The sequence below is a fragment of the Pseudomonas sp. GM17 genome (genome assembly GCF_000282175.2).
Lineage (GTDB): Bacteria > Pseudomonadota > Gammaproteobacteria > Pseudomonadales > Pseudomonadaceae > Aquipseudomonas > Aquipseudomonas chlororaphis.
The window spans coordinates 5,252,400-5,310,070 of record NZ_CP124732.1 but is presented as its reverse complement, the minus strand read 5'-3'; the positions used below and the strand labels follow the sequence as shown (position 1 = coordinate 5,310,070).

Annotated in this window: 38 protein-coding genes (2 of these 38 cut by a window edge); 23 read left to right on the top strand and 15 right to left on the bottom strand. The window is 64.8% G+C overall.

What is annotated here, in order from left to right:
- Window positions 1-2,290 carry the end of a non-ribosomal peptide synthetase gene (locus PMI20_RS23560; RefSeq protein WP_284169444.1) on the top strand. The gene continues 4,292 nt to the left of window position 1, outside the view, so 2,290 of the gene's 6,582 nt are visible here — the last part of the coding sequence; its start codon lies beyond the left edge, outside the window; the stop codon is at window positions 2,288-2,290.
- 12 nt (window positions 2,291-2,302) lie between these two features.
- On the top strand, window positions 2,303-15,484 hold the full coding sequence (locus PMI20_RS23555) for a non-ribosomal peptide synthetase (protein WP_284169442.1): 13,182 nt from the start codon (window positions 2,303-2,305) through the stop codon (window positions 15,482-15,484).
- 288 nt (window positions 15,485-15,772) lie between these two features.
- Here the strand turns inward: PMI20_RS23555 and PMI20_RS23550 are convergent, their stop codons facing one another.
- Window positions 15,773-18,247, bottom strand: a complete 2,475-nt coding sequence (locus PMI20_RS23550) for a TonB-dependent siderophore receptor (RefSeq protein ID WP_037035591.1) — start codon at window positions 18,245-18,247, stop codon at window positions 15,773-15,775.
- 95 nt (window positions 18,248-18,342) lie between these two features.
- On the bottom strand, window positions 18,343-19,995 hold the full coding sequence (locus tag PMI20_RS23545; protein WP_007930115.1) for a cyclic peptide export ABC transporter: 1,653 nt from the start codon (window positions 19,993-19,995) through the stop codon (window positions 18,343-18,345).
- A 186-nt stretch (window positions 19,996-20,181) separates the two neighbouring features.
- On the opposite strand from PMI20_RS23545, the gene PMI20_RS23540 reads away from it, so the two are divergent.
- On the top strand, window positions 20,182-21,033 hold the full coding sequence (locus tag PMI20_RS23540; protein ID WP_007930114.1) for a formyltransferase family protein: 852 nt from the start codon (window positions 20,182-20,184) through the stop codon (window positions 21,031-21,033).
- 54 nt (window positions 21,034-21,087) lie between these two features.
- Here PMI20_RS23540 and pvdO read toward each other — a convergent pair whose 3' ends face one another.
- Genes pvdO through pvdM form a run of 3 tightly spaced genes read right to left on the bottom strand, consistent with a single transcriptional unit; the run spans window position 21,088 to window position 24,785 of the window.
- The gene (pvdO, locus tag PMI20_RS23535; RefSeq protein ID WP_052034498.1) at window positions 21,088-21,981 is read right to left on the bottom strand and encodes a dihydropyoverdine dehydrogenase; all 894 of its coding nucleotides are present in this window, start codon (window positions 21,979-21,981) and stop codon (window positions 21,088-21,090) included.
- Between the two features lie 44 nt (window positions 21,982-22,025).
- Window positions 22,026-23,324 (bottom strand): pyoverdine-tailoring periplasmic protein PvdN, encoded by a 1,299-nt coding sequence (gene pvdN / locus PMI20_RS23530; RefSeq protein ID WP_037035589.1) that lies wholly within the window; start codon window positions 23,322-23,324, stop codon window positions 22,026-22,028.
- 36 nt (window positions 23,325-23,360) lie between these two features.
- On the bottom strand, window positions 23,361-24,785 hold the full coding sequence (gene pvdM / locus PMI20_RS23525) for a pyoverdine-tailoring dipeptidase-like protein PvdM (protein ID WP_007930111.1): 1,425 nt from the start codon (window positions 24,783-24,785) through the stop codon (window positions 23,361-23,363).
- 207 nt (window positions 24,786-24,992) lie between these two features.
- On the opposite strand from pvdM, the gene pvdP reads away from it, so the two are divergent.
- Window positions 24,993-26,615: a pyoverdine maturation tyrosinase PvdP gene (gene pvdP, locus PMI20_RS23520; protein WP_007930110.1), complete on the top strand. Its 1,623-nt coding sequence runs from the start codon at window positions 24,993-24,995 to the stop codon at window positions 26,613-26,615.
- 113 nt (window positions 26,616-26,728) lie between these two features.
- On the opposite strand, the gene PMI20_RS23515 is transcribed toward pvdP, so the two are convergent.
- The 3 genes from PMI20_RS23515 to PMI20_RS23505 are packed head-to-tail and all read right to left on the bottom strand — an operon-like array spanning window position 26,729 to window position 31,292.
- Window positions 26,729-28,138 (bottom strand): efflux transporter outer membrane subunit, encoded by a 1,410-nt coding sequence (locus PMI20_RS23515; protein ID WP_007930107.1) that lies wholly within the window; start codon window positions 28,136-28,138, stop codon window positions 26,729-26,731.
- Between the two features lie 7 nt (window positions 28,139-28,145).
- On the bottom strand, window positions 28,146-30,119 hold the full coding sequence (locus PMI20_RS23510; RefSeq protein WP_007930105.1) for a MacB family efflux pump subunit: 1,974 nt from the start codon (window positions 30,117-30,119) through the stop codon (window positions 28,146-28,148).
- On the bottom strand, window positions 30,120-31,292 hold the full coding sequence (locus PMI20_RS23505; protein ID WP_007930104.1) for an efflux RND transporter periplasmic adaptor subunit: 1,173 nt from the start codon (window positions 31,290-31,292) through the stop codon (window positions 30,120-30,122).
- 333 nt (window positions 31,293-31,625) lie between these two features.
- Here PMI20_RS23505 and PMI20_RS23500 point away from each other — a divergent pair, with 333 nt between their 5' ends.
- The 6 genes from PMI20_RS23500 (at window position 31,626) to PMI20_RS23475 (ending at window position 39,361) form a co-directional block, all read left to right on the top strand.
- Window positions 31,626-32,108, top strand: coding sequence for a sigma-70 family RNA polymerase sigma factor (locus PMI20_RS23500; RefSeq protein WP_037035587.1), 483 nt, complete (start codon window positions 31,626-31,628; stop codon window positions 32,106-32,108).
- Between the two features lie 131 nt (window positions 32,109-32,239).
- The gene (locus tag PMI20_RS23495) at window positions 32,240-33,574 is read left to right on the top strand and encodes a lysine N(6)-hydroxylase/L-ornithine N(5)-oxygenase family protein (protein ID WP_007930102.1); all 1,335 of its coding nucleotides are present in this window, start codon (window positions 32,240-32,242) and stop codon (window positions 33,572-33,574) included.
- A 590-nt stretch (window positions 33,575-34,164) separates the two neighbouring features.
- Complete coding sequence (mgtA, locus tag PMI20_RS23490; protein WP_007930101.1) at window positions 34,165-36,930, top strand: magnesium-translocating P-type ATPase; 2,766 nt, start codon at window positions 34,165-34,167, stop codon at window positions 36,928-36,930.
- Between the two features lie 311 nt (window positions 36,931-37,241).
- The gene (locus PMI20_RS23485) at window positions 37,242-37,958 is read left to right on the top strand and encodes an MgtC/SapB family protein (RefSeq protein WP_007927856.1); all 717 of its coding nucleotides are present in this window, start codon (window positions 37,242-37,244) and stop codon (window positions 37,956-37,958) included.
- Between the two features lie 134 nt (window positions 37,959-38,092).
- A complete protein-coding gene (locus PMI20_RS23480) occupies window positions 38,093-38,512 on the top strand; it encodes a hypothetical protein (protein WP_007927857.1) in 420 nt (139 codons plus the stop codon).
- Window positions 38,513-38,881: 369 nt separating this feature from the next.
- The gene (locus PMI20_RS23475) at window positions 38,882-39,361 is read left to right on the top strand and encodes a hypothetical protein (protein ID WP_007927859.1); all 480 of its coding nucleotides are present in this window, start codon (window positions 38,882-38,884) and stop codon (window positions 39,359-39,361) included.
- Between the two features lie 4 nt (window positions 39,362-39,365).
- Here the strand turns inward: PMI20_RS23475 and dkgB are convergent, their stop codons facing one another.
- The 3 genes from dkgB to PMI20_RS23460 form a co-directional block, all read right to left on the bottom strand.
- Window positions 39,366-40,169 carry a 2,5-didehydrogluconate reductase DkgB gene (dkgB, locus tag PMI20_RS23470; protein ID WP_007927861.1) on the bottom strand — a complete coding sequence of 268 codons (804 nt, stop codon included), beginning with the start codon at window positions 40,167-40,169 and terminating at the stop codon, window positions 39,366-39,368.
- Between the two features lie 225 nt (window positions 40,170-40,394).
- Window positions 40,395-40,934: a PaaI family thioesterase gene (locus tag PMI20_RS23465; protein ID WP_007927863.1), complete on the bottom strand. Its 540-nt coding sequence runs from the start codon at window positions 40,932-40,934 to the stop codon at window positions 40,395-40,397.
- A 124-nt stretch (window positions 40,935-41,058) separates the two neighbouring features.
- On the bottom strand, window positions 41,059-41,967 hold the full coding sequence (locus tag PMI20_RS23460) for a LysR family transcriptional regulator (RefSeq protein ID WP_007927865.1): 909 nt from the start codon (window positions 41,965-41,967) through the stop codon (window positions 41,059-41,061).
- A gap of 108 nt (window positions 41,968-42,075) precedes the next feature.
- On the opposite strand from PMI20_RS23460, the gene PMI20_RS23455 reads away from it, so the two are divergent.
- The 8 genes from PMI20_RS23455 (at window position 42,076) to PMI20_RS23420 (ending at window position 49,587) form a co-directional block, all read left to right on the top strand.
- A complete protein-coding gene (locus tag PMI20_RS23455) occupies window positions 42,076-42,942 on the top strand; it encodes a pirin family protein (protein ID WP_007927867.1) in 867 nt (288 codons plus the stop codon).
- A 97-nt stretch (window positions 42,943-43,039) separates the two neighbouring features.
- Window positions 43,040-43,723, top strand: coding sequence for an isochorismatase family protein (locus PMI20_RS23450; RefSeq protein WP_007927869.1), 684 nt, complete (start codon window positions 43,040-43,042; stop codon window positions 43,721-43,723).
- Window positions 43,724-43,779: 56 nt separating this feature from the next.
- Window positions 43,780-44,406 (top strand): isochorismate family cysteine hydrolase YcaC, encoded by a 627-nt coding sequence (gene ycaC, locus PMI20_RS23445; RefSeq protein ID WP_007927871.1) that lies wholly within the window; start codon window positions 43,780-43,782, stop codon window positions 44,404-44,406.
- A 435-nt stretch (window positions 44,407-44,841) separates the two neighbouring features.
- Entirely contained in the window at window positions 44,842-46,281 is a 1,440-nt protein-coding gene (locus PMI20_RS23440; protein ID WP_007927873.1) for a mechanosensitive ion channel family protein, read from the top strand.
- Between the two features lie 203 nt (window positions 46,282-46,484).
- On the top strand, window positions 46,485-46,925 hold the full coding sequence (locus PMI20_RS23435) for a carboxymuconolactone decarboxylase family protein (RefSeq protein ID WP_007927880.1): 441 nt from the start codon (window positions 46,485-46,487) through the stop codon (window positions 46,923-46,925).
- A 155-nt stretch (window positions 46,926-47,080) separates the two neighbouring features.
- Window positions 47,081-47,824 (top strand): tellurite resistance TerB family protein, encoded by a 744-nt coding sequence (locus PMI20_RS23430; protein ID WP_007927882.1) that lies wholly within the window; start codon window positions 47,081-47,083, stop codon window positions 47,822-47,824.
- A 222-nt stretch (window positions 47,825-48,046) separates the two neighbouring features.
- Window positions 48,047-48,580 carry a DUF3087 family protein gene (locus PMI20_RS23425; protein WP_037035113.1) on the top strand — a complete coding sequence of 178 codons (534 nt, stop codon included), beginning with the start codon at window positions 48,047-48,049 and terminating at the stop codon, window positions 48,578-48,580.
- Window positions 48,581-48,801: 221 nt separating this feature from the next.
- Window positions 48,802-49,587: a sulfite exporter TauE/SafE family protein gene (locus tag PMI20_RS23420; RefSeq protein ID WP_007927885.1), complete on the top strand. Its 786-nt coding sequence runs from the start codon at window positions 48,802-48,804 to the stop codon at window positions 49,585-49,587.
- Window positions 49,588-49,698: 111 nt separating this feature from the next.
- On the opposite strand, the gene PMI20_RS23415 is transcribed toward PMI20_RS23420, so the two are convergent.
- Window positions 49,699-50,253, bottom strand: coding sequence for a UPF0149 family protein (locus PMI20_RS23415; protein WP_007927887.1), 555 nt, complete (start codon window positions 50,251-50,253; stop codon window positions 49,699-49,701).
- A gap of 182 nt (window positions 50,254-50,435) precedes the next feature.
- Window positions 50,436-51,611: a class C beta-lactamase gene (gene ampC, locus PMI20_RS23410; protein ID WP_081502449.1), complete on the bottom strand. Its 1,176-nt coding sequence runs from the start codon at window positions 51,609-51,611 to the stop codon at window positions 50,436-50,438.
- A 182-nt stretch (window positions 51,612-51,793) separates the two neighbouring features.
- On the opposite strand from ampC, the gene PMI20_RS23405 reads away from it, so the two are divergent.
- From PMI20_RS23405 to PMI20_RS23395, 3 genes are all read left to right on the top strand, one after another.
- Window positions 51,794-52,672, top strand: a complete 879-nt coding sequence (locus PMI20_RS23405; protein WP_007927890.1) for a LysR family transcriptional regulator — start codon at window positions 51,794-51,796, stop codon at window positions 52,670-52,672.
- Window positions 52,673-52,750: 78 nt separating this feature from the next.
- Complete coding sequence (locus PMI20_RS23400) at window positions 52,751-53,467, top strand: helix-turn-helix transcriptional regulator (protein ID WP_007927892.1); 717 nt, start codon at window positions 52,751-52,753, stop codon at window positions 53,465-53,467.
- Window positions 53,468-53,472: 5 nt separating this feature from the next.
- Window positions 53,473-54,258 (top strand): PhzF family phenazine biosynthesis protein, encoded by a 786-nt coding sequence (locus PMI20_RS23395; RefSeq protein WP_007927894.1) that lies wholly within the window; start codon window positions 53,473-53,475, stop codon window positions 54,256-54,258.
- Window positions 54,259-54,461: 203 nt separating this feature from the next.
- Here the strand turns inward: PMI20_RS23395 and PMI20_RS23390 are convergent, their stop codons facing one another.
- The gene (locus PMI20_RS23390; protein ID WP_007927896.1) at window positions 54,462-55,349 is read right to left on the bottom strand and encodes a LysR family transcriptional regulator; all 888 of its coding nucleotides are present in this window, start codon (window positions 55,347-55,349) and stop codon (window positions 54,462-54,464) included.
- A 132-nt stretch (window positions 55,350-55,481) separates the two neighbouring features.
- Here PMI20_RS23390 and PMI20_RS23385 point away from each other — a divergent pair, with 132 nt between their 5' ends.
- Together PMI20_RS23385 and PMI20_RS23380 are read left to right on the top strand one after the other, a co-directional pair.
- Window positions 55,482-56,468: a zinc-binding alcohol dehydrogenase family protein gene (locus tag PMI20_RS23385; protein ID WP_007927897.1), complete on the top strand. Its 987-nt coding sequence runs from the start codon at window positions 55,482-55,484 to the stop codon at window positions 56,466-56,468.
- A 16-nt stretch (window positions 56,469-56,484) separates the two neighbouring features.
- Complete coding sequence (locus tag PMI20_RS23380) at window positions 56,485-56,964, top strand: YybH family protein (protein ID WP_007927898.1); 480 nt, start codon at window positions 56,485-56,487, stop codon at window positions 56,962-56,964.
- A gap of 130 nt (window positions 56,965-57,094) precedes the next feature.
- Here the strand turns inward: PMI20_RS23380 and PMI20_RS23375 are convergent, their stop codons facing one another.
- Window positions 57,095-57,671 carry the 3' portion of an amidase gene (locus PMI20_RS23375; protein WP_007927899.1) on the bottom strand. The gene runs 1,136 nt beyond the window's last position, so the window shows 577 of its 1,713 coding nt (coding positions 1,137-1,713); its start codon lies beyond the right edge, outside the window; its stop codon occupies window positions 57,095-57,097.

Genomic DNA, 57,671 nt, shown 5'->3' with positions numbered 1-57,671 from the left:
TGGTCAGGTCAAAGGCCGTGCCCTGGAAGCCCAGGAGCACCAGGACCTGCCTTTCGAGCAATTGGTGGAGGCCCTGAACCCGGAACGCAGCCTGAGCTACAGCCCGCTGTTCCAGGTGCTGTTCAACCACCAGGCCGCCGCCCGTCAGGGCGCCCGGGGCCTGGTGGTGCCCGGCTTGCAGGTGGAGATGCTCAGTGGCGAGGAGAGCAGCACCCAGTTCGACCTGAGCCTGGACACCTTCGAGTCCGACGATGGCCTCTGGGCGTCCATGACCTACGCCACCGACCTGTTCGAACCTTCGACCATCGAGCGCCTGGCCCAATCCTGGGTGCAGTTGCTGCAGGGCATTGTCCAGCAGCCGCGCCAGCGCCTGGGGGACCTGCCGCTGCTGGGCGCTGCCGAGCAGAACCAGCTGCTGCACGAGTGGACCCCGGCGTCTGTCGAGTTCCCGGGCGATCACTGTGTGCATCAGTGGGTCGAGGCCCAGGCGCGGAAAACCCCTGAAGCCGAAGCCCTGCTGTTCGCCGGGCAAAGCCTTAACTATCAGACACTCAATGCCCGGGCCAACCGCCTGGCGCACAAGCTGATCGAGTTGGGTGTGGGGCCCGAGGTCCGGGTCGGCGTGGCCATGCAGCGCACCCCGGAAATGGTCGTGGCCCTGTTGGCGGTGCTCAAGGCCGGTGGCGCCTATGTGCCCCTGGACCCGGATTATCCGCAGGACCGCCTGGCCCATATGCTGCGCGACAGCCAGGCGCAGATTCTGCTGACCGAGAGCGCACTGTTGTCGCTGCTACCGGCTGTCGAGTCCCTGCAACCCCTGCAACTGGATGCGCAACCGGGCTGGCTGGACGCTTATTCACTAGAAAACCCGGCGCCGCGAGCGACCGCGGACAACCTGGCCTATGTGATCTACACCTCCGGTTCCACCGGTTTGCCCAAGGGCGTGGCGATTGCCCATCGCAACGTGCTGGCGCTGATCGACTGGTCGAATCGGGTGTACAGCGCCGACGACCTGCAAGGGGTGCTGGCCTCGACCTCGATCTGCTTCGACCTGTCGGTGTGGGAGCTGTTCGTGACCCTGGCCAGCGGCGGCTCCATCGTCCTGGCGCGCAACGCCCTGGAACTGCCGGAACTGGCCGATCGTGACCGGGTGCGGCTGATCAACACCGTGCCGTCGGCGATTGCCGCGTTGCAGCGCAGCGGGCAGATTCCAGCCAGCGTGCGGATCATCAACCTGGCGGGCGAGCCGCTGAAACAGGCGCTGGTGGATAGCCTCTACCAGCAGCCTGGGCTGGTGCATGTCTACGACCTGTACGGCCCTTCGGAAGACACCACCTACTCGACCTACACCCGCCGCGAGGCTGGCGGCCAGGCCAATATCGGCCGGGCCATCAGCAATACCCAGAGCTATATCGTGAGTCCTGATTTGCAGCCGGTACCGGTGGGCAGTGCTGGCGAGTTGTACCTGGCCGGCGCCGGGGTGACTCGCGGCTACCTGGCGCGCCCGGGGCTGACCGCCGAGAAGTTCGTGCCCAATCCGTTCTCCAGCGACGGTGGCCGCCTGTACCGCACCGGCGACCTGACCCGCTATCGCGCCGATGGAGTGATCGAGTACATCGGGCGCATCGACCATCAGGTGAAGGTCCGTGGTTTCCGTATCGAGCTGGGTGAAATCGAAGCGCGGCTGGTGCAGCAAGCCGCGGTGCGCGAAGCCTTCGTCCTGGCCCAGGACGGCGATAACGGCCAGCAACTGGTGGCCTATATCGTGCCGAGCGAAACCACCGCGGCCGTCGAGGCCCAGGCCGCGCTCCGGGAAAGCATCAAGGCTGCCCTGAAAGAGCATTTGCCGGACTACATGGTGCCGACCTACCTGCTGTTCCTCGAGGCGTTGCCGCTGACGCCGAACGGCAAGCTCGACCGCAAGGCCCTGCCCAAGGTCGACGCGCAGTTGATGCAGCAGGTGTATGTGGCGCCGCAGAGCGAGCTGGAGCAGCAGGTCGCGGCGATCTGGGCCGATGTATTGAAACTGGACCGGGTGGGCCTGAGCGACAACTTCTTCGAATTGGGCGGCCATTCCTTGCTGGTGGCCCAGGTCGTGACCCGGGTCAAGCAGCAGTTCGGGGTGGATATTCCCATCAAATCGCTGTTCGGCGCGGAGAGCCTGTCGGCCTTTGTCGAGAAGGTTCAGGCCCTGCGGGAAACAACCTCTTCGCTGCAGGATGAATTGGCTAAATCTTTGGAGGCCCTCAAACGTTTATCTCCTGATGATCTTGAAAAAATAATTTCTTAGGAGAGGTAGTACATGCAAGCTTTAATCGACTCGGTAGGCACGCTTTCTGCCAAAGAAAGAAAAGCCCTGGCGATTTTGCTTAAAGAAAAGGGCATCAACCTTTTTGGTATCGCTCCTATCTGCAGCCGCGGCGCCGATGAGGCGCCGGTTCTCTCCTATACCCAGGAAAGCCAATGGTTCCTTTGGCAACTGGAGCCCGACAGCAGCGCCTACCACATCACCACGGCGTTGCGCTTGACCGGAGAACTGGACCTCGACGCGCTGCGCCATGGGTTCGACAGCCTGATTGCCCGGCATGAAACCCTGCGTACTACCTTTTGCGAAGAAGATGGCATCGCGGTGCAGGTGGTTCATCCACCGGCGCCGCTGGACATCGAGGTCATCGATCTGCAAGCCGGCGGCCTGTCTTATGAGGAACAGGTCAACGCCCTGACCGACAGCAAGCGCCAGCCTCCCTTCGACCTGCGTAACGGCCCGTTGCTGCGAGCCAGCCTGTTGCGAGTGACGGCGGACGAACATGTGCTGGTCCTGACCCAGCACCATATCGTCTCCGATGGCTGGTCGATGGGGGTGATGGTCGATGAGCTGATCCAGCTCTATGCCGGCTACCGCCAGGGACGCACGGTCAACCTGCCGGCCCTGCCGATCCAATACGCCGACTATGCCAACTGGCAACGGCAGTGGATGGACGCTGGCGAGCGTGAGCGGCAACTGGGCTACTGGCTGCAGCAACTGGGCGGGGAGCAGCCGCTGCTGATGCTGCCCCTGGACCATTCGCGCCCGGCGATCCAGAGCTATCGCGGTGCGTTGTTCGACATCCCGCTGGGAGATGAACTGCGGGTCGGCCTCAAGCAACTGGCGCAGCGTGAAGGGGCGACCCTGTTCATGCTGTTGCTGGCCTCGTTCCAGGTGCTGCTGCACCGCTACAGCGGCCAGACGGATATCCGCGTTGGCGTGCCCACCGCCAACCGCAACCGGGTCGAGACCGAACGCCTGATCGGCTTCTTCGTCAACACCCAGGTGTTCAAGGCCGAGGTCGATGGCCAGCTGGGCTTCATTGACTTCCTGCAACAGGTCAAGCAGACCGCCTTGATGGCGCAGTCCCATCAGGACCTGCCGTTCGAACAGCTGGTGGAGGCCCTGCGCCCCGAGCGCAGCCTGAGCCACAGTCCGCTGTTCCAGGTGATGTTCAACCATCAGACCGCGGTCAAGAAGGGCGCGCAGAGCCAGCGCCTGGACGACCTCGGCATCGAGACCCTGAGCTGGCAGGGGCGCGCCGCGCAGTTCGACCTGACCCTGGACACCTTCGAGTCCGAGGATGGCCTGTGGGCTTCGCTGACCTACGCCACCGACCTGTTCGAACCCTCGACCATCGAGCGCCTGGCCCAGTCCTGGGTGCAGTTGCTGCAGGGCATTGTCCAGCAACCCCGGCAACGCCTGGGGGACCTGCCGCTGCTGGGCGCTGCCGAGCAGAACCAGCTGCTGCACGAGTGGGCCCCGGCCACCGGTGAATTCCCCAGCGATGGCTGTGTGCAGCAGTTAGTGGAAGCCCAGGCACGGAAGGCCCCCGAGGCAGAGGCTCTTCTGTTTGCCGGGCAAAGCCTTAACTATCAGACACTCAATGCCCGGGCCAACCGCCTGGCGCACAAGCTGATCGAGTTGGGTGTGGGGCCCGAGGTCCGGGTCGGCGTGGCCATGCAGCGCACCCCGGAAATGGTCGTGGCCCTGTTGGCGGTGCTCAAGGCCGGTGGCGCCTATGTGCCCCTGGACCCGGATTATCCGCAGGACCGCCTGGCCCATATGCTGCGCGACAGCCAGGCGCAGATTCTGCTGACCGAGAGCGCACTGTTGTCGCTGCTACCGGCTGTCGAGTCCCTGCAACCCCTGCAACTGGATGCGCAACCGGGCTGGCTGGACGCTTATTCACTAGAAAACCCGGCGCCGCGAGCGACCGCGGACAACCTGGCCTATGTGATCTACACCTCCGGTTCCACCGGTTTGCCCAAGGGCGTGGCGATTGCCCATCGCAACGTGCTGGCGCTGATCGACTGGTCGAATCGGGTGTACAGCGCCGACGACCTGCAAGGGGTGCTGGCCTCGACCTCGATCTGCTTCGACCTGTCGGTGTGGGAGCTGTTCGTGACCCTGGCCAGCGGCGGCTCCATCGTCCTGGCGCGCAACGCCCTGGAACTGCCGGAACTGGCCGATCGTGACCGGGTGCGGCTGATCAACACCGTGCCGTCGGCGATTGCCGCGCTGCAACGCAGCGGGCAGATTCCGGCCAGCGTACGGATCATCAACCTGGCGGGCGAGCCGCTGAAACAGGCGCTGGTGGATAGCCTCTACCAGCAGCCGGGGCTGGTGCATGTCTACGACCTGTACGGCCCTTCGGAAGACACCACCTACTCGACCTACACCCGCCGCGAGGCCGGCGGCCAGGCCAATATCGGCCGGGCCATCAGCAATACCCAGAGCTATATCGTGAGCCCTGATTTGCAGCCGGTACCGGTGGGCAGTGCTGGCGAGTTGTACCTGGCCGGCGCCGGGGTGACTCGCGGCTACCTGGCGCGCCCGGGGCTGACCGCCGAGAAGTTCGTGCCCAATCCATTCTCCAACGACGGTGGCCGTCTGTACCGCACCGGTGACCTGACCCGCTATCGTGCCGACGGGGTGATCGAGTACATCGGCCGTATCGACCATCAGGTGAAGATCCGTGGTTTCCGTATCGAGCTGGGTGAAATCGAAGCGCGGCTGGTGCAGCAAGCGGCGGTGCGCGAAGCCTTCGTCCTGGCCCATGACGGTGAAAACGGCCAGCAACTGGTGGCCTATATCGTGCCGAGCGATGCCGGGGCGGCGGTTGCCGGTGACGCGCAAGTGGCCCTGCGCGAAAGCATCAAGACCGCCCTGAAAGAACATCTGCCGGACTACATGGTGCCGGCGTACCTGTTGTTCCTCGAGGCGTTGCCGCTGACGCCGAACGGCAAGCTCGACCGCAAGGCCCTGCCCAAGGTCGACGCGCAGCAGCTGCAACAGGTCTATGTGGCACCGCAGAGCGAGCTGGAGCAGCAGGTCGCGGCGATCTGGGCCGATGTGTTGAAGCTGGAACAGGTGGGGGTCACCGATAACTTCTTCGAACTGGGCGGCGACTCGATCATCTCGATCCAGGTGGTCAGCCGCGCGCGCCAGGCCGGTATTCGCTTCACCCCGAGGGACCTGTTCCAGTACCAGACGGTACAAGGTCTGGCGGCGGTGGCCGAGCAGGGCGAGGGCGGGGTGCAGATCGACCAGGGCCCGGTACGCGGCAGCACGGCGCTGTTGCCGGTGCAGCAGTGGTTCTTCGAGGCGCCCATGAGCGAACGCCATCACTGGAACCAGTCGGTACTGCTCAAGCCGGCCCAGCCGTTGCGCGCCGAGGTGGTGGAAAACGCCTTGCAGGCGCTGTGGGTGCAGCATGACGCCTTGCGCTTGCAGTTCAGCCAGGAGGCTAATGGCTGGTCGGCGCGTTTTGCCGATGCCGGCCAGCGGCCGGAGCTGCTCTGGCAGATCGCGGTGGATAGCGCCCAGGCCATGGAGCAGTCGGCGATCGAGGCACAGCGCAGCCTGAAGCTGCAGGACGGACCGCTGCTGCGGGCCGTGCTGTTCAGCCTGGCGGACGGCAGCCAGCGCCTGTTGCTGGTGATCCATCACCTGGTGGTGGACGGGGTGTCCTGGCGGATCCTGCTGGAGGATCTGCAACTGGCCCACGCGCAACTGAGCGCCGATCAATCCCTGGCATTGCCGGCCAAGACCAGCTCGACCCAGGCTTGGGCCGAGCATATGCAGGCCTATGCCCAAGGCGCGGCGCTGCAACAGGAACTCAAGTACTGGCAGGCCCAGTTGCAAGGCGTCGAGTCGAGCCTGCCGCTGGATCGCCCCGTGACCGCGTTGCAGAACCAGCACGCCAGCAGCCTGAGTTCGCGCCTGGACAAGGCCCATACCCAGCGCCTGTTGCAGGACGCCCCGGCGGCCTACCGCACGCAGATCAACGACCTGCTGCTCACGGCCCTGGCCCGGGTCATCACCCGCTGGACCGGCGAGGCCAACGCCCTGGTGCAACTGGAAGGCCACGGTCGCGAAGAGCTGTTCGATGACCTGGACCTGACCCGCACTGTGGGTTGGTTCACCAGCATGTTCCCGGTCAAGCTGACGCCGCAGGCGGCCCTGGCCGACTCGATCAAGCAGATCAAGGAACAGCTGCGCGCCGTGCCGAACAAGGGCATCGGCTTTGGCGCCCTGCGTTACCTGGGGGACGAGGCGGCCCGGCAGGCCCTGGCGGCCCTGGCCGTACCGCGCATCACCTTCAACTACCTGGGGCAGTTCGACGGCAGCTTCGACGAGCAGGATTCCCTGTTCAAGCCAACCGGTGAAGCCAAGGGCGAAGACCAGAGCCCGCTGGCCCCGCTGAGCAACTGGCTGAGCCTGGATGGCCAGGTCTATGGCGGCGAGCTGAGCCTGAGCTGGACCTTCAGCACGCAGATGTTCGACGCCGCGACCATCCAGCGCCTGGCGGACGACTATGCCGAGGAACTCAAGGCCCTGGTGGCGCATTGCTGCGAGCCGGGCCAGGGCGGCGCGACGCCTTCGGACTTCCCGCTGGCCGGCCTGGACCAGCAGCAGCTGGACCGCTTGCCGGTGGCGCTGGCCCAGGTCGAAGACCTCTACCCGCTGTCGCCGATGCAGCAGGGCATGCTGTTCCACACCCTGTACGAGCAGGCCGCGGGCGACTACATCAACCAGCTGCGGGTGGACGTGGACGGGCTCGATCCGCTGCGCTTCCAGCAGGCCTGGCAGGCGGCCATCGATCGGCACGACATCCTGCGCACCGGCTTTATCTGGCAGGGCGAGGTGTCGACCCCGCTGCAGGTGGTGCACAAGCACATCGCCCTGGAGTGCAGCGAGCACGACTGGCGTGGCCAGCCACAGCCGCAGGAAGCCCTGGACGCCCTGGCCGCCGCCGAGCGCGAGCGTGGCTTCGAGCTGGATGCGGTGCCTTTGCTGCGCCTGACCCTGGTGCGTATCGACGACCAGCGTCATCACCTGATCTACACCAACCATCACATCCTGATGGACGGCTGGAGCAACTCGCAGTTGCTCGGCGAAGTGCTGCAGCGTTATGCCGGCCAGGCGCCCAGCCACGCCCCGGGCCGCTACCGGGACTACATCGCCTGGCTGCAACGCCAGGATGCCCAGGCCTGTGAACGTTTCTGGAAAGAACAATTACAGGCGCTGGACGAACCGACCCGCCTGACCCAGGCCCTGTCCCGGGTCGCGCAGATGCCAGCCGGCGCCGGCCATGGCCAGCATCATCGTGAGCTGGATCGGGCGCAGACCGCGGGCCTGGGCGAGTTCGCCCGCCAGCAGAAGGTCACCATCAATACCCTGGTGCAAGCGGCGTGGCTGCTATTGCTGCAACGTTGCACCGGCCAGGAAAGCGTGGTGTTCGGCGCCACGGTGGCGGGGCGTCCGGCGGAGCTTAAAGGCATAGAGCAGCAGGTGGGCCTGTTCATCAACACCTTGCCGGTGGTGGCCACGCCACGTCCGGACATGACCGTGAGCCAATGGCTGCAGGCGGTGCAGAGCCGCAACCTGGCGCTGCGCGACTATGAATACACGCCGCTGTACGAAGTGCAGCGTTGGGCCGGGCTGGGTGGCGATGCGCTGTTCGACAACATCCTGGTGTTCGAGAACTACCCGGTGTCCGAGGCCCTGGAAAAAGGCGCGCCGGCACAACTGCAGTTCGGCACGGTGGGCAACCATGAGCAGACCAACTACCCGCTGACGGTCGCGGTCAATCTGGGCGAGAGCCTGTCGTTCGAATTCATCTACGCCCGCGAGTCGTTCTCCGAGGCTTCGATGGTGCAGTTGGGCGGGCACTTGCAGAGCCTGTTGCTGAGCCTGATGGCGCATCCGCAAACGGGCCTGGGCGAGTTGCCATTGTTGACCCTGGAAGAACAGCGCGGCATCCGCCAGGACTGGGATCACACTGATGTGGTCTATCCGACCAACCGCTTTGTCCACCAACTGTTCGCCGACCAGGCGGCCAAGGCGCCGGAGGCGCCGGCGGTGTTGTTCGCCGAGCAGCGCCTGAGCTATCGCGAGCTGGACATTCAGGCCAACCAGCTGGCGCACAAGCTGATCGAGCTGGGCGTCGGCCCGGAAGTGCGGGTGGCCATCGCCATGCCGCGTTGCGCGGAAATCATGGTGGCCTTCCTGGCGGTGCTCAAGGCCGGTGGGGTTTATGTGCCGCTGGATATCGAGTACCCCCAGGACCGTCTGCGTTACATGATGCAGGACAGCGGCGCGTGGCTGCTGTTGACTCAGAGCCATCTGCTGGACCGCTTGCCGATCCCGGACGGTTTGCCGACCCTCAGCGTCGAAGGCGCGGCTGACTTCGCGGCTTACCCGACGACCAGCCCGGAGGTGACCCTGGCCGAGGAAAACCTCGCCTACGTGATCTACACCTCCGGCTCCACTGGTTTGCCCAAAGGCGTGGCGGTTTCCCACGGTCCGCTGGCCATGCACAGCCTGGCTACTGGCGAGCGTTATGAAATGAGCCCGGCGGACTGCGAGCTGCACTTTATGTCCTTCGCTTTCGACGGCTCTCACGAAGGCTGGATGCACCCGCTGATCTACGGCGCCAGTGTGCTGATCCGCGACGACAGCCTGTGGTCGCCGGAATTCACCTACGAGCAGATGCACCGTTATGGCGTCACCGTTGGGGTATTCCCGCCGGTGTACCTGCAACAACTGGCGGTGCATGCCGAACGCGACGGCAATCCGCCGGCGGTGCGGGTCTACTGCTTCGGCGGCGACGCAGTGCCCCAGGCCAGCTACGACCTGGCCTGGCGGGTGCTGCGGCCCAAGTACATCTTCAACGGCTACGGCCCGACCGAAACCGTGGTCACCCCGCTGATCTGGAAGGCCAAGGCCGGCGATCCGTGTGACGCGGCCTACGCGCCAATTGGCAATATCGTCGGCAATCGCAGCGCCTACGTGGCCGATGCCAACCTCAATTTGTTGCCGGTTGGGGTGGCGGGCGAGCTGTACCTGGGCGGCCTCGGTGTGGCCCGGGGTTACCTGGATCGGCCGGGGCTGACGGCCGAGCGTTTTATCCCCGATCCTTACAGCACCAGCGGTGCGCGGCTGTATCGCAGCGGCGACCTGACCCGCTACCGCACCGACGGTCTGGTGGAATACGTTGGCCGTGTCGACCATCAGGTGAAGGTACGGGGCTTCCGTATCGAACTGGGCGAGATCGAGGCACGGCTGCTGGAACAGGACCCGGTACTGGAAGTGGCGGTGATCGCCCAGCCCGGGCCAAGCGGCCAGCAGCTGGTGGGCTATATCGTGCCGGTGGACGCCGAGGTGGCGTTGAGCAACGAGCGTCAGGCGCAGTTACGCGAGAGCATCAAGGCCCGCCTGCGGGAAAACCTGCCGGACTACATGGTGCCCACCTACCTGCTGTTCCTCGAAGCGCTGCCGCTGACACCGAACGGCAAACTGGACCGCAAGTCATTGCCCAAGGTCGATGCACAGTTGATGCAGCAGACCTATGTGGCGCCGCAAAACGACCTGGAGCAACAGATCGCGGCGATCTGGGCCGATGTGCTGAAGCTGGAACAGGTGAGCGTCACCGACAACTTCTTCGAGCTGGGCGGCGACTCGATCATCTCGATCCAGGTGGTCAGCCGCGCGCGGCAGGCCGGTATCCGTTTCACCCCGAAAGACCTGTTCCAGCACCAGACGGTGCAAGGACTGGCCACGGTGGCGGAGCAGGGCGAGGGCGGCTTGCAGATCGACCAGGGCCCGGTGCGTGGCAGCACGGCGCTGCTGCCGATCCAGCAGTGGTTCTTCGACACCCCGGTGCCGGAGCGCCAGCACTGGAACCAGTCGGTGTTGCTCAAGCCGGCCCAGCCTGTGCAAGCGGCTGTCCTGGAGACGGCCTTGCAGGCGCTGACGGTGCAGCACGACGCCTTGCGCCTGCGGTTTGTCGAGGGTGAGGGGGGCTGGAGCGCAGCCTTCGCCGAGTTCGACGAGCAGGCGCAACTGCTGTGGCAGGCCAGTGTGGCCAACGATCAGGAGTTGCAGCAATTCAGTGAGCGCGCCCAGCGCAGCCTGAACCTGCAGGACGGCCCGCTGCTGCGTGCCGTGCTCTTTACCCTGGCTGACCAGAGCCAGCGCTTGCTGCTGATCTTCCATCACCTGGTGGTGGACGGCGTGTCCTGGCGGATCCTCCTGGAAGATCTGCAGGCGTTGCTGGGCAACCGGCCGCTGCCGGCCAAGTCCAGTTCGACCCAGGCCTGGGCCGGGCAGTTGCAGGCTTATGCCAGCAGCGCGGCCCTGCAACAGGAGCTGGGTTACTGGCAGGCACAGCTGCAAGGCGTCGACTCGAGCCTGCCCTGGGATCACGCCAGCGACGGGCTGCAGAACCAGCACGCGCGCAGTGTCGATACCCGGCTGAACAAGCGCGATACCCAGCGCCTGCTGCAGGATGCCCCGGCGGCCTATCGCACCCAGATCAACGACCTGCTGCTGACCGCGCTGGCGCGGGTCATCACTCGCTGGACCGGTAGCGACAGCGCCCTGGTGCAACTGGAAGGCCATGGCCGCGAAGAGCTGTTCGACAACATCGACCTGAGCCGCACCGTGGGTTGGTTCACCAGCGTGTTCCCGGTCAAGCTGACGCCGCAGGCGACCCTGGCCGGCTCGATCAAGCAGATCAAGGAGCAACTGCGCGCCGTGCCGAACAAGGGCATCGGCTTTGGCGCCCTGCGTTACCTGGGGGGCGAGGCTGCCCGGCAGACCCTGGCCGCTTTGGCGGTGCCGCGCATCACCTTCAACTACCTGGGCCAGTTCGATGCCAGTTTCGCTGAAGAGCAGGCGCTGTTCACGCCGGCCCGTGAAGCCAAGGGTGAGGACCAGAGCCCGCAGGCACCCCTGGGCAACTGGCTGACCCTCAATGGCCAGGTCTATGGCGGCGAGCTGAGCCTGGGCTGGAGCTTCAGCCAGGCGATGTTCGAGCCGGCGACCATCCAGCGCCTGGCGGATGAGTACGCCGAGGAGCTCAGGGCGCTGATCGAGCATTGCAGCCAGCCCGAGCACCGTGGCGTGACGTCGTCGGACTTCCCGCTGGCGGGCCTGAGCCAGCAGCAACTGGATCGCTTGCCCGTGCCGGTGGCGCAGATCGAGGACCTCTACCCGCTGTCGCCGATGCAGCAGGGCATGCTGTTCCATACCCTGTACGAGCAGCAGGGCGGCGACTACATCAACCAGCTGCGGGTCGACGTGGACGGGCTCGACCCGCGGCGCTTCCAGCAGGCCTGGCAGGACGCCATCGATCGCCACGACATTTTGCGCAGCGGCTTTATCTGGCAAGGCGAGCTATCGACGCCGGTTCAAGTCGTGCACAAGCAGATCGTGCTGGACTGTGTCGAGCATGACTGGCGGGGCCAGCCTCAACAGCAAGAGGCCCTGGATACTCTGGCCGATGCCGAGCGTCAGCGCGGTTTCGAGCTGAGCGCTGCGCCGTTGCTGCGCCTGACCCTGGTGCGCATTGGCGAACACCGTCATCACCTGATCTATACCAACCACCACATCCTGATGGATGGCTGGAGCAACTCGCAGCTGCTCGGCGAGGTGTTGCAACGTTATGCCGGTCAGTTGCCGAGCCATGTGCCCGGTCGCTACCGCGATTACATCGCTTGGTTGCAGCGTCAGGACGCCCAGGCCGGCGAGCGTTTCTGGAAAGAGCAACTGGTGGCCCTGGACGAGCCGACCCGCCTGGCCCAGTCCATGGTGGCGGCTGCGCAGGGGTTGAGCGCCAGCGGCCATGCCACCCATCTGCACAGCCTGGATGCGCAGCAGACCCGACGCCTGGGCGAGTTCGCCCGCCAGCAGAAGGTCACGGTCAACACCCTGGTGCAAGCCGCCTGGCTGCTGTTGCTGCAACGCTGCACCGGGCAGGACACGGTGGCGTTTGGCGCCACGGTGTCCGGGCGTCCCGCGGAACTCAAAGGTGTGGAGCAGCAGATCGGTCTGTTTATCAACACCTTGCCCGTGGTGGCCACGCCACGTCCGGACATGACGGCGCGCGACTGGCTGCAAGCGGTGCAACGCCACAACCTGGCCTTGCGTGACTACGAACATACGCCGCTGTATGAAGTGCAGCGCTGGGCCGGCCTGGGTGGCGAAGCCCTGTTCGACAACATCCTGGTGTTCGAGAACTACCCCGTCTCGCAAGCCCTGGAGCAGGGCGCGCCTGGACAATTGCGCTTCGGTAGCGTGGGCAACTTTGAGCAGACCAACTACCCGCTGACCTTGCTGGTGGGCGTGGGTGAAAGCCTGTCCCTGGAGTTCAAATACGCCCTGGCGTCGTTCTCCCCGGCGGCCATGACCCGGTTGGGCGAGTACCTGGAAAACCTGCTGCTGGGCATCATGCTCGACGCGCAACAGTCCCTGGGCGAGTTGCCGTTGCTGGGGGCCGCCGAGCAGTCGCGGATCCTCCATGAATGGAATCCACCGGCCAGCCATTTCCCGAGCGAGCGCTGTGTGCATGAGCTGATCCAGGCTCAAGCGGTTAAAACCCCGGATGCCCAGGCACTGATCTTCGGTGAGCAACGCGTCAGCTATCAGGCATTGAATGCTCGGGCCAACCGCCTGGCGCACAAGCTGATCGAACTCGGCGTCGGGCCTGAAGTGCGCGTCGGCGTGGCCTTGCAACGCTCGACGCAAATGGTCGTGGCCTTGCTGGCGGTGTTGAAGGCCGGCGCTGCCTACGTGCCGCTGGACCCGGATTATCCGCAGGATCGCCTGGCCCATATGCTGCACGACAGCCAGGCGCAGATTCTGCTGACCGAGAGCGCATTGTTGGAGGTCCTGCCGACCCTTGAGTCCGTGCAAACCCTGCAACTGGATGCCGACGCTGGCTGGCTCGATGGGTACTCCGCGGAGAATCCACAGGCGGTGGCGACCCCGAATAACCTGGCCTATGTGATCTACACCTCGGGTTCGACCGGCCTGCCCAAGGGCGTGGCCATCGCTCACCGCAACGTGCTGGCGCTGATCGACTGGTCGCTGCAGGTCTACAGCCCGGCGGATCTGCAAGGGGTCTTGGCTTCGACCTCGATCTGTTTCGACCTGTCGGTGTGGGAGCTGTTCGTTACCCTGTCCGCTGGCGGTTATATCGTCCTGGCCCGTAATGCCCTGGAATTGCCTGAGCTGCCGGCGCGCGACCAGGTGCGCCTGATCAATAGCGTGCCGTCGGCGATTGCCGCTCTGCAGCGTGGCGGGCAGATCCCGGATGGCGTACGCATCATCAACCTGGCCGGCGAACCGCTGAAGCAGAGCCTGGTCGACAAGCTTTATCAGAACCCGGGGTTGCAGCACGTCTATGACCTGTATGGGCCGTCGGAAGACACCACTTACTCGACCTATACCCGTCGGGAAAAAGGCGGTCGGGCCAATATCGGCCGGGCGATCAGCAACACCCAGGGCTACATCCTCGGCGCGGACCTGCAAGCGGTGCCGGCGGGTAGCGCGGCAGAACTCTACCTGGCCGGTGCCGGGGTCACCCGGGGTTACCTGGCCCGCCCGGCGCTGACCGCCGAGAAGTACGTGCCCAATCCGTTTGCCACGGACGGCGGTCGCCTGTATCGCACGGGCGATCTGACGCGTTATCGCGACGATGGGGTGATCGAGTACATCGGGCGTATCGACCATCAGGTCAAGGTGCGCGGTTTCCGCATCGAGCTGGGCGAGATCGAAGCGCGACTGGTGCAACAGGAGGCGGTACGCGAAGCCTTTGTCCTGGCGCAGGATGGCGAAGGTGGCCAGCAACTGGTGGCGTACATCGTGCCGGCCGATGCCGAGGTAGCGCTCGATGTGGCGCGCCAGGCCAACCTGCGTGAGGCCATCAAGGCGCGGCTCAAGGACAACCTGCCGGACTACATGGTGCCGGCTTATCTGTTGTTCCTTGAGGCCTTGCCACTGACGCCGAACGGCAAGCTGGACCGCAAGGCCCTGCCCAAAGCCGATGCCAGCCAGGTGCAACAGGCCTATGTCGCGCCGCAAACCGAGCTGGAGCAACAACTCGCGGCGATCTGGGCCGATGTACTGAAACTGGACCGGGTCGGCCTGACCGACAACTTCTTCGAGCTGGGCGGCCATTCGCTGGATGCCTTGCGACTGGTCAGTGAGATCAGGCAGGCCTTGGGGCTGGAGTTGAGCCTCAACACCGTCTTCACCTCGCCCGATGTGCAGCAAATGGCCCGGTTCGCGACCACGCGCCAGGCGTCCAAGGCTGACAACATCATCGCGCTGGGCGGAACCGGGCAGCCGGTTTTCTGCTTCCACCCGGCGGGCGGGACCGTCTATTGCTACCTCTCGCTGGCGGCGCGGCTCAAGGACCGTTATGCGGTCTACGGGGTGCTGAACGAGGCCTATCTGCAGGAGGACTGGAGCGAAACCTCATGGCAGGCGATGGTGCAGCGTTATGTCGGCAATATCAGGAAGGTCCAGCCGCACGGCCCTTATCGTTTGCTGGGTTGGTCCCTGGGCGGCTCCATCGCCATGGACGCCGCCAGCGAACTGGAGGCCATGGGCGAAGAGGTCAGCTTCCTCGGACTGTTCGACCCAACCCCGCCCGAGGATGCCGCGCATCAGCAGGTCGAGCTGCAGGTACCTGCCGCAACATTGGCCGCCGAGTCCGAATGGCGGGCCGTGATCGACCAGCTGAGCCTGCTCTATCCGGCACAGGCCGGGCTGATTGGCAGTCGTTTGAGAGACGAGGCGCAACTGTCCTGGGACAGCATCTTTGCCTGGATGGTCGCCCATACTGACCTGCCGCGCGCGGAGCTGGACCGGGCGGTGACGCTGTTCAAGGCCGAGTTCGACAGTGCGCTGGTGAACACGGTGTTCAACGACCTGCGTCGTCTGTTTGCTGGCTATAGCTACCAGCCGCTGCGGGTCAGCCCGCATCTGTGGTGGTCCGCGGACTACAGCGAGGCCCGGGTCATGCGGCTGGAGGAGGCCATCAGTGCCCTGGCGGGAGGTCAGCGTCCAGGCAGTTCGTTCAGGGTCGAGTCTTGCCATGAAGACATGATCGGGTCGCCTGCCTTGCTCGACAGCCTCAGGGAGCGCTTTCTGGCTCAGCGTTAAGTGCCACGCCAAAGGCCCGGATCAGTGATGATCCGGGCCTTTTTCATTGCGCTCTGCTGAGTTTGCGGCCGCCCCGCGGGTGCCGATGACTTCCGGCACCTGGGGTGGGCTCGGCGATAGGCGCACAGGCATTCGGCGGCCGCTGCAACAACGGATGAGGTGTGGTTCGGTCGAGCGGGAAGGGGAGCGAGGCGGGGAGGGAAGCCCAGGATGAGCGCGGTCATCCTGGGTGGAGCCCTGGGTCAGCCGGTGGGCCGGGCAGGGCGGGCAGCGGGGTTCAAACGGGGTTCAAAGCGACCAGCGTACCGTCACCATGGCATTGCGCGGATCGCCATACTGGTTGGTGCCATAGACCGTGTTGAGGCCGATGCTCTGATAGTACTTCTTGTCGAAAACGTTATTGATGTTCAGGCGGATATCGACATTTTCGCTGGCCTTGTAGCTGGTCATCAGGTCGACCAGGGTGTAGGCCTCTTGTTCGATGCGGAAGTTGGTCGTCGGGGCATAGAAGTTGCTGCCCTGGTTGTAGATGGTGTTCTGGCGATACACGCCGCCACCGATGGTCCAGCGATTGAGATCGCCGGGCAGCTGGTAGGTGGTGAAGGCCTTGAACACATGGCGCGGGATATCGGTGTCGAACAGGCGACCCTTGTTGTCCGGGTTGGAGTCCTTGGTGTATTTGACGGAGGCGTAGGTGTAGCCGGCCCCCAGTTCCCAGCCCGGGGCCAGGGATCCGTTGATTTCCAGTTCGATACCTTGGCTGCGGACTTCGCCCGCGGCTTCATAGCAGGTAGTGCCTGCCGGCGTGCACTGGTTGGGGCTCACTTCCTTGGCGCGGTTTTCCTGGTCGATGCGGAAGATCGCCGCGCTGGCATTCAGGCTGCCGTCGAAGTACTCGCCCTTGATACCCAGTTCGTAGTTTTTGCCTTCGATGGGCTTGAGGGCGTTGTTGGAGGTATCGAGTTCGGTCTGCGGCTTGAAGATGTCGGTGTAGCTGACATAGACCGAGTGATGTTCGTCCAGGTCATAGATCGCCCCGGCGTAGCGGGTCAGGTGCCGCGTTACCTTGTTGGGCAGGCTGGAGGCATACGGCCTGCCGTTCCAGGCGGTGGTGACGTCGTATTTGTACCAGTCCAGGCGGCCGCCGAGGATCAGCTTGAGGTCATCGGTGAGGTTCAGGCGCGTGGTGACATAGGTGCCTTCCAGCTCGCTGGTGCGGTGCTGAGTCCAGGGGTTGGCGCTCATGTCCGGCTTGGGAATGCCGCTGGGGTTGTTCAGGTCGGTATGGGTCTCCAGGTCGATGGGCAAGCCCTTGCCGTTGAACGTCAGTTCGCGCTTGCTGGCGCCCACCACCAGTTCATGGGTACGACCGAACAGCGAGAACGGCCCGGTGACATAACCGTCGTAGCTGCTTTGCTTGTCCTTGTAGTCGTACCGGCCGATGTTCTGGCCGAACTCATTGTAGTCGGGGCCCATGCGCTCCGGGATGGAGCCGAGCATGCTCAGGTCGGACCAGCTCCTGCTGGCGGCCAGGAGCATTTTCCAGTTGTTGGCGAAGCGGTACTCCAGGCGGGTGAACGCGGTGGTGTTGTCCTGGTCCCAGTATTCCCAGTCGCTGCCCAGGTAAGTGGAGCGCTTGAGGTGCAGGTCGCTGCCGTCCTTGGCCACGGGCAGGCCGCCCCAGGCAGTATTGTTATTGGCGTTCTGGTTGGAGATGCCGAAGGTGAAGGTGGTGTCTTCGTTCAGGTCGGCCTCGGTGATGCCGTAGAACACCGAGCGCTCGGAGCTGGTGAAATCCTGGAAGCTGTCCTTGGTCTGGTAGGCGGTGACTATCCGCCCACGCAGGGTGCCACTGTCGTTCAAGGCATTGGAGGCGTCGAATTCGGTGCGGTAGTTGTCCCAGCTGCCGGCGCTGCCGGTGAGGGTGACCCGCGGGGTGGCGGTCGGGCGCTTGCGCACCATGTTGACCGCCGCCGAAGGGCTGCCGGCCCCTTGCATCATGCCGGTGGCGCCACGCACCACTTCCACCCGGTCGAAGATCGCCATGTCGGGGGTGGAGTTCATGTCCCGGCTGAGGTAATGGCTCAGGTCATTGGGCAGGCCATCGGTCATCAGGTTTTCGATGGCAAAGCCGCGGGAGTAGAAGGTCGGCCGCTGCGGACCGTCCTTGGTCATGGAAATCCCCGGGGTACTCTTGAGCACGTCCTCCAGGGTTTTCATGTTCTGGTCATCCATGCGCTGGCGAGTGATGACCGTGACCGATTGCGGCGTTTCCCGGGCCGTCAGGGCCAGCTTGCTGGCGGTCTGCATGGCCCCGGTGGTGTAGGAACCGGTGTCCTCGGTGGTCATGCCCAGGCCCTGGGCGGTGATGGTGCTGGCCCCCAGTTCCAGCGAGCCTGCGGAAGCACGGTTGAGAATGGTCACCGAGTTGCCCTTGAGGGAATAGGCGACCCCCGTGCCATTGAGCAGCACCGCGATGGCCCGCTCCGCCGAATAGCTGCCGGTGAGCGCGTTGCTGCGCTTGCCTTGCACATCGTCAGGGCTGTACAGCACTTGCAGGTTGGCCTGGCGCCCGAACTCCTGCAGGGCCGACGCCATGGATTGCGAAGCGATGTTGAAATGGACTTCCTGGGCCTGGACCTGCGCCATCAAGGGCAGGGTCAGGGCCAGGCCCAGGGTGCGCGAAGCCATTCTCGGCGAGAACGCCTGGCAAAGGAGGGCTTTGGCCAGAGGAGTCAGTCGATGTTGTGCGGGCATGCTCATGTGCTCTTAGAAGTCCGGCAGATGTAATGATTGTTAATGCTAGTAATTCTCAGTTCTGTCTGTATGACGCACCAGTGGCCATAAACCGGAAACAATCACGCCGGTTGCAGATCAGTCATCACTTTGCCGGCCTTCATGCGCACCAGCTGGTCGGCGATATCGAAGTAACGATCGTCGTGACTGATGACGATGATGGTCTTGCCCAGGCGCTTGAGGTCCGGCAGCAGCTCGGTGTAGAAAATCCGCCGGAAGGCCGGGTCCTGGTCCGCCGCCCATTCGTCGAACACCAGCACCGGGCGCCCTTCGAGCCAGGCATTGATCAGGGCCAGGCGCTTGCGCTGGCCGGTAGAGAGATCGGTGGTGGTGAAGGCGCCATCCTTGACACTGACCTTGTGCGCGATTTCCAGGCGGTCCAGGTATTGGCTGGCGCTGTCCAGTGACTGCTGGCCGCCGCCCTGGACCAGGTCGTCGAACAGGTAGTAGTCGGCGAACACGGTGGTGAACAGCTGGCGGTAGTCGTCCCGGGTCGGGTCGGTCACGGCCTCGCCGTTCAGGCGTATTTCCCCGGCCTGGGGTGGGTAGAGCCCCAGCAGCAGCTTGATCAGGGTGGTCTTGCCACAGCCGTTCTCGCCGACGATGAACACGATGTCGCCCTGCTTGATGTCCAGGTTGATCGGCCCCAGGTGGAACGGCTCGCTGCCTTCCACCGCGGGCGGGCTGTAGCTCACGCCACGCAGTTCGAGGCTGTGCACCACGGGTTTCGGCGCTTCGGTAGCGTCCAGCAGCAGGTGGGGTTCGGGGGAAGAGAAGCGCTGGGACAGCTCGCTGATGCGGCCGAAGGCGATCTTCGCCTTGCCCACCACCGGCAGGTAGGACACCAGGTTTTCCAGCGGGCCTTTCATGTACAGCAGCACCAGCACGAAGCCGGTGATCACGGTCGGGTCCGGGTTCGGGTTGTAGGCCTGCATGGCCAGGGCCAGGCCGATGACCACGAAGAACAGCATCGAGCCGAAGGTCTTGGCCAGGATGTAGATGTTCACCGAACGCACCTGGATCGAGGCGATGCGGTCCGCGGTTTCCCGGATCCGGTGGGTGTTCATCCGGTAGCGGCGCGGGCGGTGCATGCGCAGTTCCTTGGCGCCCGAGGCAATGGCGTTGTAGTAGCGCTGCAGTTCGTCTTCCTGGTCGCGGGCCAGGTCGAAGCCGCGGATCCCCTTGCCGCCGGCCACGTACTGCACGCTGATGCCGATGATGATGGCGACCACCATCATCAGGAACATCGGCACCGACAGGTACGCCAGGTAGCCCAGGCAGCCCAGGGTGACGGTGGCGGCGATGGCCAGCGGGGTGAAGGCGAAGGAGAAGTCGCTGATGGTGTCGACGTCGTGGGTCAGCACCGGGATCAGGCGGTGGGAGCGGTAGCGCTCGATCTGGGTGATGGGCGCCGAGAGCACTTTTTCCCCCAGGTCCTTGCGCAGGGCGGCGATGATTCGCTGGCCCACGTAGTTGGTGCCGATATCCGAGACGATCGAGCTGGTCAGGGCCAGCAGGCACAGGGCGGCGAAGGTCAGCACCACGCCCTGGGTCATGCCGGTCGCCGAGTGCAGGGCGTTGTTGATGGTGGCCAGCAGCAGGGTGATGGCCAGGCCGCCTACCATGCCCAGGGCCACGGAAATCACCACAGTGGTACGAAAGGGTCTGAGCAGGGCGAGCAGTCCGTGAAAGGCTCCGCGCTTGGGGTCGGTCATAAGGGGTTCCCGGCAGTGAATGAAGGGTCGAGGCAGAAAGACCCGTACCCATGACAGACGAACCGTTGGCGGGAGTATTTAGCGCGGCCGCGGGCGTGGATAAATTGCCCGGCGCCTGATTCGTTCTTGTTCTGCAGGTGCACGCGTAACGACGTCGTGCCTGGCCCATTCAGCGAGAGCGAGCAAATGACGAAAAAGAATCTGGTGTATGTCTGGTCCCTGAGGAACGCGGCGGCCGACAAGGCCGGGCAGCCGGTGGCCTATAAGGATCACGAGCGCTACATGAAGTCGGTGCTGGAGTTCCTGGTGGAGACGCTCAACCAGACGCCCCTGGGCGACGCTTATAACCTGGTCGGGGTGGTGTATGACGACGACGAACAGTCGCCACGGGACCGGCAACTGGTGAGCGACTACGGCTTCGCCTATCAGCCCGGCCGGCAATGGCTGTACCCGGCGAACCTGCGCGTGCAGGGGCGCCTGGTCAATGACCTGCTGCTCAGCGTGCCGTCCACCTATCGCCGCCATCCGCGCGGCTCGGCCGAGCACATCGCCGGCAAGCAGGATTTCGAGCGTCGCCTGCACGACACCTTGGTGGAACTGAAAGCCGACATCGTGGTGCTCGACGGCCTGCTGGTGATCCTCGACGAGCTGGTGCGTCCGGGCGCGCCTTTCGCGCGGCGGATCATGAACATCCATCCGGGCATCACCCGCCTCGAATCGCCCTACGAGCGCCGCGGTGCCTATGCCACCTGGAATGCGCTGTACGGTGCCCGGGGGCAGAAGGTGGTGGACTGGACCACCCGGGAAACCGAGCCGGTCGAGCCGCTGTACATGACCGGTGCTTCGTTCCACTACGTGGACAACGGCATCGATTCCGGCGAGGTGTTCCACGACGTGCTCAACACCGAGATCGCGCCCGAGGACACCATCCTCGAACTGCGCTGGAACAACTTCAACAACAGCCTGTTCCCGGCCTTGCATGAAGGCCTGGCGCTGCTGGCCGAGCAGCCGGTCGGCGAGTCCCGGGCCGGCGCCTGAGGCCCGCGGTGATCAAGCGCGACAGTCGCGCTTGATCGCTGTCGATCGGGCCTTTTACTGGTGCTGGGCGCCGGGCTGTTCCAGTTCGCGCACGACACGGAAGCTCAACCAATCCCCACGAACCTCGCGCTTGCGGCTGTTGCGGTTGCCCGAGCGGGAGAACACCGGGGCCTCGCCCCAGTCGTTGCCGCGAATCTGCGCGTCGAGACACACGCCGCCCGAGTCTTCCATCCAGGCACTGCCATCGGTGGGCGCGCCGACATAGTCGGGGTGCCAGCAGTCGGCGACCCACTCATAGACATTGCCGTGCATGTCATACATGCCGAAGGCGTTGGGCGGATAGCTGCCCACCGGGGAGCTGTAGCTGTAGCCGTCCTTGGGGCCGTAGGTGTTGGCGTGCTTGCTGATCTGGTACTGGCCTTCTTCATCGAACGGGAAGGGGAAGGAACCGGTGCTGCCGGCGCGTGCGGCGTACTCGCGCTCGGCCTCGCTGATCATCCGGTAGTGCTGGCCGGTCTTCTTCGACAACCACTGGGCATAGGCCTGGACCTCGGCATAGTCGACGCAGACCGCGGGCTGGCGCGGGCCTTGTTGATAGCGCGGCTTGCTGGCCTGGCACAGGCGACCGGGCCGGTCGTCACCGTCCTTGATCACCGTGCCGGTCTCGCGGATGTAGGCATCCAGCTCGCCGGCGGTCACGTGGAAACGGCTGATGGCGAAGGGCTTGCTGAAGGTCACCTTGTGCTGCGGGCCTTCGTCGGGTTCCCTGCCGACCTCGCCTTCGGGGGAGCCCATGACGAAGCTGCCGGCGGGCAGCACCACCATTTCCGGGCAGTTCTTGCAGTCCTTGAACACGCTGCCGGGCTTGGCGGGTTCGGCGGCCTGGGCAGTGAGGCTGACCAGGCAGCCGAGCAGCGCGGCGAGTGAGGAGCAGGCGATAGGTTTCATCATCAGTAACCTTGTGCGATGTAGAGAAAAGAGGTGGACGAGGCTCAGGCGGTCTTGCCGCCGCGCAGTCGCTTGCCCAGCAGGTCCATGGCGCGGTCGATATCCGCCTCGCTGTTGAGCAGGCCAGGCGCCATGCGCACCACGGGTCCCGCGTCGCGGTCCACCGCGTCCACCAGGATGCGGTTCTCGATCAGCCAGGCGGCGGTGGCGTCGGTGTCCAGGTTCGGGCCTCGGAAGAAGGTGAAGCCGGCGGACAGCTGCGGGCTCAGGGGCGTCACCAGCTCGATGCCCGGCAGTTCCTGCAGGCGTTGCTTGAGGTAGCTGTTGAGTTGGTGGATCCGCGCCTGGACGTTGGCCTTGCCCAGTCGCATGTGCAGTTCGAAGGCCTGGTCCACGGCCCAGCGGTGTTCGAAGCTGTGGTAGCCGCCAGGGGTCATGGTGGTGGCGAAGTCCTGGTTCTCGGAGAAGGTCGCCACCATCGGCGTCAGGTGCTCGAGCTTTTCCGAACGCGAGCAGAAGATCCCGGTGCCCCGCGGGCCGAACATCCATTTGTGGGTGCCGGCGACGAAGAAGTCGCAATTGAGGTCGGCAAAGGTGACGTCCTCCACCCCCAGGCCGTGGACGCCGTCGACGCAGTAGAGAATCCGCTCGCCCTCGTCGCGATTGCGGTTGTGCTGGTCCACCAGCTTGCCGATCTCGCCGATCGGCAGCTTCACGCTGCTGCCCGATTGCACCCAGGTCATCCCCAGGACGCGAGTGTTGGGGCGGATGCTGCGGTCGATATTGCCCAGCACTTCGTCGATGGAGACCTGGTGGGGCGACTTGAACAGCTCGATGGTGCGCACCTGGGTGCCGTCGCGTTGGGAGCGGTACTTGAGTGCGTTGCGGGTCGAGTAGTGTTCATGCACCGTGGTCAGTATTTCCTGCCCGGGGCGCACGTGGATGCCGCCATACATCATGGCCAGGCCTTCGGTGGTGCTGCCGGTCAGGGCCACCTGGGCGGGCTTGATCTGCAGGTAGCGGCCGACGCTCTCGCGCACCTGGGCCTCGTGCTTCCAGGTGTACTGGGTGTCGTAGTCCATGGCCATGGCCGGGTTGCGATCCAGCACCGCGCGGTACTGTTCGATGGCCTCGCGCACGGGCTTGGGGTGCGAGGTGATAAGGAAGTTGGCCAGGTGCACATAGTCCGGGTCGAGGTCGAACAGCTGGCGCAGTTGGGCCCATTGCTGGGGGCTGGTGGCGGGCGTGGCGGCGGCCCGGGCCTGGCCGATGGCGAAGCTGCCCAGGGGCAGGGCGGCGGCCAGCAGGCCCGCGTGCTTGAGGAAGGTCCGGCGATTGGTCACGGGAGGGTTCTCGTTCAGGGTTCGGTCGGTCATGGTTCAGTCGGCGACGGCGGCGTGTTCGGTCGAGGCATGCTCGACGGCACGATCGACGGCATGTGCGACAGGTTGCGCGGTGGGTTGCGCCGGCTTGGCGAGTTTGCGCACCTGTTCCCAGACGCGCAGGTAGTTCTCGCCCCAGAGCTTGGCGATCTCGATGTCGGTGTAGCCGCGCTGGATCAGCTCGGCGGTGACGTTGCGGTTGTCCGCCACGCTCATCCAGCCGTTGACGCCGCCGCCCTCGTTGAAGTCCGAGCTGATGCCGACGTGATCGATGCCGATCTTTTTCACCGTGTAGTCGATGGCGTCGACATAGTCCTTGAGGCTGGCTTTGGGCTCTTCTTCAAGGATGCCGTACAGGGAGCTGGCGTACTCGCCGAAGCGCTGTTCCGGCCAGATGGTGATGACCGAGTCGCCCGGCATCAGGGCGTTTTCCAGGCCTGGCAGCGGGGCCAGGTCGAAGCGCTTGCGCAGGGCGTTGAGCTTGTCCAGGGTCGGCTGGCTGAGGGGCCGCAGGTAGGTGGAGAAGCCCACGACCTGGACCACCCCGCCGGTGGCCTTGATGACCTGCAGTTCCTTGTCGCTGAGGTTGCGCGGGATGTCCACCAGGGCCCGGGGCGCGGAGTGCGAGGCCACCAGCGGCGCGCGGGTCAGGGCCGCGACATCGTCCAGGGCCTTGCTGGACATCTGCGAGACGTCGATCACCACCCCCAGGTCATTGAGCCGGTGCACGGCCTGCTTGCCGATCGGCGAGAGGCCGCCGAGGGTGTCCCGGGTGTCGTTGAAGAACGGCAGCGGGCGCGAGGAGTCGGCCCAGTCGTTGTTGCCCACATAGCTGAAGCCGAACAGGCGCATGCCGCGGGCGGCCCACTTGTCCAACTGGTCGAGGTCGTCGCCCATGGCATAGGCATTGAGCAGGCTGACCACCACCGCTAGCTTGCCTTCGGAGGCGATGCGGCGCAGGTCGGCGGGGGTATAGGCGATGGCTACCTGGTTGGGGAAGTCGCGCACCAGGCCCTGGATGATCCGGTAGCGGGTCTCGCGCTGGTGCCGGGCTTCTTCGACGAAGCCGGCGGTGGGGCGGTGCGGGGCGTTGGGGCCGTTCCACATTTCCGGCCAGGCGAGAATGCTCAGGGCCACGCCGGACATCCTGCCGCGACCGGCCTTGACCAGGTCGAACTGACGATGGGTGTCCTTGTCCGCCTCGGTGCCTTCGGTGCCGAAGTCCAGGGGCACGGTGACATGGCTGTCGAAGGAGATGATGCGCTCCTGCAGGTCGTTGGCGCGCTTGACGATGTCGCTGGGGTAAGACACCCGGCCTTTCCAGTAGTAGTGCCAGGCGGCTCCGGTACCGACACCGAGTACGGCGACAATAAGTACCAGCAGGCTCAGGTAGAGGGTTTTCTTACCAGGTAATTTGATCATTGCTATCCCAGTCGCAGGCGGGCTGATGACGGGGTCGGGGCTGCAAGCGCAGGGCTTCCAGGTCCGACCTTTTGTGTACATCTATCCGCGATAAACGAGCTGGCCGGCGGCAAATTTAGCGGCCCGGGAGTGGCTCGCCGGTAAATTTCCGTGCAAATCCAACGTTCTAGCTAGATGCGTGACGCGCCACTGGATATAGGTAGAGCGATGAGGTTTTCGAGACGAGGATTTTTGACCGGTCTGGCGGTGACGGGGGCGGCTATTCCTGTGGCGCTCTACACCCGCAAGGAGTTGCAGCGCCAGGACGTGCGCCGTCAGGAAGAGCTGGAAATCACCCCGGGGGAAGCCAAGCTGGAAGTCGCCCTCGATCCGGGCGTGCGTCTCGCCGATCACCTGCGGGGCATCTGGGATATCGAGTTTCTGGACGCCCAGGCACCGCTACCGCGTCGCGGCTGTGAGCTGGTACTCGATGTCGGTCCGACCGGGCGCGGCCTGCGCGGCTTTCTGGGGCATCCGCAAAGCCTGCGCGGTGACGGTCCGGTGGAGTTTCGGGTGCAGGGCGAGCTGGCGGCGGTGGACGCCGCGAAGTTGTGCTGGCGGCTGTTCGCCGCAGGCCAGATCGGCGGCGCGCCCAGCCATGAGTGCCAGGTGGCGCTCGACGAGGTCTGGGCGAGCTGGGGCAATGCCGGCAGCGGCACCCTCAGCGGCCGCCTGCAGTCGTTGCAGGTCTCGCCCCTGGCGCCGGTGTCCGCGGTGCGCTTCGTGGCGCGCAAGCGGGCCTTTCCCGCGGCCCGGGAGCAGAACGGCCTGAGCCCTGAGTTGCTGGCCTGGCTGGTGTCGCCGCAGCATCGCCTGTTCCACCAGCTCTGGCATGCCTCCCGGGATCGCTGGCATTCCTTGCCCAAGGACAAGCAAAACAGCCTGCGGGGGCTTGGCTGGCAGCCGGGACCGCTCAAGCACGAGCGCGATGCCCGTGGACGACGCAAGCATCGCAACGCCTCGGGAGTCGACTTCCTCTTCATGCACCGGCACATGCTGTTGCAGGCCCGTTCGCTACAGCCGGACCTGGTGTCCTGGCAGCAGCTGCCCTTGCCGTCGCCGCGCCTGGAGCAGGATCGCCAGGGCTTTATCCGCTACTACGAAAACCACGACGGCTGCTCGGTGCCGCCGGCCTGGATCGCCGACGACGATGAAGAGTTCACCCGATGGCTGCATGGCTTGAAGAGCGACGCGGCCTTCTATGGCAATTTCCAGGTCTGGGAGTCGCAGTACCAGGACCCCGAATACCTCAGCCGCCTGACCCTGGGGCAGTTCGGTTCGGAGGTCGAGCTGGGCCTGCATGACTGGTTGCACATGCGCTGGGCCGATGTCGCCCGGGACCCTGCCAACGGCATGCCGGTCATGGAGGCCCGGGTTTCCTCGGACTTCGCCGGACGCTGGTACCTGGCGCAGAACGACTTTCTCGGCGACCCGTTCTCGTCCCATGTGCATCCGATGTTCTGGAAGTTCCATGGCTGGATCGACGACCGCATCGACGATTGGTTCCGCGCCCATGAGCGCTTCCATCCCGGCGAAGTGCTGCGCCGCGAGGTCAACGGTGTGCCGTGGTTCGCGCCCGGGCGCTGGGTCGAGATCGACGACCCGTGGCTGGGGGCCTCGACCCATGGCTGCGGCCCTTTGGGCAACGCGCCTGGCGAGATGTCGCTGGAGATGGACCAGGAGGTCATGAAGCTGGCCCTGCGTATCGCCCTGAGCCGTGACGAGGAGGTGCCACAGTTGCTCAAGCGGGCACCGCGGCGTCCCTGGTACGCCCAGCACCTGAAGTTGTGAGCCGGTAAGGCCGCGGCGCGGGTCCTGTCGCAGGGCCCGCGCCGTTGGGTTTTCTGGAGCGCTTTATTGGGAGACTCTGTTATTGAGAGGCTCTTTATTTACAGGCTCTGGGTTCAGAGGCTCTTGGTTTCGAGCGTCTTCCAGCCACCGCCCAGGGCTTTGTACAGGGCAATGCTCGACTGCACCCGGGACAGCCGCAGTTGCACGTTCTGGTCCTGGGCGGCGTACAGGGTGCGCTGGGTTTCCAGCACGGTGAGCAGGTCTTCGGCGCCAGCCTGATAACGGCTCTGGGCGATCTCGAAGGCCCGCTGCGCCTGATTCAGTTCTTCGCCTTGCCATTGCCGCTGCTGGTCCAGGCCGCGAATGCTGGTGAGGGCCTTTTCCACATCGGCGAAGCCATTGATGATCGCCCCGCGGTAGCTTTCCAGCAGTTCCTGCTGGCGTGCCGTGGCCCTGTCGCGCTCGGCGCCCAGGCGGCCGTTGTTGAAGATCGGTGCCACCAGTGCGGCGGTCAGGTTGTAGAAGGGGCTGCGTAGCACGTCATTGAACGTGTTGGCGCCGGAGCCGAGGTTGGCGGTCAGGGTCACGTTGGGCAGCATCGCCGCCCGTGCCACCCTGACATCGGCCCGGGCCGCCGCCAGCCGGGCTTCGGCGCTGGCGATATCGGGGCGGCGGGCCAGCAGGTCGCTGGGCACTCCGGCATCGATGTCCGGCCAGTTCAGTTGGGCGAAAGGCTGGTCGCTCAGGGTCAGGCTCTGCACTGGCCGGCCGAGGAGGGCGGCGAGGGCGATCAGGGCTTCTTCGGCCTGTTGCCGGACCTGCGGCACCTGGCGCTGCTGGGCCGCCACCAGGCTTTTCTGCTGGGCCAGCTCGAGGGCGGTGGCCGAGCCCGCGTCGTAGCGGGTCTGCACCAGCCTGAGCACGCTCTGCGCATTGGCCAGGTTGAGCTCGGCAATCCGGCCCTGTTCCCGCAGCGACAGTACCTGGGCGTAACTGTTGGCCACGCCGCTGAGCAGGGTCAGTTCCACGGTGGCCCGGTCGAACTCGCTGGCCTGCAGGCCCAGCAGGGCGCTGTCCCGGGCGGCGCGCTTGCCGCCCCAGAAATCGATTTCATAGGTGGCGCTCAGGCCGGCATTGAAATAGTCCACGGCCTTGTTGTTGCTGTTGGTATCCAGCTGGCTGTAGCCGCTGCCCCGCAGGAGCTTCTGCCGGTTGGCGTTGAAGGTGCCGTTGACGGCGGGCAGCAAGGGCGCGCCGGCAATGACGGCGCTGGCCTGGGCCTGCCGGACCCGGGCCATGGCTGCCGCCAGGTCGTGGCTGCCGGCGCGGGCTTCGGCGATCAGGCGGTCGAGTTCCGGGCTGCCGAATTGCAGCCACCAGCGTGGATCTTGCTGGCGTGGCGCGAGGCTGGCGGCGGAGTGCCAGGCGGCGGGGGCTTGCAGGCCGCTGTCCGGGCGCGGCGCCGGGCTGCTGCAGGCGGCCAGCGCCAGGCTGGCGGCCAGGAGGGTCAGGTGCACTTTCATAGGTCGATCATTCACTGGTAAGGGCCTTGACCGGATCGAGCCGGGCAGCTTTACGGGCTGGCATGAAGCCGAAGGTGACGCCGGTGATCAGGGCGCAGCCGAAGGCCCCCAGTATCGCGGCCAGGGAGAAGGCCACGGCCACCTCGCTGAGGATCAGGATGCCGCCGATGATCAGCGCCACGCCGATCCCGGCCAGGCCGCCGACCACCGAGAGCATCACCGCCTCGGTGAGGAACTGGCGCAGGATGTCGCGCTGGCGGGCGCCGGTGGCCATGCGGATGCCGATCTCCCGGGTGCGTTCGCGCACGGTCATGAGCATGATGTTCATCACTCCGATGCCGCCCACCAGCAGCGAGATCGCGGCGATGGCGCCGAGCATCAGCGACAGGGTGTTCTGGGTCCGCGCCTCGGCCTGGATCATGGCGGCGTTGTTGGTCAGTTCGAAGTCGCGCTTGCCGCCGTGCATGCGCAGCATCAGTTCGTCGATTTCGCGTTCGGTCTGCTTGACCCGGCTGGCATCGGCGGCGGCAATCGCCACGTACTGCGGGTTGTGGTCGCCGAACAGGCGAATGCTGGCGGCGGAGTAGGGCACGGCGATGCGGTCGTCGCTGTCGCTGTCGCCGGAACTGGCGCCCTTTTCCGAGAGCACGCCGACCACCTGGAACGGCACGTTCTCGATCAGGATGTATTGGCCGATGGGGTTGGCCACGTCCTTGAGGAGTTTTTCCCGGACCTTGTGGCCGATCACCGCCACCGCCGCCGCCGAGCGTTCGTCGGCGTCGCTGAAGTAGCTGCCCTGGGCCACGGGCCAGTTGAAGATCTCCGGGAAGTTGGTGTCGTTGCCACCCACATAGCTCATGTAGTCGGCGTTGCCGAAGCGGACCCCGGCCTGCGCGCCATTGACCGGCATGATGCGTTTTACCTGGGGCAGGTTGGCCAGGGCCGCGACGTCGTCCAGGGTGACGATGCCCTCGGGCGTGCGCGGGTTGGGCGAGTAGCCGCTCAAGTAGATGATGTTCGAGCCGAAGGCGCCCATCTGCGCCATGACCTGGCGTTTGCTGCCTTCGCCCACCGCCAGCATCACCACCACCGAGGCCACGCCGATGACGATTCCCAAGAGGGTCAGGGCGGTGCGGAAACGGTTGATCCACATCACCCGCCAGGCCGCCTGCACGGCATCCACCAACTCGCCTTTCCAGGCGCCGTTGGGTTCGCTGCCGTCGGCCAGGCGCTGGCGCAGGTCCACTGCCTGCAGGGCGCCGCTGTTGGCGCTGGCCTGGACCTCGGGGTGCTCGTCGGCGGTGTCGCTGATGATCTCGCCGTCGCGGATTTCAATGATGCGCTTGGCCCGCGCCGCGACTTCGCGGTCGTGGGTGATGAGGATCACCACGTGGCCCTGGCTGGCCAGTTCGTCGAGCAGGCTCATGACCTCGGCGCCGCTGTGGCTGTCGAGGGCGCCGGTGGGTTCGTCGGCGAGGATGATATGGCCGCCGTTCATCAGCGCGCGGGCGATCGACACCCGCTGCTGCTGGCCGCCGGACAACTGGTGCGGGCGGTTGCCGGTGCGGCTGGCCAGGCCCAGGCGGTCGAGCAGGGCGGCGGCGCGGGCGTGGCGCTCGGCCGCCGGGGTGCCGGCATAGATCGCCGGCATCTCGACGTTTTCCTGGGCCGAGCCAGAGGGAATCAGGTGGTAGCCCTGGAACACGAAGCCGAAGGCCTCGCGACGCAGCCAGGCCAGTTCGTCGCTGTCCAGCCGGGCGACGTTTTCCCCGGCGAACAGGTACTCGCCCGAGGTCGGGCGGTCGAGGCAGCCGAGGATGTTCATCAGCGTCGATTTGCCGGAGCCGGAGGCGCCGACGATGGCGACGAACTCGCCGGCGTGGATCGACAGGTCGATGCCACGCAGCACGTCCACTTGCGGCGTGTCGCCGCCGCCATAGGATTTGCGGATGCCCTTGAGGTCGATCAGCGGGGTTTGCATTCAGCCTCCGCTGCTTTGCGCGGGACCGATCAGCAAGTGATCGCCTTCGGCGAGGCCGTCCAGGACCTGGATGCGCAAGCGGTCGCTGATGCCGACCCGTACCTTGCGCTCCTCGATCGAGCCGTTTTTCGCCACCACCCGGGCCAGCTGGACGCCGCTCTCGGTGCTGCCCTGCAGGGCGGCGATCGGCGCGGTGAGAACGTCCTGCGCGCGCTCGGCGACAAAAAACACCTGGGTGGTCATCTCGGCCATCAGCGCGTTGTCGGCGTTATCCACATCCAGCAGCACGGTGTAGAGCACCACGCGGCCGCTGCCGCTCTTGCTCGAACTGTTGGGGCTGCCGCTGCCCTGGCTGCTTTCGTTCAGCGGCTTGGGCGGGATCGGCAGGATCTGCCGCACGGTGCTGGTCCAGCGCCGGGCGCCGCCGCTCAAGGTGGTGAAGTAGGCGGTCATGCCCGGCTTGACGTGGCCGATATCGGCTTCGGAGACCTCGGCCCAGACGGTCATCGGCGACAGCCGGGCGATGCGCAGGATCAGTGGCGTCTGCTGCTGGGCGTTGAGGGTCTGGCCTTCGCGGGCGTCCACCGCGACCACGGTGCCGGACATCGGCGCGTAGATCCGCGTATAGCCCAGCTCGGCCTGGTCACTGCGCAGGCTGGCCTGGGCCTGGCGGATCTGCGCCTGGATCATGTCGATCCGCGCCTGGGTGGCCTTGAGTTCGGCGCGGGCGGTCTGCACGTCTTCGTCGCGGGTCGCGCCGCCGGCGGCGAGGTTCTGCTGGCGCTGGTACTTCTGCCGGGCCAGTTCGTTCTGTGCCCGCTGCTCTTGCAGCTGGGCCTGCAGGTTCTCGATGGAGAAACGGCTGGCATCGAGCTTGGCCTGCTGGGTGGCGGGGTCGATCTCCACCAGCAGTTGGCCTTCCTTGACCGGGTCGCCGGCCTCGACATGGATCTTGCGGATCTGCCCGGACGCCTGGGCACCGACATCCACGTAACGCCGCGGTTGCAGGGTGCCCAGGGCGGTCACGCTGCTTTCGATGGTGCCGCGGCTGACTTGTACGGTGGCGAGCTGGTCGCGCCCCGGCGGCAGGAACTGCCAGGTGGCGAAGGCAACGACAGGAATCAGACACAGGGTGACAAGCAGGGCGCGTCGGGTATGACGGGGACGTTTCATGCAGGGTTCCGGCCAATGGAAGTCGGCCCGTCGTCCGGCCTGGCCCAGGGGGTGGGCAGGGCTGGAGGCTGCCGCCAGAGCGACAGATACGGGGAGCTGTCAGGTAGACGAGAAGCGCCGGAGGGAATTTAAGTCATGACACATGGCGTTACAGGTGCGGGGTTACAGGTTAGGCGACGAAAATAAAACCGGCGAATCGACACAGCACTTTAAATCTATATGAGAATTACTATAAATTACGCCACTTCTAAACTGCCATCATCGAATCGCCTGCCCAGGGGCGGAGTGCCAGTTGTGCTCAAGGACAAAAGCCGCGTATCGCGGTCGGGAGTCATGTTGGAAAACTACTATCGCGAGCTGGTGTGTTTCCTCAACGCCAAGCTGGGCAACCTGCAGGTGGCCGAAGATGTGGTGCATGACGCTTATGTGCGGGTGCTGGAGCGTTCCAGCGACACGCCGATCGAGCAACCGCGGGCCTTCCTCTACCGCACGGCGCTGAACTTGGTGATCGACGGCCATCGGCGCAATGCCTTGCGCCAGGTCGAATCCCTGGATGTGCTCGACAACGAAGAGCGCTTTTTCAGCCCCTCGCCACACACCTGCATCGACCACGGCCAGCGCCTGGACATGCTGCAACGGGCGCTGGCGGAGCTGCCGGCGCTGTGCCGGGAAAGTTTCCTGCTGCGCAAGCTCGAAGGCCTGTCCCACCCCGAGATCGCCGAGCGCCTGGGGATTTCCCGCAGCCTGGTGGAGAAGCACATCGTCAATGCGATGAAACATTGCCGGGTGCGGGTCCGGCAGTGGGACGCCCATTGATCCTTCTTTGTTAAATTTTTTTTCACTGTCCTCGTTCCTACTCAACAGACGACCTGCTGCCTCGCCATGGGCCGATCAGGTCACCGTCGATTTCTCCCCGCGTTGAGGGATTTATCCAGAGGACACTGGAAATGACACAGGCAATTGCATCGACCATCGTTCACGACCTGATCGGTATCGGTTTCGGCCCCTCGAACCTGGCGCTGGCTATCGCGCTGGAAGAACGTGGCCAGATTCAGGGTCCGCTGGACGCGCTGTTTCTCGACAAGCAGGCCGACTACCGCTGGCACGGCAACACGCTGGTGGCCCAGAGCGACTTGCAGATTTCCTTTCTCAAGGACCTGGTGACCCTGCGCAACCCGACCAGCCCGTATTCCTTCGTCAACTACCTCAAGCACCACGGCCGCCTGGTGGACTTCATCAACCTGGGCACCTTCTATCCGTGCCGCATGGAGTTCAACGATTACCTGCGCTGGGTCGCCGGGCACTTCCAGGAACAGAGCCGCTACGGCGAAGAAGTGCTGGCCATCGAACCGGTGCTGCACAACCAGCAGGTCGAGGCACTGCGGGTGATTTCCCGCGACAGCCAGGGCCAGGAATTCGTCCGCACCAGCCGTTCGGTGGTGGTCAGCCCTGGCGGTACGCCACTGATCCCGGACACCTTCAAGGCGCTCAAGGACGACGGCCGGGTGTTCCACCACGCGCACTACCTGGAGCGCATGGCCAGCCAGCCGTGCTCCAGCGGCCAGCCGATGAACGTGGCGATCATCGGTGGCGGGCAGAGCGCCGCCGAGGCCTTTATCGACCTCAACGACAGCTTCCCTTCGGTGCAGGTGGACATGCTGATGCGCGGTTCGGCGCTGAAACCGGCGGACGACAGCCCGTTCGTCAACGAAGTGTTCTCGCCGGCCTTCACCGACCTGGTGTTCCAGCAGCCGAGCGGCGAGCGCGAGCGCCTGGTCCACGAGTACCAGAACACCAACTACTCGGTGGTGGATGTCGACCTGATCGAACGCATCTACGGGATTCTCTACCGGCAGAAAGTCTCCGGCATCGCGCGGCATGCCTTCCGCACCCTGACCACCGTGGAAAAAGCTACCGCCACCGCCCAGGGCGTCGAACTGGTGCTGCGCAACACCTCCACCGGCGAGCTGAGCACCCGCCACTACGACGCGGTGATCCTGGCCACCGGCTACGAGCGCCAGACTCACCGTGCGTTGCTGGCGCCGCTGGAAGCCTACCTGGGCGACTTCGAGGTGGACCGCAACTACCGGCTCATCACCGACGAGCGCTGCAAGGCCGGCATCTACACCCAGGGCTTCAGCCAGGCCAGCCACGGCCTGAGCGACACCTTGCTGTCGGTGCTGCCGATCCGCGCCGAGGAAATCGCCGCCTCGCTGTACGAGCACGACAAAGGCCGCCACAGCCGTTCGGTGCGCGACCTGCTGCTGGCCACCGCCAGCTGATTGCCCGGGTAACTTTGTAGGAGCGAGCTTGCTCGCGAAAAAATGGCCCGGCTTGCACGCTCCGTCGACTACTCCGACGCCTCGCGAGCAAGCTCGCTCCTACAGGATCGCGTTATCGTTGTAGGCGCGAGCGTGCCCACGACAGGGGGCATGACGTCCCCGCATTTCCTGCCTTTGGGGCCTGTCCGTAGCCCCTTCCTGAACCATCGCTGAAGAACTTTTCGATTCCCCCGCCAGCGCCTTGCCGTCGATTTACTCTGCAAAAACCGCGGCGTAAGCTGCGCGCGTTTTCCATCAAGCGGAGACCCACAGTGGGTACTTGTTCGAGTGACAGTAGTCGGCCGGTTTCGCTAACCGGCACCTTCCCGGCAAGATAACGCGCCCGCCTTGTGTGCCGTTGTCTCGCCATGACAGCGAGCGGCGGCTTCCCGATCGTGGCCTTCAGGGCCCGTTCCCGATGTCCTTCTCATCGACACTGCAACAGTGGGTGATGCCTGGCGCATCGCCGCGCTACGGCTGCGCCTGTTTGCGCGGCCGGCGAACCAGACCTGGCTGTGAGTTTCCCGGCGCCGACCGTTAGGGGACACACCATGAACCTCACCCTGCTCAAAGAGTTTTTTGCCGGCTTCCTGCGGACCCGGCACTTCGCCCGGCACTTTCGCCGCCTGGCCTTGCTGGAGAGCTTCAGCGACGCCAGCGTCAGCCGCGACCTGCCGCCGAGCCTCGCGCACACCCTGGTGGCCGCGGCCAACGACAATGCCACGGACCTGCTGCAACGCCTCGGCAGCCACACCGATGGCCTGAGCGAGGCCGAGGCCCAGGCCCTGCGCGAGCAGCATGGCCTCAACGAGGTCGAGCACGAGCAGCCGCTGCCGTGGTGGACGCACCTGTGGCATTGCTACAAGAACCCCTTCAACCTGCTGCTGACCCTGCTGGCGGTGATCTCCTGGCTGACCGAAGACATGAAGGCGGCCACGGTGATTTTTTCCATGGTGGTGCTCTCCACGCTGCTGCGCTTCTGGCAGGAGGCCAAGTCGAACAAGGCCGCCGATGCCCTCAAGGCAATGGTCAGCAACACCGCCACTGTGCTGCGGCGCAACGTGGTCGACGCCGCGCCGTCGGTGTTCGCCCGGCTGCATGGCGCGGCGGTGGCCAGCCAGGGCCTGCAACGCCTGGAACTGCCGATCCGGCAACTGGTGCCGGGCGACCTGATCCAGCTCTCGGCCGGCGACATGATCCCCGCCGATTGCCGGGTGCTCAGCGCCAAGGACCTGTTCGTCAGCCAGGCGGCGATGACCGGCGAATCGATGCCGGTGGAGAAATTCCCGCGCCAGCAGGACGCTGCCATCCTCAACCCGCTGGAGCTGGACAACATCCTGTTCATGGGCACCAACGTGGTGTCCGGCGCGGCCACCGCGCTGGTCCTGGCCACTGGCAACGCCACCTATTTCGGCGCCCTGGCGCAGCGGGTCGGGGCCACCGACCGGGCGCCGACTTCGTTCCAGAACGGGGTGAACAAGGTCAGCTGGCTGCTGATCCGCTTCATGTTCGTCATGGCGCCGCTGGTGCTGTTCATCAACGGCTTCACCAAGGGCGACTGGATGGAAGCGCTGCTGTTCGCGCTGTCGATCGCCGTGGGCCTGACCCCGGAAATGCTGCCGATGATCGTCACCTCGACCCTGGCCAAGGGCGCGGTGTTCCTGTCGCGCAAGAAAGTCATCGTCAAGCGCCTGGACGCGATCCAGAACTTCGGCGCCATGGACGTGCTGTGCACCGACAAGACCGGCACCCTGACCCAGGACAAGATCTTCCTCGCCCGGCATGTGGATGTCTGGGGCGAGGAGTCCGACGACGTGCTGGAAATGGCCTACCTGAACAGCTACTACCAGACCGGCCTGAAGAACCTGCTGGACGTGGCGGTGCTGGAGCACGTCGAAGTGCACCGCGAGCTGAGGGTCGGCACGGCGTTCCAGAAGGTCGACGAGATTCCCTTCGACTTCAACCGGCGGCGCATGTCGGTGGTGGTGGCCGAGAAGGAGCGTGCGCACCTGCTGATCTGCAAGGGCGCGGTGGAGGAGGTGCTGGCGGTGTGCACCCGGGTGCGCCATGGCGCCGCCGAGGAAATGCTCAGCGACGAGCTGCTGGCGCGGATCCGCCAGGTCACCGCCCAATTCAATGGCGAAGGCCTGCGGGTGGTGGCCGTGGCCGCCCGGCTGATGCCCCGGGGCCGCGGCAGCTACAGCCTGGCGGACGAGCAGGGGCTGACCCTGATCGGTTACGTGGCGTTCCTCGACCCGCCCAAGGAAAGCACCGCGCCGGCCCTTGAGGCCCTGGCCGCCCATGGCGTGGCGGTGAAGGTGCTGACCGGCGACAACGAGCTGGTGACGGCGAAGATCTGCCGCGAAGTCGGCCTGGAACAACAGGGCCTGCTGCTGGGCAACGACATCGAGCGCATGAGCGACACGCAGCTGGCCAAGGCCGTGGAAACCACCAATGTCTTCGCCCGGCTCACGCCCTCGCACAAGGAACGCATCGTCCGTCTGCTCAAGGGCAACGGCCATGTGGTCGGCTTCATGGGCGACGGCATCAACGACGCGCCGGCGCTGCGCACCGCGGATATCGGCATCTCGGTGGACAGCGCCGTGGACATCGCCAAGGAAGCGGCGGACATCATCCTCCTGGAGAAAAGCCTGATGGTGCTGGAGGAGGGCGTGCTGGAAGGGCGGCGGACCTTCGCCAACATGCTCAAGTACATCAAGATGACCGCCAGCTCGAACTTCGGCAACGTGTTCTCGGTGCTGGTGGCCAGCGCCTTCATTCCGTTCCTGCCGATGCTGCCGATGCACCTGCTGGTACAGAACCTGCTGTACGACATTTCCCAGATCGCCATTCCGTTCGACAACGTCGACGAGGAAATGCTGGCCCGTCCGCAGCGCTGGCAGCCGGTGGACGTCGGGCGTTTCATGCTGTTTTTCGGGCCGATCAGTTCGATCTTCGACATCAGTACCTTTGCCCTGATGTGGTACGTGTTCGACGCCAATACCCCGGACCACCAGACCCTGTTCCAGTCCGGCTGGTTCGTGGTCGGGCTGCTGACCCAGACCCTGATCGTGCACATGATCCGCACGCCGAAGATCCCGTTCCTGCAAAGCCGCGCAGCCATGCCGCTGCTGGTGATGACCGGGTTGATCATGGCCATCGGCATCTTCCTGCCCATGGGCCCGCTGGCGCACTACTTCAAGCTGCAGGCGCTGCCGTCGCTGTACTTCGTGTTCCTGCCGGTGATCCTGCTGGCGTACATGGCGCTGACCCAGGCGGTGAAGGGCTTTTATATCCGTCGGTTCGGCTGGCAATAAGCTGCGGCTCGCGGCCGACGTTGCACAACATCCTGTAGCCGCTGCCGCAGGCTACGATGGTCCGGGCCACGCTGTTCGCAGGGCCTCCGGCGTTGGCGGGATCGCCGCGGCCCTCCGGGCCGATCGCAGCCTGCGGCAGCGGCTACAGGGTTAACCGGTAATCGCCATCTGCTCGTAATGCCAGCCGGTGCAAGATACCCGGCACCCTGGCCGGCCTCATCGCGGACCCGTCGGATCGCCGCCCGCTCGCACCGGCAAAGTGCACCTATCCTTAACGGCAGCCGACCGCCGCGTACTCAAGGACTCCCTTCATGCAAGCACTCCAGAACATCAACCTGACCTCCCTGGTGGACACCCTGGTCAGCCTCAGCGCGGCCTTTATCCTCGGTGGCCTGATCGGCTTCGAGCGCCAGTACCGGCAACGCACCGCCGGCCTGCGCACCAACGTGCTGGTGGCGGTGGGCGCGGCGATTTTCGTCGACATGGCCAACCGCCTCGGCGGCGCCGAGGGCGCGGTGCGGGTGGTGGCCTATGTGGTGTCCGGCATCGGTTTTCTCGGCGCCGGGGTGATCATGCGCGAGGAGGGCAATGTCCGTGGCCTGAACACCGCGGCCACCCTCTGGGCCTCGGCGGCGGTGGGTGCCTGCGCCGGCGCCGACCTGATTCTCGAAGCCTTTCTCGGCACTTTGTTCGTGCTGGCGGCCAACACCCTGCTGCGGCCGATCGTCAACAACATCAACCGCCAGCCGCTGGATGTGATCTCCGCCGAGGTCACCAACATCGTCTATGTCATCGCCCATCGCTCCAAGCAGAAGGCCGTGTTCGCCCTGCTCGAAGCGGAACTGGAACGCAGCAACTACCCGGCCAGCGACATCGATGTCCATGCCTTCGGCAACGACGACGTGGAGATCGAAGCCACCCTGGCCACCACTTCGGTGGACGGCGACGAGCTCGACGCCCTGGTGGCGCGCCTGTCCACCTCGGCCCTGGTGGAGCAGGCGTTCTGGAGCCCCAGCACCACCGAATAAAGCGCCCGTGCAGGGGGCTTTCCTGGGAGAAATGTCTTGTGCGCGGTAATTTTTGGGAATTGTCTTAAAGAGTCGGCCAGGGGCCATCGGATAGTCTGTCGAGCCTCTGTGTTCAACCGATAGTTGCCACGCCGATGCCCAACAAGCGCTTGAGAATATTGATTGCCGATGCGTCCCGGGAGCAGTGTGGGCGCATTGAGCGTTTGTTGAATGGGCTGGGGTATTTCCGCGTCGCGGCGGTGGAGTCTTTCCGCGAACTGGTGACCCTGACTCACTATTCCTGCGACCCCTTCGAGAACTTCGATCTGTTGCTGCTCAGCGGCGAGCTGGCGTTCGCCGCCGGGGTGGACGCCGGCGCGTTCTGCCAGGGCAACCCGCAGATCCGCCATGCCATGATCTATGGCGGTCGCACCGAACAGGCATTGCCGGTGGTCCTCGGTGCCTCTGCGCTACAGGAGATTCTCTGGGTGCAGGGCGCCACGCAAGAGATCCTCCAGCGCTTCATTGCCCATATCAATCCTCCCGCGTCCTCGGGCAAAGACCGAACCTTCTGAATGCTGAATAGCCCTCCGCAGTTGCTGGGAACAGGGCTTGCGTCGTGCTACTGGAGGTGGAATCACCACCTGGCCAGCGGTTCTCCGATGGCCGCTACCGGGGCCGGGCGGGGTCTTTTGTCTCCATCCGGAGCGGGCAAAAAGCAGGATTCATGGCCGCCCATGGATAGCCGATGAGTGCCGCCGGTGTGGGCGGAAATACCAGGGAAACGAGCATTTCGGGCTCGAAAAGTAGGGGAAAGCCGCATTTTAGTAATTCGGAGTAGGGCTTTTCAGAAAACCCTTAGAGAAAACTATCGGCTGCTCCCCTAGCCTTTATTCATAGGCTTGGAGCCTGTCATCTCAGACTTTTTTCATGGTCGCGAACAAATGCCGAATAAAACGTTACGAATCCTGATCGCCGATGAACAGCATTTTCATCGAATGAAGATCGAGCGGGTGCTGAACCAGCTGGGCTATTACCGGATTGCACCGATGTATCGACTCGTCGAGGTGTTGAACGTCGTGGAATATGGCAGTGAGCCAATGGACCTGCTGATCATCAACGCTTCGCTGGGGTTGCAGGCCCGGCTCGATATCGTGGCGTTCTGCATGGATAACCCGCAGATCCGTCATGTGCTGGTCTATGACTCCGAGCTTCTCGGCGTACCTTCGATTCCACTCGGTCCGCAGCGCAAGCTGTATATCAGCAGCCTGCCGCTGCCGGACCACGAGACCCTCAGCCGCTTGATGGCGGCCATCGACACCGGCCACCGGAGCAAGATCCCGGCGGCCGGAAAGTTTCCCAGCAGTTCCAATGAGGAAGAGATCGCCCCCGATGGCATTCGGTTGAATGCCGTGGTGCGTTAAGGCTTCAGTCCCACGCCGGTGCAATGCCGGCGGGGCTGGTCAGACGATGACCGCGCTCCAGACTGGCGATGCGTTGCATGTCTGCCTCGCTCAGGCTCAGGGCACAGGCCTTGAGGTTGCTTTCCAGGTTCGCGCGCCTGGTCGAGGAGGGAATCACCGCATGACCCGATTGCATGGCCCAGGCCAGGGTCACTTGGGCCGGCGTTGCCCGATGCTGCTGGGCGATCTGCTGGATGACCGGGTCCTCGAGCACTTCACCGTAGGCCAGCGTCATGTACGAGGTGATGTGAATCCCCTGGTTTTGCGCGAACTCCACGACCTTGCGGTTCTGCAGGTAAGGATGCAGTTCGATCTGATTAGTGGCGATGTGCTCGGCACCGACCGCGGCGATGGCCTGCCGCATCAGGTCGATGGTGAAGTTGGAAACACCGATCTGCCGGGTCAACCCCAGTTGCCTGGCCTCCAGCAGCGCCGCCATGAACTCTTCGACCGGTACCTGGTTGTCCGGTGACGGCCAGTGGATCAGGGTCAGGTCCAGGTAGTCGGTCCGCAGCTTGCGCAGGCTGTCCTTGAGGCTGGGGATCAGCTTGTCGCGGGCGAAATGGGCGACCCAGATCTTGCTGGTGACGAACAGCTCGTCGCGGGGGATGCGGCTGTCGGCAATGGCCTGGCCGACCTCGGCTTCGTTCTCGTAGATCTGTGCGGTGTCGATCGCCCGGTAGCCCAGTTCGAGCGCGGTGCTGACCGAGTCGATGACCACCTGGCCTTGCAGGCGAAAGGTGCCGAGGCCGAAAGCAGGTACAGACATGGATGACTCCAGATGGCAGTGGAAAGGCCACGAGTATCCCGATCCGCACCCTTGAGAAAAACCGCCGGACAGGCAAAGCAATATTTACCGCGAATCACGAATGCGCGGGCAGGCACGATCCCTGGTAGGCGCGAGCTTGCTCGCGAGACCTCCTTCCGGCCACCGCTGAGCGCAAGCCGTAGTTTTTTCGCGAACGAGCCCGCTTCTACAGACGCAGAGGCGGTTTCAGCCACGCGCTTGAAGAATCATGCAGGTGGTGGAGCCGGTGGCGTACAGGCGGCCATCGATGTCGTAGATCCGCCCTTCGGCCAGGGCGGTGGAGCGGCCCAGGTGGACGATCTTGCCTTCGGCGCGGATCGGCCCGCTGCTGCCGGTCAGGGCCCGCACATAGCTGATGCGCAGGTCCAGGGTGGTGTAGCCCTGGCCCTTGTTCAGGCGGGTGTGGATCGCACAACCCATGCAGGAGTCCAGCAGGGTTGCGGCATAACCGCCGTGCACGCTGCCCAGCGGGTTGTAATGGCGGGCATCCGGGGTGCCCTGGAACACGAAGTGCCCGGCGGACCATTCGATGGGGATGAAATCCAGCAACGTGCCGATGGGCGGCGAGGGCAATTCGCCGTTGCCGATGCCGTCGAAGAACTCGGCGGGCGAGAGGGCGCTGACCTCGGCCAGGGACAGGCTGCCCGGACCGGCCAGGCGCGCGCGCATGGCCTGTTCCTGGGCAATCCACTGGGCCAGGGTGGCCTCGCGTGATGGGCTTTGCATGGGCGTTTCCTCACTGGGCGGAACAAGATGATGAGGAAAATATTATGTTCGAAATATTATTTCGGCCAGTGTCAAAAACGCCACAGGTCGGAAGATTCGGCCAGGCTTCACCTTGCGCGCATCCTCAGGTGATATCGCTGCGGCTGAACTCCTCGCCGAGAAAGTCGATCAGGGTGCGCACCGACGGCAGCAGGCCACGGCGCGACGGGAAGATCGCATGGACGATCCCGCACTTGGGCGCCCAGTCCGGTACCAGCTGCACCAGGCGTCCGGCGGCCATATCGTCGCGCACCACCACGCTGGGCAGGTGGACGATGCCGATTCCCGCCAGCGCCGCCTGGCGCAGGGCAATCAGGTCGTCGGTGACCATCCGCGGCTTGTGGCGAATCTGCGCGAGCGTCTCGTCGGGGCCGAACAGCTCCCACTGGTATTCGCGTTGCGCCGCGCCCCAATGCAGGCTCGGCAGGCCGCTGAGGTCGGCGGGCGAGGCGGGGCTCGACAGGCGCGCAAGAAAGTCCGGGTGGCCGACCAGGCACTGGGTGCTGTTGCCCAGCACCTTCATCACCAGGTCGCTGCTTTCCAATGGCGGGAAGCGCACCCGCAGGGCGATGTCGAAACCTTCGTGGATCAGGTCGACCCGGCGGTTGGTGCTCTCGATGAACAGCTCCACCAGCGGGTACTTGAGCATGTAGCGGGTCAGCATCGGCCCGACCCAGGAGTTGAGCAGCGCGGTCGGGCAACTGATGCGCACCAGGCCCTGGGGCTCGGAACGGTTGCGCTCGATGACTTCCGCGGCGCTTTCCGCTTCCACGCGCATGGCCAGGCAGCGCTGGTAGTACTCATGGCCGATCTCGGTGAGCGAACAGTGGCGACTGGTGCGGTGAATCAGGCGCACGCCGAGGCGTTCCTCGAGCTGGGCAATGCGCCGGCTGAGCTTGGACTTGGGCATGTCCAGGGCGCGTCCGGCGGCGGCAAAGCCGCGGTGTTCGACGACCTGGGTGAAGTAGTAGAGGGTATTGAGGTCTTCCACCATCGTTCTCCAGATAGAACGCTAAGAGCGATTTTTGCAGTCTAGTGCATCAAAGGTATGGGTTTTAAGGTGTATCCAACGAAATAACTCACCCATTTCGGAGGCACCCGCATGAAAAACATCATCGGTATCTACACCAGCCCACGGGCCCATTGGGTGGGCGACGGCTTCCCGGTGCGCACGCTGTTTTCCTACGACAACCTGGGCAAGCACATCAGCCCGTTCCTGCTGCTCGACCACGCCGGCCCGGCTGAATTCACCCCGACCCAGGGACGGCGCGGCGTGGGCCAGCACCCCCACCGCGGCTTCGAAACCGTGACCATCGTCTACAAGGGCGAGGTGGAGCACCGCGACTCCACCGGCAGCGGCGGCAAGATCGGCCCTGGCGACGTGCAATGGATGACCGCGGCCTCGGGGATTCTCCATGAGGAGTTTCACTCCGCAGCGTTCGCCCGGTCCGGCGGCACCCTGGACATGGTCCAGCTGTGGGTCAACCTGCCGGCGCGGGACAAGATGGCCGCGCCCGGTTACCAGACCATCCTCGATGGCGACATCCCGGCCATCGCCCTGAAGGACAAGGCAGGCACCCTGCGGTTGATCGCCGGCGAGTACGACGGTGTCAAGGGCCCGGCCCGCACCTTCACGCCCATCGACGTCTGGGACATCCGCCTGAATGCCGGCAAGCCCCTGACCCTCGACCTGCACGAGGGGCGCAACACCGCCCTGGTGCTGCTGCGCGGCACGCTCCAGGTCAATGGCCAGGAAGTAGTGCGTGAAGGCCAGCTGGTGCTGTTCGAACGCGACGGCGACCAGCTCAGCCTGGAGGCCAACAACGACGCGGTGGTGCTGCTGCTCAGCGGCGAACCGATCGACGAGCCCATCGTCGGTCATGGTCCGTTCGTGATGAACAGCGAGGCCGAGATCCACCAGGCTTTCGTCGACTTCCAGTCCGGTCGTTTCGGCCAGATGCCTGGCTGACTCCCGCTTACCGACTTGCACAGGACGTGTCGGCCGGTTCAGGGCCAGGGATGGCTGTTGCCTTCAATAAATGCCCTAGACGAAAGAGGAACTGCACATGAACAACTTCAATGCTGCCAACTTCAATGGCGCCAAGCCGACCATCGACCCCAACGACGCAGCGATGCTGCTGATCGACCACCAGAGCGGGCTGTTCCAGATCGTCAAGGACATGGACGTGCCGCAATTGCGGGCCAATGCCATCGCTCTGGCGAAAGCTGCGACCTTGCTGAAGATGCCGGTGATCACCACCGCCTCGGTGCCCCAGGGCCCCAACGGCCCGCTGATCCCGGAAATCCACCAGGAGGCGCCCCATGCCCAGTACGTGGCGCGCAAAGGCGAAATCAACGCCTGGGACAATCCCCAGTTCCGGGCGGCGGTAGAAGCCACCGGCAAGAAAACCCTGGTGATCGCCGGCACCCTGACCAGCGTTTGCCTGGCGTTTCCGTCGATCGCCGCGGTGCATGAAGGCTACAAGGTGTTCGCGGTGGTCGATGCCTCGGGCAACCATTCGCGGCTGGCCACTGACCTGACCATCGCCCGCCTGGCCCAGGCCGGGGTGGTGCCGATCGACATCATGGCGACGCTTTCCGAGCTGCAGGGTTCGTGGAACCGCCCGGATGCCGAGCAGTGGGCCGCGGTCTACGCCCAGGCCATGCCGCATTACCAGTTGCTGATCGAGAGCTACCTCAAGGCCCAGCAAGTGGCGAACGAGCACGAAGTGCTGGACTCCCAGCGCTGAAGCTGCACCCCCACGCCGACGTCCAGTCGGTATCGACAAGAAGCGAGGACTACCCCATGACTACCGCCTACAAGCGTCTCGACAAAGACAACGCCGCCGTGCTGCTGGTGGATCACCAGGCCGGCCTGCTGTCCCTGGTGCGCGACATCGACCCGGACAAGTTCAAGAACAACGTGCTGGCCCTGGCCGACCTGGCCAAGTACTTCAAGTTGCCGACCATCCTCACCACCAGCTTCGAAACCGGCCCCAACGGCCCGCTGGTGCCCGAGCTCAAGGCGCTGTTCCCGGACGCGCCGTATATCGCCCGGCCCGGGCAGATCAACGCCTGGGACAACGAAGACTTCGTCAAGGCGATCAAGGCCACCGGCAAGAAGCAACTGATCATCGCTGGCGTGGTGACCGAGGTTTGCGTGGCCTTCCCGGCGCTGTCGGCCCTGGAAGAAGGCTTCGAGGTGTTCGTGGTCACCGACGCCTCCGGCACCTTCAACGCCCTGACTCGCGATTCTGCATGGAACCGCATGTCCACCGCCGGCGCCCAGTTGATGACCTGGTTCGGCCTGGCCTGCGAGCTGCACCGCGACTGGCGCAACGACATCGAGGGCCTGGGCACCTTGTTCTCCAACCACATCCCGGACTACCGCAACCTGATCACCAGCTACACCACTTTGACCCAGGGCAAGTGACCTGCCAGCGGCGGCTACACAAGGCAGCGAGCACGACCGGGCTATCGGAGGTGTCGCCATTCCCGGTAGCCGCTGCCGCAGGCTGCGACAGGACCGAAGGTCCTCCAGCGGTTTCAAGACCCTGCGCCTGCTGCGCAGTCGATCGCAGCCTCGCAAGCTCGGCAGCGGCTACAGGGTTAGCGCCGATCGGTAGGTCACAACCCCTGTAGCCGCTGCCGCAGGCTGCGACAGGACCGAAGGCCCTTAAGCGATCTCAAGATCCTGCGCCCCCTGCGGGGTCGATCGCAGCCTCGCGGGCTCGGCAGCGGCTACAGAGTGAGCGACATCGTTGCAGACAGGGGCCTCCCATGAGGCCCCTGTTTTTGTTTCTGCGGCTATACCTGCAAGGTCGCTTGTGTGAGATTGTCGCGCCTCTGACCGTGCTGGAGTTGCTTGATGCCGAACCTGTTCGCCGACCACCCGCTGTTCGCCGCGCTGGTCCTGATCCTGCTGGACATGCTGCTGTGGCGCCTGATCGGCGCGCGGGGCGGTTACTGGAAGCTGCTGGTGCGGGTGCTGATCTTCACCCTGTACAGCGTGCTGCTGTTCAACCAGGGCCTGAACCCGATGCAGGCGGCGCCCTGGCCGGAGGACGTGCCGCTGCACCTGGCCGCCACCGGGTTGCAGATCGGTTGGTGGCTGTTCGGTGCGCGGACCCTGACGGTGTTGCTCGGCACCCTGATGATGCAGCGGGTCGGGCATACCGGGCGGCTGTTGCAGGACTTGATGGGGGCGGTGATTTTCCTGATCGCCATCATCGCCGCCATGGCCTATGTGCTGGAGCTGCCGGTCAAGGGCGTGCTGGCCACCTCCGGCGCGGTGGCGATCATTGTCGGCCTGGCGCTGCAAAGCACCCTCAGCGACGTGTTCTCCGGCATCGTGCTGAACACCACCAAGCCGTATCAGCTCGATGACTGGATCTCCATCGACGGCACCGAAGGCCGAGTCACCGACATCGACTGGCGCGCCACCCGGCTGCAGACCTCCCAGGGCAGCATGGCGGTGATCCCCAATTCCCTGGCGGCCAAGGCCAAGATCATCAACTTCAGCCGTCCCGCCGATATGCACGGGCTTTCCATCAGCCTCCAGGTCAGCCCCCATGCGCGGCCGCAAACGGTGATCGAAGCGCTGGAACGGGCCATGCTCGGTTGCCGTTTCCTGCTCCCCAAGCCGGCCCCCAGCGTGGCCCTGAAAAGCTCGGGCAACGCCGGGGTGGAGTACGAGATCAGCGGTTTCGTGGCCTCCATGGGCCAGAAGCGCGAAGTGCGCAACCAGCTGTTCGACCTGGCCTTCCGGCACTTGCAGGCGTCCGGCGTCAGTCTGTTGTCCAGCGGTGAAAGCAGCGTGGCGGCCCACCTGTCGCGCCCGCGGGCGCTGCTGGACAGCTCGAGCATCTTCTCCACCCTGCGCCAGGAAGAGAAGGAAACCTTCAGCCAGAACATGACCCTGCAGACCTTCCGCGCCGGCGAGACCATCCTGCCGGCGGGCGAGGTCAGCGATCACCTGCTGATCATCGAATCGGGGGTGGTCTCGGTCAGCCTGATCCGCGATGGCAAGCCCTTCGAGGCCGGGCGCATGGGGCCGGGCGAAGTGATAGGCGAGGCGGGGGTCGCCGATCAGGCGACCGCGGCGGACTTCTCGGCCAAGACCTTCTGCACCCTGTACCGCATCGAAAACGAATACCTCAAGCCGTGCCTGGATGCGCGGCGCGACATCAGCGACGCGATGAAAAACCTCCTGGATTTCCGCCAGCACATCGCCCAGACCCTGACCCAGGAAAGCCCGCGGCCGGCGGTGAAAAAAGGCTTTATGCAGTGGCTGCGCCGGCGCGCCTGAGCGTCCATGCACGCCCCCTGCAGGCGGGCAGCTTGCGCGCGATAGCGTCATCGGTGAATGGCCGCTGCGCGGATCGCGCGCAAGCTGCGCTCCTACGCAAGAGGGGGGGCATTGGTCACCTGGTCTTAGCCGGAATTGGTTATTGGTTGGGACCGGGCCCGGGCTTAACGTAGCGCCACATTCATTTGATCTGGAGCCACACCATGCAACCGCGTATCGACTTCTACACCGCCTCGCCGGACGCCCTCAAAGCCATGATCGCGCTGGAAACCGCGGTATCGAAACTGCCCCTGGAAAAGTCGCTGATCGAGCTGGTGAAGCTGCGCGCCTCGCAGATCAACGGCTGTGCCTTCTGCGTCGACATGCACACCGCCGACGCGCGCAAGAGCGGGGAAACCGAGCGCCGCCTGTACGCGGTCTCGGTCTGGCGCGAAGCGCCGTTCTTCACCGACCGCGAACGGGCCGCCCTGGCCTGGACCGAGTCCCTGACCCGGGTCAGCGAAACCCACGCGCCGGATGCCGACTACGAGCTGCTGAGCAGCCAGTTCAGCCCCAGCGAGCAGGTCGACCTGAGCCTGGCCATCGCCACCATCAACAGCTGGAACCGCCTGGCGGTGGGTTTCCGCAAAATGCCCCAGGCCTGATTCCCGGGCTCACTGGCCGTCGGCTGGCGGATGGAGTGGGCCGCCAGCGCGGCGTCTGGCGAGAAGGGATCAGGGCCCAAGCGGAAGCAGTTGGCGCAATGCGTGGCGAAGACTATTGTTGGCAATCTGAATAACTGCCCGAAGAGAGCGATGCCATGAACACCAGTGATTTGCTTGAACAGTTGCTGCGCGCCGGCCAGGCTTCGATGACGCAGCAGGGTGGCGGGGCCTCGGCACCGCAGGATGGCCTGGGAGGCCTGGGTGGCTTGCTCGGTGGTCTACTGGGCGGTAGCAGCGGCGGCGGAGCGCCGGCCGGCGGGCTGGGTGGTCTGCTGGGCGGCTTGCTGGGCGGTTCCGGGTTGGGCGGCGCGGCTTCCGGTGGAGCCCCGCAGGGCCGTTCCGGCGGTGGCGCGAACTACGCGGCGCTGGCCTCCCTGGGGATGATGGCGTTCCAGGCTTATCAGGCCTGGCAGCGCCAGCAGCAATCGGCGGCGCCGCAACAGGCGTTGCGTACCGTCGACCAGCTGGCCGGCCCGGAAGTCGAAGAACACAGCCATGCGATCCTCCGTGCCCTGATCGCCGCGGCCAAGGCCGATGGCCGCATCGACGAGCAGGAAAAACAACTGATCAGCGCCGAGATCGGCCGTCACACCGATGACCCGCAATTGCAGCAATGGCTCGACGACGAAGTCGCACGTCCCCTGGACGCCGCCGACGTGGCCCAGTCGGCCGCGGGCGAGCCGGGCATGGCGGCGGAAATGTACCTGGCCAGCGTGATGCTGGTGGACGATCAGCAGGACGCCGAGCGCGCTTACCTGGACGAGCTGGCGGCGGCGCTGCGGATCGACCCTGAGCTGCAACTGCACCTGGAGCAACAGGCCAAGGGCCAGGTGGCCTGAGCCACGAGGACCGGCTCCGCCAGGGGCCGGTCCATTTGTCCGCGTCGGGCATGCCATTCGACGCCCGGCATGCTCGATCCGCATTCCTCCCAATCTCTGCTTGGCTCCGACGGCACGCCCCGGTGGCCGAGGTGGATTGTCGCAGCGTGGATTTATTCGCCATCTCCGGGTGCGGGCAGGGTGATAATGCCGGCCTGTCCATCATGCGAGCGCACCGTCGCCATGTTCGAGATCCAGCCGCAGAACCCCGAGCTTTTTCGTCAGCAGACCCGCCGCAGTACCCTGTTCATTGCCCTGATTTTCCTGTCCCTGGCCATGCTGCTGTCCAGCGCCGCGGTGCTGCTGTTCGGCACGCCGGGCGGCGATAACTTCAAGCTCAATGTCGCCGGCGTGCTGGCCGGGCTGGTGCTGAGCATGGTGCTGATGCGCGTGCGCTTCTGGTCGCAGCCGTGGATGGCCGCAGCGGTCTACGGCTGGCAGCTCAAGCGCAGCCTGATGAGCGTGACCAACGTCATGCACCACGTCACCGCGGGCGTCGAGGCCCAGGACCCGACAGCGATGAAACTGCTGCGCTTCTACCACCTGGGCCTGACCCAGATGCACCAGCTGGATGCCAACTCCAGCGCGTTGAGCCAGGCGGTGCATGAGATCGACCGGCACAAGGAGCGGATGCAAGCCCTGGGCATGGACACCGAGCAGAAGCGTTTGAATCCGGACTGGATCGAAGCGGTGAAGCGGATTCCGCTAGCAAAGTGACCTGCAAAGGGCGCGCGGTTTCGAAGGTTTCCCCCGGCCGTTTCCGAGTCGATTTCGACATGTGATGGGTGCATGCAATCCGCGGGTTGTATGCGCCGAATACATGGCAAAAAGGCAAAGAGTTATAACGTTAGATTTTATTTATATAAATGGACATAAGCATTAGCGCTATGCTGCCGCCAGTTTTTTACCTGGCCGCGGTTGATGCGTAGGGCTTATTGATGGATGTGGGTAATTTTGGTTTTGTAATCGCGGGCCTGTTGGTGGGTTTCATCGTGGGGATGACGGGGGTGGGAGGCGGTTCGCTGATGACCCCGATCCTGTTGTGGTTTGGTATCAACCCGGCGACCGCTGTCGGCACCGACCTGCTGTACGCCGCCATCACCAAGTCCGGTGGTGTGTTGGTCCATCAGAAAAACCGCAACATCGACTGGAAGATCACCGGCTGGCTGACCCTGGGCAGCGTGCCCGCGGTGCTGGCCACCCTGTGGTTCCTCAAGAGCCTGCACACCGACCCGCAAGCGCTGAACAGCGTGATCAAGCAGGCCTTGGGTTTTGTGCTGCTGCTCACCGCCCTGGCGATCCTGTTCAAGAAAAAGCTCCTGGCGTTTGCCCAGAAGCACGCCGGCGATCACTACCACCTGAAGGATTCCAGCCTCAACGGCCTGACGGTGGTCACCGGCGTGGTCCTCGGTACCATGGTCGCCCTGACCTCCATCGGCGCCGGCGCCCTGGGCACCGTGGCGCTGTTCATCCTTTACCCCTTCCTGGCCACCAAGCGCCTGGTCGGCACTGAAATCGCCCACGCCGTGCCGCTGACCCTGGTCGCCGGCCTGGGGCACGCGAGCATGGGCAACATGGACTGGCAACTGCTGGGCTTTCTGCTGATGGGCTCGCTGCCGGGGATCTGGCTCGGCAGCCACATGACCGGCCGCGTCTCGGACGAACTGCTGCGGCCGTTCCTGGCGGTCATGCTGTTTTCCATCGGCTACAAACTGGCGTTCTGACCCCGCGCTGGCGGGTCGAGCCAAGAGCCTCCTGCGGGAGGCTTTTGTGTTTTTGCGGTTTGAGTGCGCACACTTGGGGCGGGCCGTGATGGACCCACCCCCAGGCCTCTCTCAGCGTTGCGCCAACCAGTAATCGTGCAGCCCACGGGCGGCCTGTTCGACGCTGGCCACGGTCTGGCGATGCTGAGCCAGATCGAGGTCGGCCGGCAGTTCGAAGTTGTCCTGTTCGGCGCAGGTGATGATGGCTTGCAGTTGGGCGGCCTGTTCGGCGGGCAGCTCGGGCCAGTTGCTCACGGCCATGGCGCGGATGTAGCCGAAACACCATTCTTCCGCCAGCGTCAGCGGCTGGTCCTGATGCTCGGTCTGTTCGAAACGCGGCTGAAAACTCGCCGAGTCGCTCGCCAGCGCCGTGGCGAGGGCGTTCAGATGGCGCACGCTCAGCTCGATGAAGCGCTTGCACTCCTCGGGGTCCTGCCAGTCCGGGTTCTGCCCGCCCCAGATGGCCGGGAACCATTCGGCGATGTCCACCTGGGCCGGGCCGGACACCAGGGCGGTGCAAAAACCGTCGAGCTCGGCCAGGTTGAGCACGGAGTGGTCGTCGCCATACTTGAGCAGGGTGTCTTCGATGAATTCGAACTCGGCGGGGCTGAGCGGCTGGTTGTGCATGGAGGGTTTCCTTGGAAAAACGTGCAGCCCCAGGGGCTGCGCGGAAAAAAGACGCGGAGGATGGCGCGTTCCGCGGCTTTTATCCAGCGCCGATCATCGTCGCGGAGCGCGTTGTCATGGCTGCGACGCGCTCCTGGCCACTCCAGCGACCGGCCCGTTAACCGATCCGGTCGCTGTTGTTCTCAGGGTTGCGCGTCATCCAGTGCCTTGAGCAGGGCATGGGCGACCTTGACCCGTTCGGCGTTGGGGTAGTTCTTGTTCGCCAGCAGCACCAGGCCGATGTCCTTGCCGGGCACGAACAGCACATAGGCGCCGAAACCGCCGGTGGAACCGGTCTTGTTCAGCAGGGTATCGGCCCGCGGTGCCTGGGGCGGGGTGAACCAGCGGGTCGGGTGCGGTTCGAAGGCCATCTGTGACGAGTTGCCGGCCAGCAGGGCGTCCAGGCTGAGCGGGTAAGGATAGAGTTCCCAGCCCAGGCCCTGGGTCATGCCCTCGACCTGGTAATAGCCGGTGTGGGTGAGGGCGATGGCCTGCGGCCAGGGTTGCGCCAGCGACTCGGGCTTGAGGTTGGCCTGGACGAAACGCAGCAGGTCGGCGGCGCTGGTCTTGACCCCGTAGGCCTCGGCATCCAGGGCGCCGGGGCTGACCCGCACCGGCTTGCCGTCCTTGCCGTAGCCCTGGGCGTAATTGTCCATCTGTGATTTCGGTACCTGGACATAGCTGTGCTGCAGGCCCAACTGCGGGAACAGCCGCTGCTCCATCAATTGCTCGAAGGGCTGCCCCAGGCTTTGCGCGGCCAGGTAGCCGAACAGGCCGATACTCGGGTTCGAGTACAGGCGCTGGGCGCCGGGGGCAAAGGCCGGTTTCCAGCCCTGGTAGTAGCCGAGCATCTTGTCCTGGCTGTCCCATTGTTCCGGGAACTGCAACGGCAGGCCGCCGGCGCTGTAGGTCCCCAGTTGCAACAGGCTGATGTGCTCGAAGGCGCTGCCTTTCAACGCCGGCAGGTAGCGGCTGGCCGGGTCGTTCAGGGACAGCTTGCCGCTGGCCTGGGCATAGGCCCCCAGGGTCGCGGTGAAGAGCTTGCTCACCGACCCGACCTCGAACAGCGTGTCGGCGTCGACGGCCTTTTTCCCTTCTTTGGAGGCCAGGCCGTAGTTAAAGTAATGGGGCTGGCCCTTGAGAGTGATGGCCACCGCCATCCCGGCGATGTCCTGTTGTTGCATCAACGGGCGGATCGCCGCGTCGACCAGGGGTTTGAGCGCGCTGTCCGGCTGGCTGGCGGCCAGGCAGGTGCTGGCGCCGGACAGCAGCAGGGAAATGGTGAAAAATCCGGATAGGGCTAGGTTTTTGTTGTGCATGATGGGCTGGCATTCCATGATTTTGCAGGGTGATGGCCGCTGCACTCCGAGCGGCTTTTGCCAGCGCCTGCCCTTGCAGTCAGGGAACAGGGCGCTGCGAGCCGGCTCAATGTAGGCGGTCGGCGAAGGATCGGCAAACGACGATATTTCGCAGGAGCCATTAGAAAAACTAGGGAGTGGTCATGATCCGACCCCATCTGCCGCTGAATGCCCTGCGCGCTTTCGAGGCCTCGGCGCGGCATTTGAGTTTTACCCGCGCGGCCATCGAGCTGTGCGTGACCCAGGCGGCGGTCAGTCATCAGGTGAAAAGCCTTGAGGTCCAGCTCAACGTGACCCTGTTCAAGCGCTTGCCCCGCGGGCTGATGCTGACCAGCGAGGGCGAAACCCTGCTGCCGGTGCTGTGCGAGTGTTTCGACCGCATCGCCGAAACCCTCGGCCGCTTCGAAGGCGGGCACTACCGCGAAATGCTCAGCGTCGGCGCGGTCGGCACCTTTGCCGTCGGCTGGTTGTTGCCGCGCCTGGAGGACTTCCAGGCCCGCCACCCGTTTATCGACCTGCGCCTGTCGACCCACAACAACCGGGTCGACGTCGCCGCCGAAGGCCTGGACTACGCCATCCGCTTCGGCAACGGCGCCTGGCACGGCACCGATGCTGTCCAGCTATTGGAAGCACCGCTGTCGGTGCTCTGCGTGCCGGAACTGGCTCGGCAGTTGCGTAGCCCCGCCGACCTGCTCGGCCAGACCCTGCTGCGCTCCTACCGCACCGACGAATGGCCGGAATGGTTCAGCGCCGCCGGCTTGCCGGCCAGCACCCTGCCTGCGCGCAGCATCGTCTTCGACTCGTCCCTGGGCATGATGGAAGCCGCGCAGCAGGGTATAGGCGTGGCCCTGGCGCCGCCGCTGATGTTCTCCCGGCAGTTGCACGCTGGCAGCATCGTCCAGCCGTTCGCGGTGGGCATCACCACCGGCAGCTATTGGCTGACCCGCTTGCAGTCCCGGGCGCAAAGCCCGGCGATGCTGGCGTTCAAGGAATGGCTGTTGGGGACCGTGCAGGAAGGTTGAATAGCTTGATTCAACATTAAGTTGAATATTCAACTTGGTGTTGATATTTTCGCCGAATTCTTTTTTCGCGAAACCGCCATGAAAACCCCCGACAGCCGTTTTTCCCCCGAGTGTGCCGCCGAACGCCAACTGGTGTTCAAGGTGCTGCACAGCACCCTGAGCATGCTCGGCAGCGTGGTGGGCCGGCACACCGAAATCGTCCTGCATGACCTGAGCCGGCCCGAGGCCTCCATCGTCGCCATCGCCAATGGCCATGTCACCGGTCGCCGGGTCGGCAGCCCGGTGTTGGCCGGGCCGCGCGAAGACCTGGGGTTTATCGCCGTGCGCCGGGCCATGGAGGATCGCTCCAGCAGCGAACCGGTGCTGGTGGAGAACTACCCGACCACCGCGCCCGACGGTCGCCCGTTGCGCAGCTCGACGGTGGTGTATCGCGACAGCAGCGGCCAGCCCTTCGCCACTCTGTGCACCAACGCCGACCTCAGCGGCATCGCCGCCGCCCATGCCTGCCTGGGCGAGTTGCTGGGCCTGGGCCCGGCCCCCGAACCGCGCCACGACGAGCCTCAGGATATGGAACATCTGATGGCGGAAATCATTCAACAAGCCTGTCCCGGCGGCCGGGCCTTGATGAAGAAAACCCAGAAGCTCGAAGCCGTGCGCCAGATGCAGGACCGCGGGCTGTTCATCGTCAAGGGTGGCATCGAGAAGGCCGCCGCGGCGCTGGGCGTCACCCGCTACACCATCTACAACTACCTGGACCAGATCCGGGCCACAGACCAAGCCAGTCAACAGGAGTGAACCCGATGCAGCTCGACATCTTTCAGGTGGACGCTTTTTCTTCCACGCCTTTCGGCGGCAACCCGGCGGCGGTCTGCCCGCTGGACGCCTGGTTGCCCGATGCCACGCTGCAACGGATCGCCGAAGAGAACAACCTCTCGGAAACCGCCTACTTCGTGCGCAACGGCGAGCTGTTCGAGTTGCGCTGGTTCACCCCTACCGTGGAAGTTGACCTCTGTGGCCACGCCACCCTGGCGGCGGCCTGGGTGCTCTTCGAACAGTTGAACGAGCCCAGCGAACTGCTGCGCTTCAGCACCCGTAGCGGCGAGTTGCGCGTACGCCGGGATGGCGAGCGCCTGTCCATGGACTTCCCGGCCAAGCAGCCGGCGGCCGTGGAGATTGCGCCGAGCCTGCTGCAAGCCCTCGGCCTGCCGCGCGCAGAAGCCCTGTACCGTACCGACGACTATTTGCTGGTGGTCGAGGACGAAGGAATCATCGCCGGCCTCAAGCCCGACTTCGCCGCCCTGGCCAAGTTCGATGTGCGCGGCATCGCCGTCACCGCGCCGGGCCAGCAATTCGATTTCGTCTCCCGCTGGTTCGGCCCGAGTGTCGGGGTCAACGAAGATCCGGTTACCGGCTCGGCCCACACCTCCCTGGCACCCTACTGGGCCCAGCGCCTGGGCAAAACCCGACTGAGCGCGGAGCAGGGCGGGGCGCGCAAGGGCCAGCTGTGGTGCGAGGTGCTGGATAACGGCCGGGTGCTGATCAGCGGCCAGGGCGCGCTGTACCTGAAGGGCACGATCTTTATCTGACGGCCTGGCGTTTCCTTCGCCAGGATCATCAGTGAACGAAGCTCGCCGGAACCGCTTCATGCGGCTCTGGCGTCCCATTCCGCTCTATGTCTTTACCGAACCCGCCTGCTGCCGGCGAAGACCCAGCGCTTTATCGAGGTTCTGCGGGAGCGGCTGGAGGAGGGATGATCGATTCGGCTCGTGCCTGGGGCCCTCAGGATCGATCACTGCTGGGTGGACGACACGTCTGTCAGGTAGCCCATGTACCCCTGGGAGAAGTCCAGGTACGCCCGCACGATGGCCGAGGGGTGACGGTGGGACGGGTAGAGCAGATTGATTTGCTGCTCGGGCAAGGGATAGTCGGGCAGCAGCGCCAGCAGCCGGCCTTCGCGGATGGCACGCGCCGCGAGGAAGGGCGGCAGTTCCGTCACCAGGTCACCGGCCAGCGCCCGGCTGCGCAGGTGCGCATAGTCGTTGGTGGCGAGCATGGCCTTGGGCTTGAAGGCCACCTCTCCCAACTGCCAGGTCCCCGGGCTGCCCTGGCTCCAGACTCCGCAGGGGTAAGCATTCAGCGCCTCGACGCTGCGGGGCGGGCCCAGCCGCTCAAGCAACGCCGGGCTGGCTACCAGCAGGTGGCGATAGCTCAGCAGGCGGCGGGCGACCATGGTCTCATGGGTAATCGCGCCGACCCGTAACGCCACATCCACGCCGTCTTCGATGAGGTCGATGCGTCGCTCCGTGGTATGGACGCTGACCTCGACCTGCGGGTAGCGGCGCTGGAACGCCGACAGCACATCCCACCAGGGTTCGAACGAGGGCGGCAACGACAGCCGCAAGCGGCCTTTCAACAGGGCCTGATCGCTGATCACCGCCTGTTCCCCTTCGATCAGCGCCTCGATACCGCGGCTGGCGTGTTCGTACAGGCGCACCCCCGAGTCGGTGAGCTTGGTGCCCCGTACCGAGCGTTCGAGCAGTTGCACTTTCAGCTGCTGTTCGAGCTCGCGAATGCGTCGGCTCAAGGTGGGCAGGGGAATCTCCAGGCGCTCGGCGGCGGCGGAAAGGCTGCCGGCCTGCGCCACGCTGACAAACATCCGGACGGCGTTGAAGTCCATGGCTGATCCTCTCGTTTATGAGAGGAAGCCTATCTGTTGTGTGGATTATCTTCCAGTTTCGCTTGAAGGATAGTGACGCCACTGCCTTGACGGCAATCGCTCCGACCCACAGCGTACTTGAGGAATTCCAGCATGAAAGCTTATGTGATCGAACAGACCGGTGGCCCGCAAGTCCTGCAATTGCGGGATATCCCGTCCCCCGAGCCGACGGCCGACGAAGTCCAGATCCGCGTCCGCGCCTTTGGTCTCAACCGCGCCGAAACCTATCTGCGCGCTGGCAAGATGGGCGCCATCAGCGCACCTCGGGTGCCGGGCATCGAGGCGGTAGGTGAAGTCATCCAGGACCCCTCGGGTCTGTTGCGCACGGGCCAGCGGGTGGTCACGGCCATGGGCGGCATGCAGTTCACCCGCAATGGCAGCTACGCCGAGCAGGTGACGGTGTTACGCAGCAACGTGATTGCGCTGGATGACACTTCTTTGTCCTGGGAACAACTGGCTACGCTGCCGGAGGCCTACCTCACGGTATGGGGTGCGCTGGACAAGAGCCTGGGCATCCAGAAGGGCCAGACCTTGCTGGTTCGCGGAGGCACCTCATCGGTTGGCCTGGCCGCCATCACCTATGCCAAGGCTCGTGGATTAAAAGTCATCGCCACCACCCGCAACCCGGAAAACAGTCAGCGCCTTTACCAGGCAGGGGCCGACGTGGTGGTGGTCGACAACGGCGATATCGCCCCGCGCATCCGCGAAATCGCGTCTGCTGGGGTCGATGCGGCCCTGGAAGTCGTTGGCGCGCCCACACTGCGAGATACCCTCAAGACCCTGCGCCCCTTCGGTGCGGTGAGCGTGATCGGGCTGCTCGGCGGCGCGCCGATTCTGGAGCAGTTCCACCTGATGCAGGACCTGCCCGCGGGCGTGCGTCTGAACTTCTTCCCGAGCGGCTTGTTCGGTACGCCGGCCCTACCCCTGCAGGACACTCCGCTGCCGTGGCTGGCCAAGGAACTCGCCGCCCAGCGCATACCGTCCATCCATACCCGAACCTTTGCCTTTGACGAAGTCCGCGAGGCGCATCGCCTGATAGAAAGCGATCGCGCACTGGGCAAGCTCGTCGTCGTGCTTTGATCTCAAGGAGAACATCATGGGTATTCGATTGATCACATTGGTGCTTGCCAGCCTGTTGCTGCCCCTGGCGGCCCAGGCTGCCCAGCCAGCCGCCGAGGCAAGCGTGACGGCGGCGGTCACCCAACAGCTCAAGCGCTATGAAACGGCGTTGAACGCATCCGACCTTGACCACGTCATGACCCTGTATGCCGGCGACGCGGTGTTTATGCCGCAGAACAGCCCGCCGGCCGTGGGAAGTGACGCGATACGCGCGGCGTATCGGCAGATCTTCGACCTGCTCAGGCTCGACGTGCGTTTCACCATCGATGAAATCCAACCGCTGTCACGGGACTGGGCGTTCGCCCGGACCCGTTCCAACGGTAGGGTGAAGTTGCTGAAGGGGGATCAGCCTGCCAGCAGTGAAGGCAATCAGGAGGTTTTCCTGTTGCATCGAGAAAGCGATGGCCAATGGCGTTTTGCACGCTATATCTTCTCGACCACCCAGCCACGCAAGTAGCTGAAGGAAGCAGAGGCGCGGCGCTGCCTTGGAACAGGCCACGGATGGGGCTCGGTGTTCAAGCGCGCTGTTAGCGGGTGGGATTGGAACTGGTCATGCTCCATCCCGCCCTTGCTTGTTTACCCGCCGATTACTTGCCCGCCAGCAACGCCGGAGTGCGCGGGGGAATCAGGCGTTTGCTGCCGGTGGACTCGTAGGCCGCCGCCAGGCGCAGCAGGTTCGAATCGTCGTAGGCGCGGCCGGCGAAGGTCAGGCCGATGGGCATGCCGATGTCCGGCATGACGCCCATCGGCACGGTGACCGTGGGCACGCCCAGGTGGCGGATGGCGAGGTTACCGTTGGCCACCCAGACGCCATTGCTCCAGGCAATGTCCGCGGACGCCGGGTCGACATCGGCATTGGCCGGGCCGACGTCGGCCACGGTGGGGAAGATCACCGCATCAAGGCCGAGACGGTCCATCCAGTCCTCGAGGTCGAGCTTGCGGGTTTTCTCCAGGCCGCGCAGGCCGTCGGGCACGGTGGGGATCTGGTCCCAGGGGGTGATGCCGCGCTCGGCCATCTTCACGTACTCGTCCATGCCGGCGGCGAGGTCGCCTTCGCGATTGGGCTGGGTGCCCGGGTCGTGAGGGAAAATCAGCGGGCCGTCGACGTCCACCAGGCGATTGAGCTGCGGGTCGCCGTTGGCTTGCAGGAAGTCATCGAAGGCC

What these genes read in the sequence shown, in the direction of transcription:
- PMI20_RS23435 (WP_007927880.1), top strand. Translation starts at nt 46,485, where the DNA reads ATGCAACCGCGTATCGACTTCTACACCGCCTCGCCGGACGCCCTCAAA.
- PMI20_RS23430 (WP_007927882.1), top strand. Translation starts at nt 47,081, where the DNA reads ATGAACACCAGTGATTTGCTTGAACAGTTGCTGCGCGCCGGCCAGGCT.
- PMI20_RS23440 (WP_007927873.1), top strand. Translation starts at nt 44,842, where the DNA reads ATGCCGAACCTGTTCGCCGACCACCCGCTGTTCGCCGCGCTGGTCCTG.
- ampC (WP_081502449.1), bottom strand. Translation starts at nt 51,611, where the DNA reads ATGCACAACAAAAACCTAGCCCTATCCGGATTTTTCACCATTTCCCTG.
- PMI20_RS23460 (WP_007927865.1), bottom strand. Translation starts at nt 41,967, where the DNA reads ATGGTGGAAGACCTCAATACCCTCTACTACTTCACCCAGGTCGTCGAA.
- PMI20_RS23380 (WP_007927898.1), top strand. Translation starts at nt 56,485, where the DNA reads ATGGGTATTCGATTGATCACATTGGTGCTTGCCAGCCTGTTGCTGCCC.
- PMI20_RS23495 (WP_007930102.1), top strand. Translation starts at nt 32,240, where the DNA reads ATGACACAGGCAATTGCATCGACCATCGTTCACGACCTGATCGGTATC.
- PMI20_RS23500 (WP_037035587.1), top strand. Translation starts at nt 31,626, where the DNA reads ATGTTGGAAAACTACTATCGCGAGCTGGTGTGTTTCCTCAACGCCAAG.
- ycaC (WP_007927871.1), top strand. Translation starts at nt 43,780, where the DNA reads ATGACTACCGCCTACAAGCGTCTCGACAAAGACAACGCCGCCGTGCTG.
- dkgB (WP_007927861.1), bottom strand. Translation starts at nt 40,169, where the DNA reads ATGTCTGTACCTGCTTTCGGCCTCGGCACCTTTCGCCTGCAAGGCCAG.
- PMI20_RS23540 (WP_007930114.1), top strand. Translation starts at nt 20,182, where the DNA reads ATGACGAAAAAGAATCTGGTGTATGTCTGGTCCCTGAGGAACGCGGCG.
- mgtA (WP_007930101.1), top strand. Translation starts at nt 34,165, where the DNA reads ATGAACCTCACCCTGCTCAAAGAGTTTTTTGCCGGCTTCCTGCGGACC.
- PMI20_RS23480 (WP_007927857.1), top strand. Translation starts at nt 38,093, where the DNA reads ATGCCCAACAAGCGCTTGAGAATATTGATTGCCGATGCGTCCCGGGAG.
- PMI20_RS23425 (WP_037035113.1), top strand. Translation starts at nt 48,047, where the DNA reads ATGTTCGAGATCCAGCCGCAGAACCCCGAGCTTTTTCGTCAGCAGACC.
- PMI20_RS23465 (WP_007927863.1), bottom strand. Translation starts at nt 40,934, where the DNA reads ATGCAAAGCCCATCACGCGAGGCCACCCTGGCCCAGTGGATTGCCCAG.
- PMI20_RS23395 (WP_007927894.1), top strand. Translation starts at nt 53,473, where the DNA reads ATGCAGCTCGACATCTTTCAGGTGGACGCTTTTTCTTCCACGCCTTTC.
- PMI20_RS23475 (WP_007927859.1), top strand. Translation starts at nt 38,882, where the DNA reads ATGCCGAATAAAACGTTACGAATCCTGATCGCCGATGAACAGCATTTT.
- pvdO (WP_052034498.1), bottom strand. Translation starts at nt 21,981, where the DNA reads ATGAAACCTATCGCCTGCTCCTCACTCGCCGCGCTGCTCGGCTGCCTG.
- pvdP (WP_007930110.1), top strand. Translation starts at nt 24,993, where the DNA reads ATGAGGTTTTCGAGACGAGGATTTTTGACCGGTCTGGCGGTGACGGGG.
- PMI20_RS23415 (WP_007927887.1), bottom strand. Translation starts at nt 50,253, where the DNA reads ATGCACAACCAGCCGCTCAGCCCCGCCGAGTTCGAATTCATCGAAGAC.
- PMI20_RS23450 (WP_007927869.1), top strand. Translation starts at nt 43,040, where the DNA reads ATGAACAACTTCAATGCTGCCAACTTCAATGGCGCCAAGCCGACCATC.
- PMI20_RS23400 (WP_007927892.1), top strand. Translation starts at nt 52,751, where the DNA reads ATGAAAACCCCCGACAGCCGTTTTTCCCCCGAGTGTGCCGCCGAACGC.
- PMI20_RS23505 (WP_007930104.1), bottom strand. Translation starts at nt 31,292, where the DNA reads ATGAAACGTCCCCGTCATACCCGACGCGCCCTGCTTGTCACCCTGTGT.
- PMI20_RS23420 (WP_007927885.1), top strand. Translation starts at nt 48,802, where the DNA reads ATGGATGTGGGTAATTTTGGTTTTGTAATCGCGGGCCTGTTGGTGGGT.
- PMI20_RS23385 (WP_007927897.1), top strand. Translation starts at nt 55,482, where the DNA reads ATGAAAGCTTATGTGATCGAACAGACCGGTGGCCCGCAAGTCCTGCAA.
- PMI20_RS23405 (WP_007927890.1), top strand. Translation starts at nt 51,794, where the DNA reads ATGATCCGACCCCATCTGCCGCTGAATGCCCTGCGCGCTTTCGAGGCC.
- PMI20_RS23550 (WP_037035591.1), bottom strand. Translation starts at nt 18,247, where the DNA reads ATGAGCATGCCCGCACAACATCGACTGACTCCTCTGGCCAAAGCCCTC.
- PMI20_RS23545 (WP_007930115.1), bottom strand. Translation starts at nt 19,995, where the DNA reads ATGACCGACCCCAAGCGCGGAGCCTTTCACGGACTGCTCGCCCTGCTC.
- PMI20_RS23485 (WP_007927856.1), top strand. Translation starts at nt 37,242, where the DNA reads ATGCAAGCACTCCAGAACATCAACCTGACCTCCCTGGTGGACACCCTG.
- PMI20_RS23515 (WP_007930107.1), bottom strand. Translation starts at nt 28,138, where the DNA reads ATGAAAGTGCACCTGACCCTCCTGGCCGCCAGCCTGGCGCTGGCCGCC.
- PMI20_RS23390 (WP_007927896.1), bottom strand. Translation starts at nt 55,349, where the DNA reads ATGGACTTCAACGCCGTCCGGATGTTTGTCAGCGTGGCGCAGGCCGGC.
- PMI20_RS23555 (WP_284169442.1), top strand. Translation starts at nt 2,303, where the DNA reads ATGCAAGCTTTAATCGACTCGGTAGGCACGCTTTCTGCCAAAGAAAGA.
- PMI20_RS23455 (WP_007927867.1), top strand. Translation starts at nt 42,076, where the DNA reads ATGAAAAACATCATCGGTATCTACACCAGCCCACGGGCCCATTGGGTG.
- pvdM (WP_007930111.1), bottom strand. Translation starts at nt 24,785, where the DNA reads ATGATCAAATTACCTGGTAAGAAAACCCTCTACCTGAGCCTGCTGGTA.
- PMI20_RS23510 (WP_007930105.1), bottom strand. Translation starts at nt 30,119, where the DNA reads ATGCAAACCCCGCTGATCGACCTCAAGGGCATCCGCAAATCCTATGGC.